The following is a 43,128-nucleotide window of genomic DNA, read 5'->3' as shown; positions in this document are numbered from 1 at the left end:
TCCTCACGGAACCTGAATCAGATCGCGCCTCTCACATCAATGGGTCCTGACCCTAGGATCACGGTGACCACTAATTACTGAAAGCTCCACGGTAGTAAGGGCCATTTCAGCGAACCTACTTATCGCTTCATGCCTAAGATCATGAAAATGGAGGTCCGGCATACCAGCACGTTCCCTTACCCGGTTCCATGCCAACCGAAGGGCCATTGCAGACAGAGGTAGAACCCTGTGATCGTTTCGGGGCAGACCTTCCAATATTTCTAGAGCTTGATCAGTTAGCGGTATGGTTCTGGCATACCCGGTCTTAGTATGAGGTATATGGGCAGTGCGGCTTTGAAAGTCGACGGCATCCCAAGTTAGGTTGAGCAACTCCCCCCGTCGCATTGCCGTCTCTATCGCCAGCAGGACGGCAGGCTTGATGAGCTTGTTACGGGTTAATCGTAGGGCATCGATCAACCGCTTAAGCTCGCCTGGCATAAGGCGACGGTCCCTTGCATTCTTTACCGGTACGCGGCGGACCTGTGCCACTACGTTCGACGTCATTCCGACCAACCATTCCCGGCGGGCAACTTCGATGATATTGTGTAGCAGGGACAACTCCCTTGCCACCGTGCCCGGCTTAACTTCCTTCATCCGCTTGTCTCTGTAGGCGGCTACAGGGCCCGTAGAGAGGTCCGAAAGGGTGAGGGCGCACAGCGGGGCTTTGAGTAACTTTTGAAGCCGTAGGCGCTCTGTATCAGCGCTAAGCTTAGAAGGGGTTATCTCCGTTATATAGCGGCGAACAAGGTCGCCTAGCGTTATAGAGCGAAGCTCTCGATGGCTAACCGGGTGCCCTCCTAAATCGATAAGTGACTCTCGTTCTCTTGCCCATCGTTGGGCAGCGTCTTTGGTAGGAAGCGTCTTATATTCCGGTTCGTATCCCTTACGACGAACCTGCGCAAACCAACCCGTCTTCCGCTTCGATATAGTCGCCATAAAAGCCCCTGTGTCCGTAGTGTGTACGGATCGCCAAGAGGGCTGATATTTTGGAACTCATCTTCTAGCGGGCAAGCGCATAAGGTATTGATTTCATTACCTTACGCGCGCTGGTGGAGCCGAGGGGAATCGAACCCCTGACCTCTGCAGTGCGATTGCAGCGCTCTCCCATCTGAGCTACGGCCCCGCGCGGTCCGGCGACGCCGGATCATGCGATATTAGCGATGGCGCCGCCGGCTTGCAATCCACCGCCGCGCTCTCCCCCTCATGTTTTGGACGGGGACGTTCATCCCGAACGTGGCTCGCACGGGCGCAGCCGGCAACGGCCGGCGGAACTTCGATCAGGGCGCGGGCGATTGAGGGGAAGGCTCGCTGCAGACGTGCACGTCATGTGTGCTCTGCCGCTTGGCGGGGGATCTGTTCTGCGCCATACCCGAGTCATGAAACCTCAACGACAGGAGTGAAGAATGTCCCGTGCATGGAGCCTGAAGACGCGTCCGCAAGGCATGCCTAAGCATACCGACTTTGAGATGATCGACATTTCACAGTCCGAACTGGCCGAGGGCGAGGTGCGCGTCGTCAACCGCTGGCTCTCGGTCGATCCCTATATGCGCGGTCGCATGAACGACGTGAAAAGTTACACCCCGCCGTTCGAGCTGGGCAAGCCGATGCAGGGCGGTGCGATCGGCGAAGTCGTCGAGAGCCGGGCCGAGGGTCTGAAGGCGGGTGATCTCGTCCAGCATATGGCGGGGTGGCGCGACGAAGCGACGCTGCCCGCAAACCAGCTCCAGAAGCTGCCGGACCTCGCGGTCGATCCACAGGCGTTTCTGGGCCAGCTTGGCATGCCGGGCATGACCGCCTATTTCGGTTTGCTCGAGGTTGCCGCTGCCAAGTCCGGCGATACCGTCTTCGTTTCGGCCGCGGCGGGCGCGGTGGGTTCGACCGTCGTCCAGGTCGCCAAGGCCAAGGGCATGACGGTGATCGGCTCGGCAGGCGGCGCGGACAAATGCGCCTGGGTCAAGTCGCTCGGCGCTGATGCCGTGATCGACTACAAGTCCGGTACGCCGGTCGTGAAAGCTCTAGGCGAAGCTGTGGCCGCGGTCGGGTCGGGCGGCATTGACGTGTATTTTGATAATGTCGGTGGCGAACATCTCGATGCGGCATTGGCGCACGCCAAGCTGCACGCCCGGTTCGCGATCTGTGGCATGATCGACGTCTACAACAGCGGCGCGGCGACCGAACTGCGCTATCTCGCAAGGCTGATCGGTAACCGTATCCAGATCCGCGGCTTCATCGTCAGCGATTTCATGGATCGGGCTGCGGAGTTCTACACGGACATGGGCGCCCTGCTGAAGGCGGGCACGCTGCAGCGGCAGGAAACCGTGCATGATGGCCTCGACGCGATGCCCGAAGCGTTCCTCGGTCTGTTTTCTGGTGGAAATACCGGAAAGATGCTCGTCAAGCTCTGAGCATTTAGCCCCCTCCCGGCAGTGCGGGAGGGGGCAGTTAATCAGATCGCGCCGGAGAAGGTGTCGCACACCTTCGGGTCTCCGCTGTCGAGACCACGACGAAGCCAGGTCTGACGCTGCGCCGAGGTGCCGTGCGTGAAGCTGTCCGGCACAACCCGGCCCTGAGCCTGCTTCTGAAGCGTGTCGTCGCCGATCGCCTGCGCAGCGGTCATGCCCTCCTCGATGTCACCAGGCTCGAGACGGTCGCGATTGGCAGCCGCCCAGACACCGGCGAAACAATCAGCTTGCAGCTCCAGGCGAACGGACAGCGCATTGCCCTCGCTCGATCCGGCGCGCTGCTGCGCGCGTGAAACCTGGCTCGACGTGCCGACCAGATTCTGGATGTGGTGGCCAAATTCATGCGCGATGACATAGTCCTGCGCAAAGTCGCCGCGCGCGCCGAACCGGTTGGCCAGCTCGTCGAAGAAGCTGGTGTCCAAGAAGATTCCGTTGTCGGTCGGGCAGTAGAAGGGGCCCATTGCCGCCTGTGCTGCGCCGCAGCCCGAACGGCCATTGTCGTCGAAGAAGCTGAGCTTGGGCGCCTGGAACTGTTCGCCGTTTTTCGCGAAGATCGCGGCCCAGGTCTTTTGCGCCGAACTGAAGGCGTTGCACGCGGCGCGTCGCTCGGGGTTCAGCGTGCAAATCGACTGCGCGTTGGTGCCGGAACCCTGTTCGCCGCCGCGGCCGGCCCCACCTTGCGCTATCTGCCCGGAGGGTGCGCTGGGCGCCGAGCCGCCACCCAGCATGCCACCGATATTGCCGAGGCCGCCGAACAGCGCCATCACGATCAACACGACGACGATGCCGCCGCACCCGAAACGGCTGCCGATCAGCGGCAGTAGGCCGAACAGAAGGCCGCCGCCTCCGCCGCCGCCCGAACCGCCGCCGCGGCCCTGATCCTCGACGTTGATGTTGGGGTCGAAATCATCGAGCCGCATGGTCTTAAGACTTTCATTCTGGAGTGGTAACGAAATGCATGGGACGATGCGGAGTTGCATCCGATTGGCTTGCCGGGTCTAATCGTATTCTGCCGACCTTTGGAAGGCATGACAAAGCGTTGTACGGCAGGCGGGGCGTTCTGGCCGCGTCAAAATGGGGGACGAGACAATGTTTCTGGCGGGCAGGACGGCGGTCATCACCGGATCCACATCGGGGATCGGTCTTGCCTATGCGCAGGCCTTTGCGGGGGAGGGGGCCTGTGTCGTTCTCAACGGCTTTGGTGACGCCGCGACGATCGAGGCGGAGCGTGCGGCGCTGAGTACGATCAGCGGCGCGACTGCGCTTTACGATGCCGCCGACATGACCCGCCCCGACGAGATCGCCGCACTGGTCGAGCGCGCGGTCGCGGAAACGGGGAATTGCGATATCGTCGTCAACAATGCGGGCATCCAGCATGTCGCGGGGATTGCGGATTTTCCCGTCGCGACCTTCGATAGGATCATCGCGATCAACATGGCGTCGGCCTGGCATATGATGCGGGCGGCGATTCCGCATATGCGGCGCCGAGGCTGGGGCCGGATCATCTCGACCGCGTCGGCGCATTCGCTGGTCGCTAGCCCGAACAAGTCGGCCTATGTCATGGCCAAGCATGCCATCGCCGGACTGACCAAGACGATCGCGCTCGAAACCGCGACCGATAACATCACGGTCAACTGTATCTCGCCAGGCTATGTCTGGACGCCGCTGGTCGAGGATCAGATTCCGGACACGATGGCGGCACGCGGGATGACCCGCGAGCAGGTCGTCAACGACATTCTGCTCGCCGCGCAGCCGACCAAGGCCTTCGTCACGCCGGAGCAGGTCGCAGCGCTCGCACTCTTCCTGTGCCGCGACGAGGCTAGCGCGATGACCGGCGCAAATCTGTCGATGGACGGCGGTTGGACGGCAGCATGACAGGTGTCGGCGGTACCCGTGCCGACGCGCGACGCGCGATCGGGTCGTTGGCGACATGCGTCTTGCTCGTCGCCTGCGGGGGCGGAAAACGGATCGCCAGCGCGCCGTCCCCCGAAGTCGAGCGAACCGATCCCACCGGACGAGGGGCAGGATGGCGCACGGCAGCGACGGTTGCCGACCGCGCAAGGCTGCGCGACTGGCGCGATGCGTGGATGGATGCGCTTGCGCAGATCCCGCAGCGTGAGATTGCCGCGGATCCTCAATTGTTCGATCCGGACCGGGCACTCCCCGATCCGTTGCCACCGATCGGCACCTATCGATGTCGCACGATCAAGCTCGGGGCGCCTGGAGCGGGCGCGTCACGCTTCATTGCCTATGGCTGGTTCTCGTGCCGCATCGAACAGCCTGCACGCACGGGGGGAGACGGGGAACTCACGTTCACGCGGCTGGGAGGATCGCAACGTCCGTCCGGAACGCTATACCGCGAATCGCGGGCAGATTCGGCTCCGCGACCGCGTGCGATCTTCCTCGGCAGCATGGCGTTGGGCGACGAACAGCGTCCGATGCGCTACGGTACGGACGCCAATCGCGACCTGGCGGGTGTGATGGAGTGCATCGGTGACCGGCGCTGGCGGCTGATACTGCCGCATCCACGCTTTGAATCTCTACTCGACATCGTCGAGATCGTACCGATGGAATAGACCCGGCATCTCCGGATCGCTGCGACACTGCGCAACATGGTCGGGGAGACAGGATTCGAACCTGCGACCCCCTGGTCCCAAACCAGGTGCGCTACCAGCCTGCGCCACTCCCCGACGCCGCAGCCCTTAGCGGGTGCGGTTGACGAAAGGCAAGCAGCTTCGTGTCGGCGGGCAGGGAAAGTCGTCACTGAAGGACGGGGCCAGCACCCGAACGATAGCCTTGGCGGGGAAGGGTAGCAGCGTAGCGGGCGGTCCACGCGTCGATGCGAGCCATGCTTGCGTCAGGGCGAGGTTCCGATGCGGACGCCCCTATGGCAGAGCGGTCGGCATGTGGGCAAAATCTATCCTATCGAGTGCGTTGCGACGTGGCGCTTTGACCATCGCGGCGATGACCGCGGTCACCACCCCCGCATGTGCGCAGGACGTGGCGGGGTTTCAGGCCTATCTCGGCCAGCTTCGCACGCAGGCGCTTGAGGCCGGAGTCACGGCGCGTACGGTGGACGCCGTCTTTCCTACATTGACGCTGAACGAGCGTGTCATCGCGCTCGATCGTGCACAGCCGGGCAGCGGCACGAGCAGCGCCATTCCGGCCTTCGCGCCGTACAAGGCGCAGCATGTCGACGCGGCGCGGATCGGACGCGGTCGGGAAACCTATCGCGCGCAGCGGGGCAGGCTGCAGCGTATCGAGCGCGAAACAGGTGTGCCCGAATCGATCATGGTCGCGATCTGGGGGCATGAGACCAATTACGGCAGCTACACCGGAAATTTCGACATTCTGCGGTCGCTCGCGAGCCTCGCCTATGAGGGGCGTCGGCGATCGCTGTTTGCGGGCGAGTTCATTGCCGGCTTGAAGATCGTCGACCGGGGCATTTCCCGCGAACAGCTCAAGGGCAGTTGGGCAGGCGCGATGGGCAATCCGCAATTTCTGCCGTCCATCTATCTTCGACTGGCCCGTGACGGGGATGGCGACGGCCGTGCGGATATCTGGAACAGTCCGGCCGATACGCTGGCGTCGATCGGCAATTATTTCACCAATGCCGGCTGGCGCAGCGGCCAACCCTGGGGCGTTGCGGTCTCCGTACCGCAGGGATTCGATCGGTCGCAGGTGCGCAATCGGCTTGTGTCACCGCGGTGCCCGCGCGTGTTCGAAAGGCATAGCGGCTGGCGAACGATCGCCGAGTGGCGCGGTCTGGGGGTGATGACGCAAGGCGCCTCGTGGCCGGCCGACAATGTCATGGCGACGCTGCTCGAACCCGACGGTCCAGGCGCCACGGCGTATCTGCTCACGAGCAATTACCGGGTGATCCTCGACTATAATTGCTCGAATTTTTATGCGCTGTCAGTGGGACTGCTGGCGGATGCGGTTGAGCGCTAACCGGCGTGCCCGATAGACTCAAAGCCAAGCGTGACGCGGTTGCCAAGCGCGGCTATGACTTCGATAAGGTCCCGGCGGCGCCACGAGCCTGCCTCCCATCGTGTTCCTCTTTGACGTAACGGATATCATGACGAAGCTGCCCATGAACACGCTGCCCTTTACTCAAATGGTCCGGCGCCGCATCGCCGTCGCCCCGCTGGCGATGATCGCGCTGGCGACGCCGTCGATCGCCGCTGCGCCACAGTTCCAGACCAGCGCACCGATCGCCTATATGGAAGATCTGTCGTCGGGCGCGGTCCTGTTCGCACGCGATGCCGATCGCCGTATGCCGCCGGCGTCGATGGCGAAAATGATGACGGTCTATGTCGCGTTCGACATGCTCAAAAGGGGCGAGCTCAAGCTCGATCACATGGTCACCGTTCGGCCGGAGACCTGGGCAAAATGGCATGGTCCGTCAGCAGGTTCGACGATGTTCCTGTCGGCGAACGAGAGCGTCAGCGTGGCCAATCTGCTGTATGGCATCGTGACATTGTCGGGCAATGACGCCTGCGTCGTTCTTGCGGAATCGATCTCGGGCTCGGAGCCCGCCTTTACCGAGCGCATGAACCGCGTCGCGGCACAGCTCGGCCTCAAGGACAGTCATTTCGGGACGTCGAACGGGTGGCCAGACAACGGCGTGACCTATGTCACTGCGCATGATCTGGCCAAGCTGGCATCGGCGACGATCACCAACCATCCCCAGCTCTACAAGCAATTCTATGCAAAGCGCGATTTCACCTGGGGCAAGACCATGGGCGGCACCGCGATCACCCAGGCCAATCGTGATCCGCTGCTCGGCCGCGTCGCGGGTGCCGATGGGTTGAAGACCGGACATACCGAGGAAGCCGGATACGGATTCACCGGGTCGGCCGAGCAGAATGGTCGCCGTCTGGTATTGGTCGTCGCAGGCCTGAAGAGCTCGACCGAGCGCGCCAACGAGTCCGTACGATTCATGGACTGGGGCTTCCGCGCGTGGCAGTCCAAGCCGATCGTCGCGAAGGGTCGGAAGGTCGAGGAGGCCAGCGTGCAGATGGGCGGCTCATCGAGCGTCGGCCTTATCGCGCCCAAGGCGCTGACGGTCACCGTGCCGGCGGGGACATCGCCGAACCTGAACGCCAAGGTCGTCTATCAGGGGCCGGTCAAGGCGCCGATCAAGGCGGGCCAGCACATCGCGGATCTCGTCGTGTCGATGCCGGACGGGGTCGAGCAGCGTATGCCGCTGGTCGCGGAAAAGGACGTTGCCGAAGCCGGGTTCTTCGGGCGCGCCTGGTCTGGGCTGACCGGGCTGTTCGGTTGAAGCTTGGCGTGCCGGCGCGCGTTCGCACCGTTCGGGTGAGCCCGTCGCCGGCATGACCGAAATCATCGGCAATGCCGCGGCGCAGTCCGCTTTCGCCGTGGCGATGCACAGCGGTGCGCTTCACCATGCGTGGCTGTTCACCGGCCCGCAGGGCGTTGGCAAGGCAAGCTTCGCACGGCTGGCGGCGATGCGCATGCTGGCCGATGCGCGCGGCGGGTCGACCGAGCCGCGCGGGTTTGCCGTGCCGGCCGGCGACCCCACGCGCGCGCTGATCGAGGCGGGTTCGCACCCCGATTTCCGCCTGCTGACGCGTCTGCCCAAGGATCCTGAAAAGCCCGACCAGGATCTCGCGCGCAGTATCACGATCGCGCAGGTCCGTACGCTCCAGCCGCTCTTTGCGACGACGCCATCGATGAGCCCGCGACGGGTCGTCATGATCGACGCGATCGACGATCTGGAGCGCGGCGGCAGCAACGCGTTGCTCAAGAACCTTGAGGAACCACCCGCCGGCACGATATTCCTCTTGGTCAGCCACGCGCCGGGACGGTTGTTGCCGACGATCCGTTCGCGGTGCCGGGTCTTGCGGTTCGAGGCGCTGACGCCAGACGAGGTTGCAGAGACGCTGCGACAGGCGCAACCGGACCTCAACCACGACGAGATGACCGCGCTGGTGCGTGCGAGTGAGGGAGCGCCGGGCAGGGCGCTGCGCTATGCGGGTCTAGATATTGCAAGTCTCGACGAAGCGATTGCGCGGATCGCCGACGAAGGCGATCGCGATAACGGGCATCGGCTCCGGCTGGCGAAGTCCCTGGCTGGCAAGGCGTCGCAACCCCGGTACGAGGCATTTCTCGATCGCGTGCCGGTTTTCATCGCGCGTGCGGCGCGGGACCGGTCGGGCGCCCGGCTCAAGACCGCGCTCGACGCGCATGCCGCGGCCCGTGACCTGTCCGCCGCTGCCATCGGCTTGTCGCTCGATGCGCAGGCGACGGTCTTCGAGCTTGCGGGAATTCTCGCGACGCTGCGCACCTGACGAAGCGGGCGACATGGGCTTCACCTCCTCGGGGGGATGCTCTAGGAGCGCCGACATGGCCGACCCTTACTACATCACCACCGCAATCCATTATCCCAATGGCCGACCGCATATCGGCCATGCCTATGAAATGGTTGCAGCCGACGCGATCGCCCGGTTTCAGCGCCAGGCGGGACGCGATGTGCTGTTCCAGACAGGTACCGACGAACACGGTCTGAAGATGGTTCAGGCCGCACGCGACCGCGGCGTCCCCGTTCGCGAATTCGCGGACGAAATGTCGTCCTATTTCAGTCGGATGGCCGACCGTCTTGATATCTCCTACGATCGGTTCATCCGGACCGTCGACACCGATCATTACGCGGCGAGTCAGGCGATCTGGCAGGCGATGGCGGATGCCGGGGACCTTTATCTCGATCGTTATGAGGGCTGGTATTCAGTCCGCGACGAAGCCTTTTACGACGAGTCCGAACTGACGGGGGAGGGCGCTGATCGGCGGTCTCCGCAAGGCACGCCGGTCGAATGGACCGCCGAGGAAACCTGGTTCTTTCGCTTGTCGAAATATCAGCAGCCGTTACTTGATCTCTACGCCGCGAACTCCGACTTCATCCGTCCCGAGAGCCGCCGCAACGAGGTTATGCGCTTTGTCGAAGGGGGCCTGTCCGACCTCTCTGTGTCGCGGACGAGCTTCGACTGGGGCGTGCCCGTGCCGGGAAGCCCGGGTCATGTCATGTATGTCTGGGTCGACGCGCTCACAAATTACCTTACGGGGACGGGCTATCCGAACACCGGGTCGGATGACGCAAATCTCGCGCGTTTCTGGCCGGCGGACCTTCACCTGATCGGCAAGGACATTGTCCGCTTCCATGCCGTCTTCTGGCCTGCTTTCCTGATGTCCGCGAACATCCCGCTCCCCAAAAGCGTCTTTGGCCATGGCTTTCTCCTGACCCGCGGCGAGAAGATGTCGAAGTCGGTCGGCAATGTCGTCGATCCGATGGTGCTGGCGGATGCGTTCGGCGTCGACGCCCTGCGCTATTTCTTCCTTCGGGACGTCAGCTTCGGGCAGGATGGCAGCTACTCGGCAGAGGCAATCGTGACGCGGGTCAACGCCGAGCTCGCGAACAGCTTCGGCAATCTGGCCCAGCGGACATTGTCGTTCATTGCCAAGAACCTGGATGGTGCATTGCCCATCGTAACGGAGATCGTACCGGCCGATGCGTCGCTGCTCGACGACGTCACCGCAGCCTGTGCGGCGTTCAGGTCCGGCTTTGCGGAGCTCGCTCTATCGCACGCCATCGAGGCCTGGATGCGGGGCGTCTTTGCCTGCAACCAGTATATCGACGTGCAGGCGCCCTGGGCGTTGCGCAAGACCGACCCGGCACGGATGAACACGGTGCTGGCGACATTGGTGCGCGCAATCCGGATGCTTGCCATCACGATCCTTCCGGTCGTGCCGAGCGCAGCGGGCAAGGTCCTCGACCAGATCGGTGCAGAGGGCCGCGACCATGCGGCGCTTGGGGATAACGATTGGTACGATCGGCAGGCCACGAGCGAGTTCCGGATCGTCGCGCCGAACGGCGCGTTTCCACGGCTTGAAATGCCTGCGGAGACCGACGCCTGATGCTTGCAGACAGTCATTGCCACCTGAATTACCCCGGCTTGATCGAGGATCAGCAGGCGGTTCTCGATCGCGCGCGGGCGCGCGGTGTGACGGCGATGCTCAACATCTCGACGCGGGAGAGCGAATGGGATGCGGTGATCGCGACCGCGGACCGTGAGCTCGATGTTTGGGCTACGGTCGGCATTCATCCCAATGAAGCGGATGCCCATCCTGCGATCGACGCGGCGCGTCTGGTCGAGCGCGCACGTCACCCGCGGGTCGTGGGCCTGGGTGAGACCGGGCTCGATTATTACCGCAAGACTTCCGACCGCGCGCGCCAGGCGCTGAGCTTCCGCGCGCATATCGACGCGGCGCGCGAGACCGGCTTGCCGATCGTCGTGCATACCCGCGATGCCGAAGAGGACACCGCGGCGATCCTTTCGGACGAGATGGGGAAGGGGGCCTATGGCGGCGTCATCCACTGCTTCACAGCAAGCGCAGCATTTGCCGACAAGGCACTGGAACTTGGCCTCTATATATCGCTGTCGGGGATCGTCACGTTCAAGAACGCACGGGACCTTCAGGCGATCGCTGCGCGCTTGCCGATCGAACGGCTGCTGATCGAAACCGACGCGCCCTTTCTTGCGCCCGTGCCCAATCGGGGCAAGACGGGGGAGCCCGGCTTCGTCGCCGATACCGCTCAGTTCGTGGCCGACCTGCGTGGCGTCTCCGTCGGCGAGCTGTCCCAGCGGACGGCCGAGAATTTCCACACGCTGTTCGCCCAGACACGGCTGGTCGATACGCCGGCTGCGGCGCACCGCGCGTGAAAATCACGATCCTCGGCTCGGGTACGTCTTCCGGCGTGCCCCGGATCGGCAATGACTGGGGTACCTGCGATCCCGCCGAACCGCGCAACCGACGTACGCGCGTCTCCGCGCTCGTCGAGCATGCCGGAACGCGGATCCTGATCGATACAGGGCCGGACATGCGCGAGCAGTTGCTTGCGGCGAACATCTCCGAGGTGGATGCGGTCATCTGGACGCATGATCACGCCGATCACTGCCACGGCATTGATGACCTCCGGCAGCTCTATCACGCGATGGGCACGCCCGTGATCGGCTTTGCCCGGCCCGCGACGCTCGCCGCGCTCGAGGATCGCTTCACCTATGCGTTCCGGGGCCGCAGCGGTTATCCGTCGACGATCGCCGGGGCTGTCTTGCCGGACCGACTGACGATCGGCGCGATCGACATTCGCGTTACCGATCAGCCGCACGGATCGATCCACGCCGCTGGGCTGCGCTTCGAGGCCGATGGCAAGGCAATCGGTTATGCGACCGATTTCAACATCATGACCGACGATATGGCTGCGATGTATACGGGGCTGGACGTCTGGGTCGTCGATGCACTGCGCCGTCGTCCGCACCCGACGCATCCGCAACTCTCAGCCGTCTTGGGCTGGGTCGATGCGTTCAAGCCGCGGCGGACCGCGCTTATCCATATGGACAACAGCATGGACTATGCAGCGTTGAGGGCCGAACTGCCTGACACAGTGGAGCCGGGCTTTGATGGGCAGATCCTCGAAGCCTGACACGTAACTATCCTAGTCCATTTTACATAATGTATATTATCGGATCGGGCGTGGTGCGTTATGAAGCTTTTGGTTTCGTCGTAGCGTCGGTGATCTCCACGTCATTCTCACTTTATGCGGAGCGCCGCCATGATTGACCGCCTCACGACCATCATGGCGCGACTGCGCGATCCGGATACGGGATGCGAATGGGACCGTGTTCAAACATCGAAGACGATTGCCCGCTACACGATCGAAGAGGCCTATGAGGTCGTTGACGCGATCGAACGCGGCGATCTTGCCGATCTGAAGGACGAACTCGGCGACCTGCTGTTGCAGGTAGTGTTCCATGCCCGCATCGCAGAAGAAGCCGGCGCGTTCACCCTGCCCGACGTCATCGACGCGATCAGCGACAAGATGGAGCGCCGACACCCGCATGTCCTCGGTCCGGCGGAGACATCGCCCGGTTGGGAAACGATCAAGGCGACCGAACGCGCGAGCAAGCCTGACCAGAGTGCCCTCGCCGGCGTCGCCACCGCGCTGCCTTCGCTGGCGCGTGCCGACAAGCTGCAAAAACGTGCTGCGCGGGTCGGGTTCGACTGGCCCGATTCAGCCGGCTCCTTGGCCAAGGTACACGAAGAACTCGACGAGATTGCAACAGCGACCGCCGACACACTGGCCGAAGAGATCGGCGACCTTCTGTTCTCGGTGACCAATTATGCCCGCCACCTCGGTGTCGATCCCGAGGTGGCGTTACGCGCGGGCAATGCAAAGTTCGAAGCCCGGTTTCGCGCGATGGAACACATGGCCGGTCCCGGCTTCGAAGCCTTGTCGCTTGAGGAGAAGGAAGCGCTTTGGCAGGCCGTCAAGCGTCGCGGCGGCTGAACCGGTCGTAATCGGTGTCGGACAGCCGTACGTCATAGGTGGTGGCCAGCCCGTCCGCGAGACTGCTGAGCACCTCGCCATGCGCGTGCAACCATGCCGCGCCTGCGCCGTCCGTCGCATCGAGCGTAATGTGATAGCGGCGATGCGCATCCGTCAGTTTGGCAGCGACCTGCTCGACGAGATGGTCCACCCCCTCCCCACTCAGCGCCGAGATCGCCACGACATCCTCGCGATGCGCAGCCTCCCCGGCAATCTCGTCATGGTCGGCAGGATCGAGCAGATCCAGCTTGTTCCAGACTTCGAATCGCGGGGTCATATCGTCGACGCCGATGTCCGCCAGCACCGCCTCGACATCGGCACGTTGCGCCTCCGTATCGGGATGCGCGATGTCACGGACGTGGATCAGCAGATCGGCGGACACCACTTCCTCGAGCGTCGCCTTGAACGCCGCGACGAGCTGGGTTGGCAGGTCCGAGACGAACCCGACCGTGTCGGACAGGATCGCCTTGTCGATACCGGGCAACCGGATTTGCCGAAGCGTCGGATCCAACGTCGCGAACAGCAGGTCTTCGGCCATGACGTCGGCACCGGTCAACCGATTGAACAGCGTGGATTTTCCGGCATTGGTATAGCCGACGAGCGCGATGACGGGCCAAGGGGCTCGTTGGCGTCGCTCGCGGTGCAGGCCGCGGGTACGGCTGACCTGTTCGAGTTCGCGCCGGAGCCGCGCCATCCGGTCCCGGATAAGCCGGCGATCCGCCTCGATCTGGGTTTCACCGGGCCCGCCGAGAAAGCCGAACCCGCCGCGCTGACGCTCGAGATGGGTCCAGCTCCGGACTAGGCGGCCAGCCTGGTAGTCGAGATGCGCGAGTTCAACCTGCAGCCGCCCTTCGGCCGTCGCCGCGCGCTCCCCGAAGATTTCAAGGATCAGCCCGGTGCGGTCGATGACCTTCGTCTCCAGCGCCTTTTCGAGATTGCGCTGCTGGATCGGGCTCAGGCTCGCATCGAACACGACGAGCCCCGCCTCCTCCATCCGCACCTGTGTCGCGAGGAGGTCAACCTGCCCGCTGCCAATCAACGTTGCGGGCTTGGCCTGGCGGACACGATAGGCGATCCGTTCGACCACCTCCACGCCAATGGCGGCGGCAAGGCCCGCCGTCTCTTCGAGCCGTGCGTCGACATCGCGTGTCGCATCACCCTGGTCGGGCAAGACGACGATCGCTTTCGTCCCGCGGGCGAACTCGTCGCGGTCACGGTCGAAACCACTACTCATGCGCATTGCCCCAGGCCGTCATGATCATGCGTCGTCCACCGCATCCGTCTCGTCGCTGTCGTCGGGATCCTCGGCAAGGTTCAGGGGCCGCGCGGGCTGGATCGTCGACACCGCGTGCTTGTAGACGAGCTGCGCCATGCCTTCGCGCTGGAGCAGCATGCAGAACAGGTCGAAGCCGGCAATCTGGCCCTGGAGCATGACGCCGTTGATCAGAAACATGGTCACGCTGTCTTCCGACTTGCGGACCGCGTTCAGGAAAATTTCCTGCAGAAGCGGCTGCTTCTTCTGCGTTTCTGCGACGGCGTTCACGATCGCGGCGACGTCCATCGGTCCCGCGGGCATGATCGTCGAAATTGCGTGCTTGTAGATGAGCTGGGACTGACCGTCGCGACGTAGCAGCACCGAGAAATTATCGAACCAAGTGACGATGCCCTGGAGCTTGACACCCTTGACGAGAAACATCGTGACGGGGGTCTTGGTGCGGCGCAGCGCGTTGAGGAACAGGTCCTGGAGCGAGCCAATTTTTTCGGCCAATGGGATAACCCTTGTTTTTGGCGGGACTTTGCCCGCGTGGCGCCGTTTCCCGGCGTCGGAGATCACCCGATTGCCGGGCGAGCGTCTAATCTATGTTCCCGGTACCGCTTCGTCCATAGGGGCGGGCGACAGATATGCGATCAATCGTCGCGCGTCTCGGTGATCCCGAGCAGCTTCAGCTTCCGGTGCAGCGCCGATCGCTCCATCCCGATAAAGCTCGCGGTGCGCGAAATGTTGCCGGAGAACCGACGGATCTGCACACGCAGATACTCCCGTTCGAAGGTTTCACGCGCCTCGCGTAGCGGCGAGCCCATGATCGCGGTCCCCCCGGCGCTGCCCATGTCGCCCTGATCGCCCAGGACTTCGGCCGGCAGCAGGTCGAGATCGATGCGTCCCAGTCGGTCGCCCGGCGCAAGGATGATCGTCCGTTCAACCACGTTGCGAAGCTGACGCACATTTCCCGGCCAGTCGTAGGATTGCAGCGCAACCATCGCATCGGGCGCGATTTCTGGTGTCCGGACCCGGCGTTCCGCCGCATAATGCGCGATGAAATGCTGGACCAGCGCGGGAATGTCCTCGCGGCGATCCGCGAGCGGCGGGATAGCCACCGGCACGACGTTCAACCGGTAATAGAGGTCCTCGCGAAACCGACCCTCGGCGATCTCGTGGACGAGGTCGCGCGCCGTCGCGGACACCACACGCACATCGACCTTCACGACCCTGGTACCGCCGATCCGCGTAAAGCTCTGGTCGGTCAGGACCCGCAAGATCCGCGCTTGCGTCGTGATCGGCATGTCGGCGATCTCGTCGAGGAACAGCGTTCCGCCATGCGCCTGCTCGAGCAGCCCGGGACGGATCTTGTCCCCGCCCTCCTCAGCGCCGAACAACTCTTCGTCGACACGTTCAGGGGTCATCATCGCGGCGCTGACGATTACGAACGGCGCATCGGTGCGCAGGCTCCAGCCGTGCAGGAGGCGCGCAGCGACCTCCTTGCCGACCCCTGCCCCACCCATGATCAGCACGCGGCTGCCGGTCGCGGCGACGCGCTTGAGCGTTGCCCGGACGCCGTTGATCGCCCCCGAATTGCCGGTGAGATCGGTCTCGCGGCCGACCGTGGCCCGCAGCGAGGCGACCTCGCGGCGCAGCCGTTCGGTTTCGGTCGCGCGCGCCACCATGAGCAGCAGTCGCTCGGCTTCGAACGGTTTCTCGATGAAGTCCGATGCGCCACGCCGGATCGCCGCGACCGCGGTGTCGAGATTGCCGTGACCCGATATGACGAGCACCGGGATCGATGGATCCCGCCGCTTTATCTCGTCGAGCAGTTCGAGCCCGTCGAGGCGCGACCCCTGCAGCCAGACGTCGAGCAGCACGAGCGACGGACGCCGCGCCGCGATCGCTTCGAGCGCAGCGTCGCTGTCGCCCGCATCGCGCGTCTGATAGCCCTCGTCCTCCAGGACGCCGGCCACCAGTTCGCGAATGTCACGTTCGTCGTCCACGACGAGAATATCGAGCGCCATCAATTCATGTCCGATTGCGAGTCATTGCGACGAGCTGGCCATCCCCTGCCGGCTCGGGTGCGGATGCCCCCTGATCAAGCGCGACCAGCGCTCTGGCGTCGAAGTTCATGGTGACAATGGTGCCCCCACCGGGACGATCCGAAAACGCGATCGTCCCGCAATGTTCCTCGATGATCTTCTTGACGATGGCAAGCCCGAGCCCGGTCCCGCGCGCGCGCGTCGTCATATAGGGTTCGATGATCCGGTCGCGTTCGACCGGTAGACCGATCCCGGTGTCGGCGACCTCAATCGCCACGCAGTGCCCCGTTCCATCGTGGCGCGTCTCGGTCAGGGTCATGGTAACCGCCCCGCCCTCATCGTCGCCGCGCGTCTCGATCGCCTCGACCGCGTTCTTGACGATGTTCGTCAGAGCCTGCCCAATCTGCCGGCGGTCGCACACGAGCATCGGACCGGGGTCGTCATGAACCAGCAGAAACCGGATCCCCGGGTGCGCGACCTCGTGCAGGAACATCGCCTGGCGGGCGGCATCGAGCAACGATTCCTCACGGAATACGGGTTTGGGCATGCGTGCGAATGATGAAAATTCGTCCACCATCCGGCGCAGGTCCGCGACCTGGCGGATGATCGTGTCGGTAAGCCGGGCGAATGTCCCGTCCTCCGCGGGGATCTTGCCCCCATAGCGCCGCTGCAGTCGCTCCGCGGCGAGCTGGATCGGCGTCAGCGGATTCTTGATTTCGTGCGCGATCCGGCGGGCGACGTCGGACCAGGCGGCGCGGCGCTGGTCGAGCAGTTGCTGCGTGATATCGTCGAAGGTGAGGATCGGGCCGGTCGGCGCATGCGCGATCCGGACGGCGAGCGTTCGCGCATCGCCGGCCTGGCCGACCTGGACGATCGCTTCGCGTCCTCCCTCCTGCACGAGCGCATCGAGTTCAGGCGCAACCTCGTGCAACGGCTTGCCAACCAGGCCGTCCGCGCCGAGCAGCTGGATCGCAGAGCGATTTGCAATCCGTATTACGCGGTCCTTCGCGGTCGCGACGACGCCCGCCGAGACATCCGCCATAACCGCCTCGATCAGCGCACGGCGCGTCTCGAGCTGGTCGTTCGCGGTCATCAGATCGCTGTTCTGCTCCTGCAGCCGACCCGTCATTTGGTTGAACGCACGCGCCAGCGTCCCGACCTCGTCGCGGCTGCGCGGATCTGGCACGCGCGCGGTCAAATCCCCCTCGGCCACCCGACGTGCCGCATCGACCAGCTCGCCGACGGGGCGTACCAGACGATCCGCTACAGCCAGCGCGATCCAGACAGCAACGCCAACGATAAGCAGGGAAATGCCCAGCAAGGCTGCGTTGAACAGGAGCTGGAGGCTGCGCGACCGGGCAAGCAGCTGCCGATAGCTTGCCAGCACGGCGTTGGCGCGCGTCGTCTGCTCCGACAGGAGCTTGGTATCCTCGACGCGCCCGGCATAAAGGAAGAGTTCGTCGGCGCCGGGCAGCATCGTGATCGTGCGGATACGATCCCCCGTCACCGATACTGCGGCGGGCTTGCCGCTCCGGAGTTCGCGGATCGCCTCGGGCGTCACCTGTCGTGTAAAGTCGATTTCATAGGGGTTCACAACCGCGAAGGTCTGGATTTCGTTCTGTGGCGTGACCTTGAACAGCGCGGCTTCGGACAGGCTCCGGAAATAGACCTGTTGGTAGAAAAATCCTGAAAAGTCCGGACTCTGCAGCGATCGCTCCCGCAGGTAATTGGACATATCCGCTGCCATAGTGACGCTCGCCTCTTCCCAGCGGCTGAGCTGGCGCGCGTAGGACGACTGGGCGAGTTCGGTGGCGTTTTCGAGCATCCCGCGTGCCTGATCCGAATACCAGAATTGCACGCCATATTGGAACAGCAGCGACGCGAAGATCGTCACCAGCAGCATCGGCACCGCGGCGACGATCGAGAACAAGGCAACGAGCCGGACGTGCAGGCGGCCGCCACCGCCAACCGGGGACCGCGCAGCGCGCCGCATCGCCACCCGCCGGCCGAGCAGCATCAGCAATGCGATGCCCGGGACGAGGTTGGCGATCAGCAGCAGCGCAATCAGCGGTGGCGGCATCAAACGCTGGGGTGAATTGGCGCCGCTGATGAGCACATAGCTCGCGACCGCGACAGTAATCGCCAGCGCGACCACCAGCGCCTCAAGCGCAGGCGTCACTGCGAACCGGTGCGGTGGCACGTCGTCTTCGATGGCAAGCGTCGCGGGGGCGATCATCGTTGCCGTGATACAACGACAATTGTTGCCGGGAAACCACATAATGGCCGGGTCAGCGTAACCCTGCCGCGTCCAGCTCGGTCATGTCGCCGCTGATATCGATCCCGAGCGTGTCGAGACGCTTGCGCAGCGTGTTGCGATTGATCCCCATCGCACGCGCGGCGCGAAGCTGGTTCTGCCCATGCCGGGCAAGCATCAGTTCGATCAACGGACGCTCCACCTCACCGATGACGCGGTCGTACAGACTGCCATCGTCGAGCGCTGCCGGGTTTTCCCGCTCGATCCGCCCAATCAGTGCCTTCACCGCGCCGGCGATGTCGAGATCGGTTGCAGTGGCGGTCGGTGTTCGCGCGCCCAGCATCGCGTGGATAGCCTCGGCGCCGATGACCTCATCGCGCGCGAGCACCGCTAGCCTGCGCATCAGGTTTTCGAGTTCGCGAACATTGCCCGGCCAGTCATACGCGCCGAGCGCGGTGATCGCATCCCCCGCCAACTGACGTCGCGGCAGTCCTTGAATCGCCGCATGATCGAGAAAATGTCGTGCGAGTAAGGCGACATCCTGCCGTCGCTCGCGGAGCGGTGGCAAGGTGACCGGCACGACGTTGAGACGGTAGAACAGGTCTTCCCGGAAATGCCCGGCTGCCACCTGCGCCGCCAGATCGCGGTTTGTCGCGGCGAGGATCCGGACATCGACCCGGATCGTGCGCGCGCCGCCAACGCTCGTGAACTCCCCCGACTGCAATACGCGGAGAAGACGGGTCTGCGCCTCCATCGGCATATCGCCGATTTCGTCGAGGAACAGCGTACCGCCCGTCGCCTGCTCGAAACGACCGGCATTTCGCGTCGCAGCACCGGTAAAGGCGCCGCGCTCATGCCCGAACAACTCGGCCTCGATCAATTCGCGCGGGATGGCGGCCATGTTGATCGCGATGAACGGCGCGGCACTGCGTCGGCCGAGATCGTGGATCGCCCTAGCGACCAGTTCTTTGCCCGTCCCCGATTCGCCGGAAATCAGCACGGTCAGATCGTTCGAGATGACGCGTGCGATGACCCGGTAGACGTCCTGCATCGCCGCGGACCGGCCGATCAGCGGCAGTGCACGATCCTCGTCGCCGATCCGGTCATCGGACAGCACCCCGCCCCGCGCCAGCGCCCCCGTCACCGCACGCGACAAGACGTCGAGATCAAAGGGCTTGGGCAGATATTCATACGCACCGACCTCCGCCGCGCGTACGGCGGTGGTCAGCGTGTTCTGCGCCGACAGGACGATGATCGGCAGCGTGGGGTGGCGCTCGGCGACATTGCGGACATGGTCGATGCCGTCACCGTCGGGCAGCACCACGTCGGTGATCAGCACGTCGGGTATCGCCACAGCCAAGGCACGTTCAAGCTGGCTGAGGCTGTCGGCGACGGTTACGTCGTGGCCGCTGCGCCGCAACGCCTGCGCGACGACGGTGCGAATCGCGGCGTCGTCGTCGACGACCAGCACAGTGCTCATGATGTGGCTCTTGGCAGCAGCAGGCGGAGAACGGTCATTTCAGGAATCCCCTCACGCGCATATTGCACGATCCCGCCCATATCGCGCGTCAGCTTGTCGACGAGGGCGAGGCCCAGCCCCTGCCCTTCACGGCGCCCCGACACGAACGGGTCGAACAGGTGGTCGGCGATATCGGGCGGCGCGCCGGGGCCATTGTCGAACACACAGATCTCAATCGGCAATGGCAGACGCGGCTTGCCCGGCGCGCTGCTGACGGTGATCCCGTGGCGATAGGCCGTGGTCATGATGATCAGGGGGTTCGGTTGATCTGCAACGGCTTCGCGTGCGTTCTTCAGAAGGTTGATGACGATCTGAAGGACCGCGTCGCGATTGATATGTGCGGGCGGCAGCGACGGATCGAACCGCTCCTCGATCGCGATCCCGCGTGCGAAACCGGCGAGCGCAAGGCGACGCGCGTGGGTCAGCAGCGGGTAGATATTCTCGCTGGCGAGCGGAAGCGGCCGCGTATCGCTGAAGTCCTGCATGCGATCGATCAGCGCCGCGATCCGGTCCACTTCGGTCGTGATCAGCGTGGTCAGTTCGCCGGCATCGAGCAGTTGCGCCGCGCCGCGGATGCCGGACAAGGGATTCTTGATCTCATGCGCGAGCATCGCCGCCGCCCCGACTGCCGCGCGCGCGCCTGCGGTACGGTCCGCCGAATAGCCGAGCCGTCGCGAGACGGCGGGAACGTGCAGCGTGATCGCGCGCCAGCCTGGATGATCGGGCATGATCGTCTCGGCAAAGTCGACGCGGATCTTCACACCGCGGGCGGTCGCGATCTCAGTATCGAAGACGGCAAGGCCGCGATTGTCGTGCTTACGTGACTCGTCGGGGGGCGGGAGTATCGCCGCGATCGGCTGCCCGATCATGAGGCGTTCCGACAGGTTGAGCAATTGCTCCGCCAGCGCATTGGCATGGGCGATCCGGTCGTCGGGATCGACCACGACCACCGCCACCGGCAGTGCCGCAAAGACGTCGTTAAACCCCGGACGGTCGCGCCGATCCGGCTCAGGCGGCTTCAAGGTGACGCCAGGGCGCGTAGAACTCCGCCAGCATCGCCTTGACCTGGTTCGGGTCCGCCACCTGGTTCACCCGGTTCCGAAACTCGGCCGAACCATGCAGGCCCTTGGTGTACCAGCCGATATGCTTGCGGGCCATGTTGACACCCGTCTCGATCCCATAATGCTCGAGCATCGCTTCGTAATGCCCGGCAATCGCTTCATATTGTTCGTTAATCGACGGATTGGCGACGCGGCGGCCGGTCGCAAACCAGGTCATGACCTGATTGAGCAGCCAAGGCCGCCCATAGGCGCCGCGTCCGATCATCACGCCGTCCGCACCTGACTGGTCGAGCGCCGCCTCGGCATCCTCGATCGAGCAAATGTCGCCATTGACGATCACGGGGATCGACACCGCGTCCTTCACCCGGCGCACGAAGCCCCAATCGGCGCTTCCCTTGTACATCTGGTTCCGCGTCCGGCCATGCACGGTGATCAGCTTCACCCCGAGATCTTCTGCGATCCGCGACAGTTCGGGTGCGTTGAGACTGTCGTGGCACCAGCCCATGCGCATCTTCAGCGTCACCGGGACGTCGACGGCTTTCACCGTCGCAGATATGATCGCCGTCGCCAGCTTGACGTCACGCATCAGCGCGGACCCGGCATCCCCATTGACGATCTTGCGGACCGGACATCCCATGTTGATGTCGACGATCGCTGCACCGCGATCCTGGCTGAGCCGCGCGGCCTCGCCCATTTCATAGGGTGTGCACCCGACCAGTTGCATCGACACCGGCTCTTCGAGCCGATCCCATGCCGCCTTCTGGATCGACTGGCGGGTCTCGCGGATGGCAGCCTGGCTCGCGACCATCTCGGTAACGTTGAGCCCTGATCCATATCGCCGCACAAGCGTACGGAACGGCATATCCGTCACGCCCGTCATGGGTGCGAGGACGACCGGACTTTCAATCCGCACGGTGCCGATCTGGATAGGTGAGAGATTACGCATAAGCTGCCCAAAAAAGAGGCAGAACATAGGCCGCGATGCCGGAACTGGCAAGGCTGGTCCAGCTGTTCCCGTCGTGCGCGACGTTATGGGGAACGACTGCCTGCACTGGCGATGCCGCGCTCAAGACGCTAATCGGCGCCCATGACAAAGCGCCGCACCGTCGCCCTGATCGTCGCAGCCGGGTCCGGCACCCGCGCTGGCGGCACCCTCCCCAAGCAATTCGCGACCGTCGCGGGAAGGCCGATGCTCATGCACGCGGTTACCGCAATGTCCGCGCACCCGGCGATCGACGCCGTGACGGTCGTCGTTGCCGAAGGTCAGCTGGACCATGCAAAGGCAGTATTGGCAGCAGGAGGAGTCACCGACGCGACGGTCATCGTCGGGGGCAGTACCCGCCGGGATTCGGTACTGAGGGGAATCGCTGCCCTGTCCGATTTGGATCATGTTCTCGTTCACGATGCCGCCCGGCCGTTTCTTCCTGCCGAAGTCATCAGCGCGGTAGTGGCAGCGCTGGCGAACAACGACGCCGCGGTGCCGGTGCTGCCGGTAGCGGATACGCTGGCGCGCGGCGCGACGACGCTGACCGGTCGCATGCTCGGCGAAGTCGTTCCGCGCGAGGCCGTATACCGGGTCCAGACGCCGCAGGGCTTCCGGATCGCTAAGCTGCGCGCCGCGCACGCTGCCTGGCCGGCCGATGAAGATGCCAGCGACGATGCCCAGATGGTGCGACGGGTTGGCGGCAGCGTCGCGTTGGTGCAGGGCGATCCGATGCTCGACAAAGTGACTCACCCCGACGATTTTGCCGCCGCTGAAGCGCGCGCGCCCTATGAAAGCCGAACCGCGATGGGCTTCGACGTCCATCGGCTGGAAACGGGCGAGGAATTATGGCTTGGCGGCGTCCGGATCCCGCACGACAAGGGGCTTTCCGGCCATAGCGATGCCGATGTCGCGCTGCATGCGCTGACCGACGCGTTGCTCGGCACGATCGCCGCGGGTGATATCGGCACGCATTTTCCCCCGAGTGATCCCCAGTGGAAAGGTGCCGACTCCGCGCAGTTCCTGCAGCATGCCGCGCAGCTGATCGCCGCCAAGGGCGGTCGGATCGATTTCGTCGACCTGACCATCCTGTGCGAGATGCCCAAGATCGGGCCGCACCGGTCGGCGATGACGACCCGGATCGCCGATCTGCTCGACCTCACCACGGACCGGGTCAGCGTGAAGGCGACGACGACCGAGCGACTTGGCTTCACGGGACGGGGCGAGGGCATTGCCGCGCAGGCGGTCGCGACGATCAGCCTCCCCTCGACTCGCGGCCGTGTCGGCGCATGAAGTTCGCTGCCGCACTGACGCTCGCCGCGGTCGTAGCAACGCCGGTATCGGCACAGTCCCCCTGCATCTCCGGCCCCGAGGCGGAGGCGATGACGCTCGTCGCGCTGCCCGACATCATCCGTGAAACGGGCCGAGTCTGCGCGGCAAGGCTTCCCGCGACCAGCCTCGTGCGCAACCAGTCCAGTACACTGATCGCGCGCTATCAGATCGAAGCGGATCGCGCCTGGCCGTCCGCTCGGGCCGCGATCGTAAAGCTTAGCGACCCTGCGGTCGATGCGCTTCTCCAGTCGGACTATGCCCGGCCATTGCTGACGAGCCTGCTCGTCCCGCAGATTGTCGGACGCATCGCGGCGCGCGACTGTGGGACGATCGATCGGCTCGTGACGCTGCTCCAGCCGCTGCCGCCGCGGAACACCGCTGGCATCGTCGTCGAGACGCTGCGCTATCTCAAGGCTGACAAGGCACGCCGCGGAGATCGATCGACGCCCGACCTTCCGCTCTGCACGGCAACGGAGAGCCGCTGATGGATACCCTTCTCCCTCCCCAGCTGATCGACGCGGCACGCAAGGTCATCGAGGCAAATCGCGCCCTCGGACGACGCGTCGCGGTTGCTGAAAGCTGTACCGGGGGCCTCGTCGCTGCGGCGCTGACGGAAATTCCGGGCAGTTCCGACGTGTTCGAAATCGGGTTCGTGACCTATTCGAACGAGGCCAAGCTGAAACTGCTCAAGATCAGCTCAGACGTGCTTGAGACTTTCGGTGCGGTGTCGATCGCCGTCGCGTGGAGCATGGCGCAGGGCGCACTCGAGCAGTCGGGCGCGGATGTTGCCGTCGCCATCACCGGCATCGCCGGGCCCGGCGGTGGATCGGCGAAGAAGCCGGTCGGGACGGTGGTCTTCGCCCGTGCCGAGAAGGGCGGCGATCGCAGCGATGTCGACGCAGATCGCAAGGATTTTGGCGATCTCGGCCGCGGCGGTATCCGCCTTCAGGCTGCGCTGTGCGCGCTCGAACTCTTGCTGCCGGTCGAGGATGTCGCACCGTAAAGCTCGGCCGCGCGCGTCTCGAACGCGCCAATCATCTTGCGCAATGCGGCACCGAAGACCTGACCCGCGATCAGCTCGAACATCCGGTTTTTGAAAGCAAAGTCGACGGTAAAGTCGACCGCGCACCCCTGCTCCTCTGGGCGGAAACGCCATTCGTTGCGAAGATATTTGAGCGGGCCGTCGACATAGTCGACGAGGATCTCGGTCGGACGGGTCTTCTGCACGCGTGACGTGAACGTCTCGCGCAGACCCTTGAAGCCAACGATCATGTCCGCGAGCGTCTCCGTCTCACTGTTCGAGCGAACACGCATCGCGCTGACCCACGGCAGAAACTCGGCGTAGCGGCCGACATCGGCGACCAGATCGAACATCTGTTCGGGGGTATAGGGAAGATGGCGTGTTTCGGAATGCTTGGGCATCAGATCCGTGCGACCCCGAGCTTGGCATCACGCGCCGCCCGAAGCTGCGCGAAGTCGTCCCCCGCATGGTAGCTCGACCGCGTCAGTGGCGACGATGCGACGAGCATGAAGCCCTTAGCTCGGGCGATCGACGCATAGGCATCGAAGGCCTTGGGCGTGACGAACTCGGCCACCTTGGCATGGCGTGGCGTGGGCTGAAGATACTGGCCCATCGTCAGGAAGTCGATGTCGGCACAACGCATGTCGTCCATGACTTGGTGGATCTCGAGCCGCTCTTCGCCCAGGCCGAGCATGACGCCCGACTTGGTGAAAATCGACGGGTCGTGGCGTTTCACGCTCTCGAGCAAGCGCAACGAGGCATAATAACGCGCGCCGGGCCGGATCGTCGGGTACAGGCGAGGGACTGTCTCGAGGTTGTGGTTGTAGACGTCGGGGCGCGCCTCGACGATCGACTCGATCGCGGCCTGCGCCTTGTTGCGGAAATCGGGCGTCAGGATTTCGATCGTCGTAGTGGGATTCGACGCGCGGATTGCCTGGATCACCTTCACGAATTGCGAAGCGCCGCCATCGGGAAGGTCGTCGCGGTCGACCGATGTGATGACGATGTGGTTCAGCCCCATCTGCGCCGCGGCATCGGCGACATTCTGCGGTTCCATCCGGTCGACCGCACGGGGCATACCGGTCTTCACGTTGCAGAAGGCGCAGGCACGGGTGCAGGTATCGCCGAGGATCATGACCGTCGCATGCTTCTTGGACCAGCATTCGCCGATATTCGGGCATGCGGCCTCTTCACAGACCGTCGTCAGGCTTTTCGAGCGCATCAGTTCGCGGGTCTTGGCGAAGCCGGCGGATGTCGGGGCCTTGACGCGGATCCAGTCGGGCTTTCGAGCGCGCGGCGCGGCGAGCGGGGTCATCTCGTTCATGGCAGGCAGATAGCGATCCCGGCTATGCGAAACAACACACATGCGGTTCTTCGCCCGATATCACGGGTATCCTGCGAAGCCGGCAAGAAAGCCCCCGCGCCGGCGCATATGCGGAGCGGGCGCACTTGCCACGTCGTACCGCACCGACCGGCTCAGCGGAACCGTTCCAGATCCGTCGCAGCCGATACCGCGACGGCATATCGATCGGACAGATACCGTTCGAACCGTTGATGCGCATCGCACGTGAGCTGAAACGCCGCACCCCCCGCTCGCCCGTCGACGACGGCCTCGAACTCGATCAGCCCCTGAACCTCGAGCGCGCGAATCCAGCGGGTCAGTGTGGCGTGTCCGACCCCGAGCATCGGTTCGAGGTCGGTCGGCGTCAGGAGAACGCCCTCGGCCTCGCTGACATAGGCCGCAAGCAGGATGTCCCAGGCGCTGTCGGCAAATAACGACGGGCAGAATATTGCCCCGCGCGCGCGCCGGGCATCCAGCGTCAGCTGTGCCGTCTTCAACAAGGCTTCGGGTTTGACCTCGCCGGACCCAGGCATGGTTTCCTCGAAAATCATCGTCACGCAAACCTCGGTCCCTGGCGGCGCGATCGATAAATGGCCCTGCACCCAGAGATGCGACGAGTCGGTCCTGACCAGCCTTTTGGTCGTGCTGATCGGGGATCCGGTATGCACCACGCGACGCATCAGTCGCCGGCAACGCTCGCGGTCGGCAGGCGCGGTGAAATCGAGCATGTTGCTGCCAAGCAAAATGGCGGCTGTCGCATTGAGCGTGTGGCAGAACGTCGCGTCCACCTCGACAATCGCCCCTGAGGTGTCGACACCTATTCGACCGCGTTCCGTCATGACCTACGCCCACTGAATGGCCGTCCGCTACTCGGACACGCCCATTATCTTAGGGTAAGCCTAACCATCATCGGAAGCTGTTCACGCTAACATAAGTTGTTCGGAAGGCGTTAGAATTTCGACCAAAATGGATATAGCTGCAGAGGACTGCGACCAAAAGCGGGGTTGCGCCTTGCGAAAATTAGAGCTTGAGGGCCTTTTTCGCGACCTTGAGGACGGCGGGATCAAGCGGCGGGGGCACCATCGCGACTCCGCCCTCCAAGCGATCCGCGACGACGGTCAGCGCAGCGATCCTAGCCGCCTTCTTGTCGTTCCCGTCGATGACGATCCACGGCGCGGCCGCGGTGTCCGTGCGTGCGAACATCTCATGCATCGCGGCGAGATAGTCCTCGCGTCGCGACCGGTTGTGATAGTCGTCGAGACCGGTCTTCCAATGCTTCCAAGGGTCGCGCAGCCGCGCCTCTAGCCGCCGGTCCTGTTCCGCTTGGGTGATATGGACGAAGATCTTGATCAGCGTCGTGTCGTTCTCGATCAATCCCGCTTCGAAGGCATTGATCGCGTCATAGCCGCGCTCCCATTCGCGGCGCGTGGCGAATTCCTCGACCCGCTCGACCAGTACCCTGCCGTACCAGCTCCGATCGAAGACGGCGATGTTCCCGTCCGCCGGCAACCGTTTCCAAAAGCGCCAGAGAAAATGATGTGCCTTCTCGTCGGCGCTCGGGGCGGCGATCGGCCAGACGCGGTAGGTACGGGGATCCCACTCGGCCGACAACCGCTGGATGATACCGCCCTTCCCCGCCGCATCCCACCCTTCGAACATCACCACAGCGGGGCGCTTGTTGACGATATGCGCGACCTGGATGTGCTCAAGCCTCTTCTGGAGCTTTGCCAGGTCGCGCTTGTATTTGCCGTCATAGGCGTCGCCGGCTTCATAATGGGCAAGATCGATGGGCATAAGCAAACTCCAGAAGATCAGGCGGCCACCAGGGGCGGGACGGAAATGACCATGACGGCAGAGCCGCCCCAGCGTCAGCCAGCGGCGGGCGTCGCCGTCTTGGCCGGGTCCTTCGGCCCATCGACGGTGAGCTTGATGTTGAGTTCCTTCAGCTGGCGCGGGCTGACCGGGCTCGGTGCGCCCATCATCAGGTCCTCGGCCTTCTGGTTCATCGGGAACAGCACGACCTCGCGGATGTTCGGCTCGCCCGCGAGCAACATGACCATCCGGTCGATGCCGGGTGCCGAGCCGCCATGCGGCGGTGCGCCGACCTTGAACGCGTTGATCATGCCCGCAAAGTTCGTGTCGACATCGGCCTGCGTATAGCCGGCGATCTCGAACGCCTTGTACATGATCTCCGGACGATGGTTCCGGATCGCACCCGACGACAGTTCGACGCCGTTGCAGACGATGTCGTACTGGTACGCCAGGATATCGAGCGGATCCTTGTTCTCCAACGCGTCCATCTCGCCCTGCGGCATCGAGAACGGGTTGTGGCTGAAGTCGATTTTCTTGGCGTCCTCGTCATATTCGAACATCGGGAAGTCGACGATCCAGCAAAACTCGAACCGGTTCTCGTCGATCAGGCCGAGATCCGCACCGATCCGCGCGCGGGCAGCGCCGGCGAGCTTGGCGGCGGGGAGTTCCTTGCCGGCGGCGAAGAAGATGCCGTCGTTCGGGCCGAGGCCCATCTCCGCGATCAGCTTGCGCGTCGCTTCCTCGCCGTGGTTCTTGGCGATCGGGCCGCCAAGCTCACCGTTCTTCTGCGTGATGTAGCCGAGCCCGGCATGCCCTTCGGCGCGGGCCCAGTCGTTCATGTCGGTGAAGAACTTGCGGCTCTTCTCGGCGGTGTTCGGCGCGGGGATCGCGCGGACAACGTCACCGCCGGCGACGATGCCCGCGAACAGGCCGAAGCCCGAGTCGACGAAGTGATGGCCGACGTCGTGAATCAGGATCGGGTTGCGTAGATCAGGCTTGTCGCTGCCGTATTTCAGCATCGATTCGCGGTAGGGAATGCGCTTGAACGGCAGGGCGGAGACTTGGCGTCCCTTGCCCTGCCAATCGGCGAACTCCTCGAACACGCCGTGCAGCACGGGCTCGATCGCGTTGAACACGTCGTCCTGCGTGACGAAGCTCATTTCGAAATCGAGCTGGTAGAATTCGCCCGGTGAACGATCGGCGCGTGCGTCCTCGTCGCGGAAGCAGGGGGCGATCTGGAAATAGCGGTCGAAGCCCGCGACCATCAGCAGCTGCTTGAACATCTGCGGTGCCTGCGGCAGCGCGTAGAATTTGCCCGGATGCACGCGGCTTGGCACCAGATAGTCGCGCGCGCCCTCTGGCGACGACGCGGTCAGGATCGGCGTCTGGAATTCGGTGAAGCCCTGATCGTTCATGCGGTTGCGCAGCGAGGTGATGACCTTCGAACGCAGCATGATGTTCGCGTGCAGCCGCTCGCGCCGCAGGTCGAGATAGCGATAGCGCAGGCGGATATCCTCGGGATACTCGGCCTCGCCCGCGACCGGCATCGGCAGCTCGCCGGCCATCGATTGAACGGTCGCAGCGGTCGCGCGGACCTCGATCCCGCCGGTCGGCAGGTTCGGGTTCACCGCTTCGGGCGCGCGTGCGGTCACCTTGCCGGTGATCGTGACGACGCTCTCGCTCTTCAGGCCCTCGATGACCTTGAAGACGGGGCCGGACACGTCGGTGACGATCTGCGTGATGCCGTAATGATCGCGCAGATCGATGAAGACCAGGTCACCATGATCGCGCTTCTTGTGGACCCAGCCCGAGACGCGGACCTCCTCGCCGACCTGTTCGGGGCGGAGGGCGGCGCAGTTATGGGTGCGATAGGCGTGCATGTGTCTCGTCTCTCATACGTCGTCCCTGCGTTTGCTGGGATCTCGTGCAGCAAGGGTGCGCCCTGCGACGGGAGATCCCAGCGTTTGCTGGGATGACGGGAATTGGATGGCCCGCGCTTCCCTTCCCTACCGGCCTTTGTCAAGGCGCCCCTTTGTCAACATGGGGGAGCCTCGCTATGGACGAGCGATGCATATCCACCCGCTTATCTCCGACAGTGCCACGCTCGCCAATCTCTGCGCGCGCATGGCCGACGCCGACTATGTGTGCGTCGACACCGAATTCATGCGCGAGAGCACCTATTATCCGGAGCTTTGCCTGATCCAGATCGCCGACGACAAGGAAGCCGCCGCGATCGACCCGATGGCCCCGGGCATCGACCTGAAGCCGCTGCTCGACCTGCTCGTCGAGAATCACGACGTGCTGAAAGTTGTCCATGCCGGCGGGCAGGACATCGAGATCGTCTACAACCTCACGGGCAAGACGCCCTTCCCGCTGTTCGACACGCAGGTCGCGGCGATGGCGCTCGGCCAGGGCGAACAGATCGGCTATTCGAACCTAGTCGACAGCTGGCTCGGGATCGCCGTCGACAAGGGTGCGCGTTTTACTGACTGGGCGCGGCGCCCGCTGGATGCACGCCAGATCGAATATGCGATCGGTGACGTCACGCATCTGTCGAAGATCTTCCCCAAGATGCTCGAGCGGCTGCGCAAGACCGGGCGCGGCGTGTGGCTCGACCAAGAGATGGAGCGGCTCGGGGATATCGCCAATTATGCGAACGATCCCGACCTGGCCTGGAAGCGCGTTCGGGTCTCGGGGCGCAAGCCCGACGTGCTCGGCCGGTTGAAGGCACTGGCGCGGTGGCGTGAACTCGAGGCGCAGGCGAAGGATCTGCCGCGCGGGCGGATCGTCAAGGATGAGACGCTCGGCGACATGGCGGGGCATCCGCCGCGGAAACAGTCCGACCTCGCCCGCGTCCGGGGGCTTTCCGCCACCTGGGCTGGCAATGATATCGGGGCGCGACTGATGCTCGCGATCGAGCAGGCCCAGCCGCTCGGCGACGATGAGCTGCCGCCCCGCGACGATCGCAAGCCAGGCCTTGGCAAGGAGGGCTCACTGGTCGCGGATCTGCTCAAGCTCCTTCTGAAGATCCGCTCGCGAGATATTGATGTCGCGTCGAAACTTCTTGCGAGGACCGACGAACTCGAGGCGCTGGCCGCGGGCGTGCGGACGGGCTTGCCGATGCTGGAGGGGTGGCGGTTCGACCAGTTCGGCCGCGACGCATTGGATCTTGTCGAGGGACGACTGGCCTTTGCGGTGATCAACGGAAAGCTGAAAATGACCCGTACGGAGGACGCCGCATGAAGCGGGCGCTGCTCGCGGTCGTGCTTGCTTCGGCGGGGTGCATGCCGGTCGAGATGCGCGACCGCGCACCCGATGTCGCGACGCCAACCCCGCCCGGTGCAGCGTGCAAGATTGAGGCACTGGGCGATCTGGTCGGCAAGCGCGCGAGCGATGCACGCGCGGATGTGATGCTGGCCCGATCGGGCGCGCGGACGCTACGGTGGATTGCGCCGAACGACGCGGTGACGATGGACTTCCGGACCGATCGCCTGAATGTCTATGTCGACGGCGCGAGCAGGATCGAGCGCTTCACCTGCGCCTGAGCCTGACCCCGCGTTCGTCTCCGGTCAGGCGATCGCGAGCACAGGTTTCCGGCCAATGGCCGCGGCAAGCGCCGCGTGTCGCCGCTCAACGGCCTCCCCGTAGAGTCCCCGATCTGCGGGTAGCAGCGTAAGCGTCAGCGATACGCCATCATCGGTGATGCGCGAACGTTTGAGCGGTCCGGCAAGCCCCCCGCTCATTCGCTGGCCGAGACGCATCGCAAGCCCCCAAGCCGTCGCGCTCTGGATCTCGGCGGGTGTCGCCAGGCGCTCCACGGGATCCGCGGCGGCCAGGTCACCGCCAAGGCTGGTATACAGGGCCTGGGCGAGCATACCGCGACCCGGTGCGTCGATCGCGACCCAATTGCCGTGCAACGCGACTTCGACCCCGCGCTCGGCGCGAAATTCCGGATTGGCGCGCCAACCCACATCCGCCAGGAGGCAGGCGGTGTGGCGCAAGCGCGCCACCGCCGGGGGCTCGGTAACGAACAACGGCGCGATCCAGCGATCGAGCAGATCGCCATGTTCGGGAAAGCGGCCGAGCAGTCGCCCCTCCTCGCGGGCGGCTTCGATCAGGGGGTCGAGAGCCCGCGCCGCCGGCTTGAGGTCGCCGTAGAGCAGCCCTTCGCGAAGGCCATAGGCGGAGACGATCGTCGTCTTGCTACCAAGCTGGCGCATGAGAATGCCGAGCAACGCGGCGGCATCCCCAAGCGTCGCGATCCGGCCCGACGACAGGCCCGGAATGGCTTTCAGGCGTGGCTTGGACAATTGCGGGATGGTGCGGCTGAGACGCGTGACGGTCGCTGCGGTCATCGAATATTGATGGATGATCGGCAGCGGATAGTCCGACAACTCCATATCGAGCCGCGCCAGCGCGCGCCATGACCCGCCGACGAGATACAGGGGCAGTCCCTGCCCGCGTGCGGCCCAGCCGGCGTCGCGTACGAGCCGCGCGACATGGCGCTCGAGCACCTTGCCCCGCTTCGCGCGCATCGGTCCGATACGCAGGACGCCAAGGGGGAACGAGACGCTGTCCTCGATCTTGCCACGGCGGACGCGTACGAGCTCGAGGCTGCCGCCGCCGAGATCGCCGACGATACCATCCGCCTCAGGGATAGCGGACAGCACGCCATAGCCCGCGGCGCTTGCCTCCTGTCCGCCCGACAACGTCTCGACCTTGAGCCCCAGCTCCTCTGCCGCGGCGATGAGGTCACCACCGTTCCGGGCATCGCGAACCGCTGCCGTCGCGACCGTCCGGAGCGTCGAACACTCCATCTCGCGCGCAACAGCGGCAAACCGCGCAAGCGCGACCTTAGCCGTCTTGAGTGCTGACTTTTCGATCGTGCCCGTCGCCGCCAATCCGCGGCCGAGGCCCGCCAGCACCTTCTCGTTAAACCGGATCGCCGGCAGTCTGGGCGGCCCCTGATAGACGACGAGCCGGATCGAGTTCGATCCGATGTCGATGATCCCGGTGCGCGGATGGTCGTCGACCTCAACCTTTGGCGTCGCGGTGCCGAACAGGAGGTTGGTAACGCTCATCGCTGTCGACGGAGCGAAAGCGTCGGCACGGTCGCGCTCGTGGCAAGCGATGCACCACGGCCGGAAAGAGACGGATTGGTCATGAAATACCGATGCAGGTTGAACGGACGATCGCCGGGATCGACGCGCGAATAATCGCCGTCGGGTCCTAGCTCCCAGCTTTGCTCGTTGTCGATGAGATTGGCGACCATCACCTGGTCGAGGATCTGGTCGTGCACGGTCGGGTTGAGGATCGGCAGCATATATTCGACGCGCCGATCGAAATTACGCGGCATCCAGTCGGCGGACGAGATGAACAGCTTCGCTCCGTCGTTCGGCAAAGCCTTCCCGTTTCCGAAAGCCCAGATCCGGCTGTGTTCGAGAAACCGGCCGATCACCGATTTGACGCGGATCGTTTCGGACAGGCCGGGCACACCCGGTCGGAGACAGCAGATGCCGCGGATGATGAGGTCGATTTCGACCCCTGCCCCGCTCGCCTCGTACAGCTTTTCGATCACCGCAGGGTCGACCAGCGAGTTCATCTTCGCCCAGACCCCTGCCGGTCGCCCCGCGCGCGCATTGGCGATCTCGACGTCGATCAGGGTCATCAAATTCTGCCGGAGGTCGCGCGGGCTCAAGCTGACGCGGGCCATGTCCGTCGGTTCGACATAGCCGGTGATGTAGTTGAACATCTGTGCGGCATCGCGCCCGACCGCAGCGTCGGCGGTGAAGAAGCTGAGGTCGGTGTAGATCTTGGCCGTGACGGGGTGATAATTGCCCGTCCCGAAATGGCAGTAGGTCCGGAACGCCTGCCCCTCGCGGCGGACGACCAGGGAGACCTTTGCATGGGTCTTCCAGTCGATGAACCCGTAGACGACCTGCACCCCCGCGCGTTCCAGCGCGGAGGCCCAGACCATGTTCTGCTCCTCATCGAACCGTGCTTTGAGTTCGACCACCGCGGTGACAGACTTTCCGGCCTCGGCGGCCGTGATCAGCGCGTTGATGACGGCCGGCTGCTTGCCGGCGCGGTAGAGCGTCTGCTTGATGGCCACCACGTCGGGATCGTTTGCCGCCTGCTTCAGGAAAGCGAGCACCACCTCGAACGTTTCATAGGGGTGGTGGACGACGATGTCCTTGGCTTTGATCGCTGCGAAGCAGTCACCGCCAAATTCACGGATTCGCTCCGGAAAGCGCGGCGTGAAGGGCGGGAATTTAAGATCGGGGCGATCCTCCTCGACCAAGCCGTCGAGATCGACGATGCCCAGCAGGTTACCGCTTTCGGTGATGATCGCCTCGGCCCCGCCCAGTTCATCCTTGAGCACGGCTGCCAGCACGTCCGGTATGCCGGTTTCCAGCTCGAGCCGGATCACCCGGCCCCGGCGACGGCGTTTGATCGCGTTGGCGAAGTAGCGGACAAGGTCCTCCGCCTCCTCCTCGATCTCCATGTCGCTGTCGCGCAGGACGCGGAAGCTCGCGGCGGCAAGAACCTCATAGCCCGGGAACAGCACCGGCGCGAACCGCTTGAGCAGCGTCTCGATCGCGACGTAGCGCGCGGGTTCGCCAGGCAACCGCACGAAGCGCGTCATGGTGTGCGGCAACATGACCAGTTCGCGGACCGGTTCGTTGTCCGACCGGCGGACGAGGTCGAAGATCACCGACAGGCCGCGGTTCGGAATGAACGGGAACGGATGGGCGGGGTCGAGCGCCTGCGGGGTCAGGATCGGAAAGATCTGCTCGCGAAAATGTGTTTCGAGCCAGTCATCGGCTTCGCCCTCGACGGCATCGCGGCGCAGGACAAACAGCCCCGCCTCGTCGAGCAGCACACGAAGATCACCCCAGACCGCCTGCTGGCTCTCCATCAGCGCGTCCGCTTCGCGGATGATCGCGGTCAGCTGCTGCCCGGCAGTCAAGCCGTCGGCCGAGCGACGATCAACGTCCTGCGTCTGCTGACCCTTCAGTCCGGCGACACGCACCATGAAGAACTCGTCGAGATTGGATCCCGAGATAGAGAGAAACCTAAGCCGTTCGAACAACGGATGCGCCGGATTGCACGCCTCCTCGATCACGCGCCGATTGAACGCGAGCCAGGAAAGCTCACGGTTGAAAAATCGGTCGTTCGGCTGAGCGCCGATGGGATCGTCGTCGTCTTCCGCTTGGCGGACGATATGCGCTGGACGGTTCATCGGTCCTCTAGGGGCTTAAGGTGACGTGAAAAGCGGCAGATCAAGGGCAAGTTGCGGTCGTAGGATCAGGCCCGCCTCGGTCAGAGTGGTGCGTGCAAGATTAATGGACAAGCGCTTGCGGCGTTCCATCGTTTCCTGATCCAGCGCATCGACGGTTCGCGTGACGGTAATATGACTACGCTCGATTCGCGACGCGAGCCAGTCGATGAGATCGGGCCGGGCATCGATGTTGCGGCGCTCGAACAAATGCGCGAGCAACACCCGCATGAGTTCGTCGTCGGGCGGGCCGATCGTCGCGATCGGACTCGCAGCAAGGCGGGAGCGCAGGTCGGGCAGCTTGACCTTCCATTCGGGCGGCGCCGCGTCGGCGACAATGAGCAACGGTTTTTGCTCTTCCTGGGCCTGGTTCCAGGCGTGGAAAAGCTGTGTCTCGGGTACGCGTTCTGCGTCGTCGATGATCGTCCCGCCACTCTTGGCCGCGAAAATCCGCGCGAGCAGGCTGCGGCCCGACTTTCGCGGGCCGGTCAGGATAGCGGTCATCACCGGCCAGGTCGCCCATTGCTCCAAAGTCTGCGTGGCGCGGGCATTTGAAGGGGTTACGAGGAAGGCGTCGTCACGGGGATCCGCCGGCCAACCGAGCGGCAGCGCAATTTGAGTCATTCGGTCTGCGCTCACCCTGTCGTCGCATTGTCCGCGGGCAGGTCCGGCGGAAGAAGCTGTGCGGTCCGGCGGATCCGGATGGTCTGGCCCGAGCCGAACACCTGATAGCCGCGCGCTTCGAGCGCCGCCTTGAGCGCTGCCGGATCACCATCATAGGCGACACGCATCAGCGACACGCCGCCAAGCGCGAGGCTGGTCGTCGCGGCCGACCGGACGCCGGGAATCGCCCGCAACGCCGCCTCCGTCGAGGTAACCGCCGCCGCTGCGGGCGTATCGAACTGAACGGTGATCGACAGGCCGGTGCCCCCCGTCAGGACGGCCGTATTGGCGTCGGCCGTTTCGTCGACCGGGACGGTTTCAGCCGCAATCGGATCGGGCGCAGGTGGCGGCGAAAGGCTGTAGTCGACCCGCAGCGTGCCGTTCCGCCGCGCCTGCTGATACAGGTCGTCGATCCGCTTGACGCCGGTGTCCATGAGCTGCGGCAGCCCGTCCGGAGTGCCGACACGCAGCGTGAAACGGCCGATCAACGCGTTGTCGGGGCCATGACGTGCTTCGAACACCCCGATGACCGGACCACCCGGCCATTGGCGATAGAGGGTGACGACCGGAACGAGAACGTCGCTGGCGCCATATTGATCGATGATCGTCCGCCACCAGCCGCGGCCGGGCCGCTGCGTCTGACCGACGTTCAACAATAGCGCATCGGGACCGGACCCCGACGGGCGGACATAGTCGATGCTGCTGTTGCCCGTCCGGTAGCGCGCCCAGGCCTGCTGCCATTCCGTCCGCTGTTCGAAGACCTGCCCGACGCCGCCCGACCATTGGACCGGTATCACGAGCATCGGCTGCGACCGATCCGAATAGGTCGAAATGCCCAAGAGCGATCCCGCCCGGCTACGATCGAACAGGACGCCGAGTTTGGCGACGTAACGCTGCGGCCCGATCTGTTCGTTCTCGACGACGATACCCGAGACCAGCGAATCGAGCGTGCCATCGGACACCAGCGCGCCGCCGCCGCCCAGCCGATTCGACAATTGCACCCAGGCCTTGCGCTGCGCCAGTCGCCAGCCGCCATAGCGGGCAGCGTCGGCGGACGGGCCCGCGACGTCGACGATGACGCCGCTGACCTCGTACGCACTCCCGCTATCGACGGGCGCTGCGCCGCGGCTGCCGCCCTCGATCTGTGCGAGCACGGCCCCGCCGCCAAGCAGCAGCGCGGCGCCGGCAAGCGCGGTGGGAAGGGCACGGATACGCATCACGCGGGCCTTTTGGCGAAGCAGACGTGGAAATCCAAGCGCGATGTGGCTAGCAGCACCGATCATGACCGATACGCCAGACACCGCCACGCCCTATACCTACGCTCAAGCGGGGGTCTCGATCGCCGCCGGCAACGCGCTGGTGCGCGCGATTGCACCGCTTGCCCGCTCGACGCGACGCCCCGGCGCCGATGCCGATCTAGGCGGCTTCGGCGGCATGTTCGACTTGAAGGCGGCGGGCTTCGTCGACCCTTTGCTGGTCGCGGCGAACGATGGCGTGGGCACCAAGCTGAAGCTGGCGATCGAATGGAACCGGCATGACGGCGTCGGCATCGATCTTGTCGCGATGTGCGTGAACGACCTGATCGTCCAGGGCGCCGAGCCGCTGTTTTTTCTCGACTATTATGCAAGCGGCAAGCTTGACGCGGCTGTTGCGGAGCGCGTCGTCGCGTCGATCGCCGAGGGTTGCAAGACGGCCGGCTGTGCGCTGATCGGCGGCGAAACCGCGGAGATGCCGGGCATGTACGCGGACGGCGACTATGATCTCGCCGGCTTCTGCGTCGGCGCGGTCGAGCGGACCAACATGCTGACCGGCCGCGATATCGCGGCAGGCGACGTCATGCTCGGGCTGGCATCGTCGGGCGTGCATTCGAACGGCTTCTCGCTCGTCCGCCGGCTCGCCAGCGACCGCGGGTGGAAACTCGACAGGCCGGCGCTGTTCGATCAGGACAAGCTGCTGATCGACCATCTGATGGCGCCGACTCGGATATACGTCGCCGGCCTGCTGCCGCTCCTGCGCGAACGCCGCATCAAGGGCCTCGCGCATATCACGGGCGGTGGCTTGCTCGAAAACATTCCACGGGTTCTGCCGCAAGGCGTTCACGCAACCGTCGATGCGGATGCCTGGGAGCAGTCCCGGCTCATGGCGTTCCTTCAGGCGCAGGGTGCGATCGAACCGGAGGAGATGGCACGGACCTTCAATTGCGGCGTCGGCATGGTTGCAATCGTGGACGCTAACGATGTGACGATGATCACCGCTGCGCTGGAAGCCGCGGGCGAGACGGTATTCCCGATCGGGCGGATCGAGGCAGGAACGCACGGCTGCACCGTGCGCGGTTCGGCGGGCACGTGGAGCGCGCGCGCCGACTGGACCGCGACTCATGGCTGACAGAACGCGCGTCGGTGTGCTCGTATCGGGGCGCGGATCGAACATGATCGCGCTGGTCGACGCGTCGCGCGCTGCGAACTGCCCTTATGAGGTGGTGCTCGTCGCGTCCGACAAGCCGGAGGCGGCCGGCATCGCGTGGGCAAAGGCCGAGGGGATAGCGACATTTGCGCTTTCTCCCCGCGGGTTGGGCAAACCGGCTTATGAGGCGGCGATAGATCGGGCGCTCCGGGACGCCGCGGTTGAGGTCATCGCGCTGGCCGGCTATATGCGGCTTCTCTCCGACGGATTCGTCGCCGCATGGCGCGATCGGATCGTTAATATCCATCCCTCGTTACTCCCCAAATATAAGGGGCTCGATACACATGCGAGAGCGATCGCGGCGGGCGATGCCACCGGAGGATGCTCGGTCCATCTGGTTACCGAGGAACTCGATGGCGGCGTCGTGCTGGGTCAGGCTGAAGTCCCGATTTTGCCAGGCGACGACGCCGGTGCGCTGGCAGATCGCGTGCTGGCCGCGGAACATGCGCTATACCCCAGGACGCTCGCCGAGTTCGTGAAACGATGAACGCCCTGTCGAAAGCAGACATCTAATGAGCCGCGAAACACCGACCGAACGGCGCGAAGCCGCTGAAACGCGTCGCCGCTGGGTGACGCTGGCAGAGGTCCTCGCGGTCGCTGGTGTCCTCATCGCGGCACTCACGCTCTGGAGCAACTGGTCCGAACGCAACGCGGACAAGGCCGAGAAGGCGAGCGCGCGTGCCAGCGAACAGCGCGAAAGCCGACGCTTCGAAATCCGAGCCGTCGCGGCTGAGAATGGCGATTCGCTGATGTTGCTGCGGGACGACAAGCACGATATCCAGACGGCGACGATCGCGTTCCCCTCGGCGCTGAGCGTCGAGCGCAAAGATGCCCTGACGGATCAGATCCAACGTGACTGGTTCGAAAAGGCTTTGCTGAAAGCCACCGATGGGGGCGAGGACGATCAGACCGGGCGGCTGCCGGTCCTGATTGCCGTCACCTATACCGACGGCGATGTCTCGGGTTCGGCAAGCGGCATCTACGACGTAATCTGGCGTACGAAAGCCGGTGTGTTTCCGTTTGGCCGGTCGCTGAAACTGGAAGGCCTGAAGCTCAGGCAACGTGGTGGCGATCAGGCAAAGCTGGACGCGTTATGGACACGCCAACAACGCTAACGAGGCACCTTACCCCTGCGACCGTTAGATTTCACGGGCGTAGACCGGATCAGTGTATGGTGTCGTCCCGATCCTGAAGGGCCGAGTGCCGATCACGGAGAATTGCTGGCGTTCGTAAAATGCGCGGGCGCGGGCGTTCAAGCCCCACACACCCAATAACACACGGGCGTAATCGCGCTCGGCTGCGTCAGCGAGCGCCCGGTCCATCAACGCGGCTCCGAGACCTGATCCGTGCGCCTGCTTCATGAGGTAGATACGGCGCAGTTCGATGTCGCGAGGACCGGTCTCTATCGGAAAGGCAGGCTTCGTGAGCACGGAATAGCCGATCGGCGCATGGCCAGGCTCATATTCCGCAAGCGTCACGATCGTTGCGGGGTCGTCAAGCCAGGCCGCGAAAGTCGCGACGCTGTTGTTCCGGGTACAATGATCAACGATGTCGACGCCCGTAAATGCTGTTGCATAGGCGTCAAGAAATGAGGCGGCTCCGACGAGCGAGAGGGCGGGCGCATCGCCCACCGTCGCGCGTCGCAGCCGCCAGAGCATCAGCCGACGATTTCTTCGGGCTTGAAGAAATAGGCGATCTCGATCTCGGCATTCTCGTCCGAATCCGAACCGTGAACGCTATTCGCTTCGATCGACTCGGCGAGTTCCTTGCGGATCGTGCCGGGCTCGGCGTTCGCCGGGTTGGTCGCGCCCATGATGTCGCGGTTGCGCTGCATCGCGTTCTCGCCTTCGAGAACCTGGACGACGACGGGGCCCGAGATCATGAACGACACGAGCTCACCAAAGAAGGGGCGCTCCTTGTGCACCGCGTAGAAGCCTTCGGCCTGCTCGCGGGTCATCTGGATGCGCTTCGACGCGACGACGCGCAGGCCGGCTTCCTCGAGCATCTTGGTAACCGCACCGGTCAGGTTGCGGCGGGTGGCATCGGGCTTGATGATCGAAAAGGTACGGTTCGCGGCCATGATGGTCACGGGCTCCTGTGTTGGCGGGAATTGGATGCGCGGCGCTTAGGCGCGGATCGGCCCCAAGGCAACGCCTATGCCGTCCAATTTCAGGCAGCCTGCTCCCAGCGACCGGCATCGTTCTGTTTCCAGTACCGGCGCTCGACACCGTCACGATCACCCAGCGCCTTCCATGCCAGCCGCGCCTCGCGAATCGCCTCTTCGTCAAAAACATGGAACACCCGCTCGAAATCGAGCGCCGCGTCCCGCCAGCGACCATCGACGATCGCGACGTTGCGCGCCGCATTGGCCGTCGTCACGTCGCTGGCAATCAGGACGGGCTGTGCCGCGTCGTCACCCGCGCCGATATGCGCATGCGGCAGGAAGCTCTCCGGCGCATAGGACCAGAGGAGCCGATCGAGCGCGACACGCTGCGCCTCGGGTTCGGCGACAATCAAAAGGCGACCGCCGGTCTGCACGACGCGCTCGGCGATTCGCGGAAGGACGCGGTCGAGCGGGGTGGTCAGGTGGTAGAAATCGACCTGCATTATGCTCATCCCCCGAGTTCAGACTGCCGCCCAAGTGCCCCCCCGTCATCCCGACCGCTGCCGGGATGACGGGATAGGTGCCGTTCAGCCTTCGAAATTGTCGGCAACGAATCGGTCGAGCAGGCGCACGCCATAACCGGTCGCGCCCTTATCGTGGTGGGTTCCCGGCTTGTCCGACCAGACCATGCCCGCGATGTCGAGGTGCGCCCATTTCACGCCTTCGTCGACGAAGCGCTTGATGAACTGCGCTGCAGTGATCGACCCTGCGCCGCGCGGGCCGACATTCTTCATGTCCGCGATCGGGGAGTCGATCAGCTTGTCGTAGGCCGGCGACAGCGGGAAGCGCCAAAGTGTGTCGCCACTGGCCGTCCCAGCCGCAAGCAACTGGTCCGCCAGCGCGTCGTCATTGGCGAAGATGCCGCCATTCTCGGTGCCAAGCGCGACAATCATCGCACCCGTCAGCGTCGCGAGATCGACGATCGTCGCAGGCTGATGCGTTTTCTGCACCCAGGTTACGCAGTCGCAGAGTACCAGCCGTCCTTCGGCGTCGGTGTTCAGGACTTCGATCGTCTGTCCCGACATCGACGTGATGACGTCGCTAGGCCGCAGGGCCGCGCCATCGGGCATGTTCTCGACCAGCCCCATCACGCCGACCACATTGGCCTTGGCCTTGCGCGCCGCCAGCGCCTTCATGGCGCCGGCGACGGCCCCTGCCCCGCCCATGTCCCACTTCATGTCTTCCATGCCCGCGCCCGGCTTGATCGAGATACCACCCGAATCGAACGTCACGCCCTTGCCGACAAGGGCAAGCGTCGGGACGTCGGCGGCAGCTCCGTTCCATTTCAGCGCCAACAGACGGGCCTCGCGGCGCGAACCCTGGCTAACGCTGAGCAAAGAACCCATGCCGAGTTCCACCATCTGCGCTTCATCGAGGACAGTGATTTCGAGGCCGAGCCCTTCGACGTCCTTCGTCACCTTCTCGACGAAGCTCTCGGGGTAGACAATGTTCGGCGGCGACGTGACGAGCCACCGCGTCAGGTCCATGCCACCACTCACCGCGGCCTGCTCGGCCCATGCCGCGTCGGTGCCTTCGGGTGCACCGGCGATCGTGAATGTCGTCAAGCTGGGCTTCGACGTCTCGGCAAGCTTGGTGCGATACGTGTCGTAACGCCATGCCCGCTGCAGGCCCGCTGCGGCGAACCGGGCGGCGGCCGCAGCACTCGGGGGCGTCGCGGCGGCACCCAGGTCGATCGTCACCGAGGTGGCGCCCGACGTCAGCAGGCGCGCTGTGACCGCACCGCCAGCTTTCCCCCAATCCGCGTCGCTGCCAGCGCCGACGCCAACGAACAAGACTTGGCGAACAGCGTCCGCGACCGGCACGAAGACCTCGATGATCGCCCCCGCTTCGCCGGTGAACCGCGCAGCGGTCGCCGCCTGCATCGCTACCGCCTCGACGCCATCACCGATCGCGGTCCATCGCGTGTTGGATAGTGCGTCCTTGGCAACGGGCACGGCGAGAATGGCCGCATCGGGCTTGGCGACGGGGGTGAAATCGATCTGCATGGGGACCTCGAAAAACATTGAATAGACTGGGCTAGATGCCCCTAAGCTGATGCTGCGGAGGCGGCAAAGCAAGGTCGCGGCCGATCAAGCCTGTGGATAGCGGTGATCCGACGCACGGCGATTGCAGCAACGCGCGGACGATGCGATAGGCGGCGCGGTATGGCGGCGACCGGCCGCAGTTCCAAAAGGGGTTGGTTCGGATCGTGTTGCGTATCGACCTTATGGCGGGTTGCGCCCTGTCGCTCGCCTTGCTCGCATCGGGACTGCTGCCAGCGTCCGCGCGCGCGCAGGATCTCCAGGCACGTCCGGCAGCGCCGCCCCTTCCGGAACCGCCGACATCGTCGACCCCAACGGACCCGGATCAGGTGCAGTTCAGCGCCAGCGGTCTCGAATATGACACCAACGCCGACGTCGTCACGGCAACTGGCGAAGTCCGCATGTTCCGCCAGGGCGATCGGCTGCGCGCCGACAAAGTGGTGTGGAACCGCAAGACCGGCAAGGTTCTTGCGACGGGTAATATCGCGGTCACCAACCCCCAGGGCGACATTGCCTATGGCGACTCGATCGAGCTGACCGACTCCCTGAAAGACGGCGTCGTCGACAACATGCTCGTCGTGCTCGAACAGGGCGGCAGGCTGGCCGCCAAGCAAGGGACGCGCGAGGCTGATGGCACGGTCGAATTGCGCAGTGCCGCATATACGCCCTGCGCCGTCGTCAACTCGGCCGGGTGCCCCAAGGAGCCGACTTGGAAGATCACCGCGGTCAGCGTCACCTATCGACCCGATCGCAAGCGAATCTATTACGCCGGCGCGCGCCTGCACCTGTTCGGCCTTCCCAGTCTGCCGCTACCCAAATTCTCGAATCCCGTCGGCGGGGGCAGCGACAGCGGGCTGCTATCGCCCAATGGCGGCTATAGCCGGGTCAACGGTTTCGAAGTCAGCATTCCCTATTATGTGAAGCTCGCGCCTAACCAAGGCCTGGTCGTCACGCCGCACCTCTACACCAGCGTCCTACCGATGCT

The 43,128-nt window shown here is 64.3% G+C and carries 41 protein-coding genes and 2 tRNA genes (1 of these 43 only partly in view); 19 read left to right on the top strand and 24 right to left on the bottom strand.

The window, feature by feature from the left end; all coding sequences use genetic code 11:
- Window positions 1-36 precede the first annotated feature (36 nt).
- On the bottom strand, window positions 37-477 hold the full coding sequence (locus IFT54_RS21020; RefSeq protein WP_192071086.1) for a site-specific integrase: 441 nt from the start codon (window positions 475-477) through the stop codon (window positions 37-39).
- 609 nt (window positions 478-1,086) lie between these two features.
- Window positions 1,087-1,162, bottom strand: a tRNA-Ala gene (locus IFT54_RS13975).
- A 280-nt stretch (window positions 1,163-1,442) separates the two neighbouring features.
- Here IFT54_RS13975 and IFT54_RS13970 point away from each other — a divergent pair.
- Complete coding sequence (locus IFT54_RS13970) at window positions 1,443-2,444, top strand: NADP-dependent oxidoreductase (RefSeq protein ID WP_192071085.1); 1,002 nt, start codon at window positions 1,443-1,445, stop codon at window positions 2,442-2,444.
- 41 nt (window positions 2,445-2,485) lie between these two features.
- Here IFT54_RS13970 and ypfJ read toward each other — a convergent pair whose 3' ends face one another.
- Window positions 2,486-3,421: a KPN_02809 family neutral zinc metallopeptidase gene (gene ypfJ / locus IFT54_RS13965; RefSeq protein ID WP_037528455.1), complete on the bottom strand. Its 936-nt coding sequence runs from the start codon at window positions 3,419-3,421 to the stop codon at window positions 2,486-2,488.
- 169 nt (window positions 3,422-3,590) lie between these two features.
- Here ypfJ and IFT54_RS13960 point away from each other — a divergent pair, with 169 nt between their 5' ends.
- A complete protein-coding gene (locus IFT54_RS13960; protein WP_192071125.1) occupies window positions 3,591-4,376 on the top strand; it encodes a 3-hydroxybutyrate dehydrogenase in 786 nt (261 codons plus the stop codon).
- Complete coding sequence (locus IFT54_RS13955; RefSeq protein WP_192071084.1) at window positions 4,373-5,077, top strand: DUF4893 domain-containing protein; 705 nt, start codon at window positions 4,373-4,375, stop codon at window positions 5,075-5,077. The genes IFT54_RS13960 and IFT54_RS13955 overlap by 4 nt, the downstream gene beginning before the upstream one ends.
- Window positions 5,078-5,114: 37 nt before the next feature.
- Here the strand turns inward: IFT54_RS13955 and IFT54_RS13950 are convergent.
- Window positions 5,115-5,191 (bottom strand) — tRNA-Pro (locus tag IFT54_RS13950).
- A gap of 274 nt (window positions 5,192-5,465) precedes the next feature.
- On the opposite strand from IFT54_RS13950, the gene IFT54_RS13945 reads away from it, so the two are divergent.
- The 7 genes from IFT54_RS13945 to mazG all read left to right on the top strand — a co-directional run bounded on the left by IFT54_RS13945 (window position 5,466) and on the right by mazG (window position 12,867).
- The gene (locus IFT54_RS13945; RefSeq protein WP_244648983.1) at window positions 5,466-6,452 is read left to right on the top strand and encodes a lytic murein transglycosylase; all 987 of its coding nucleotides are present in this window, start codon (window positions 5,466-5,468) and stop codon (window positions 6,450-6,452) included.
- Between the two features lie 166 nt (window positions 6,453-6,618).
- Window positions 6,619-7,788: a D-alanyl-D-alanine carboxypeptidase family protein gene (locus tag IFT54_RS13940; protein WP_192071124.1), complete on the top strand. Its 1,170-nt coding sequence runs from the start codon at window positions 6,619-6,621 to the stop codon at window positions 7,786-7,788.
- 52 nt (window positions 7,789-7,840) lie between these two features.
- Window positions 7,841-8,818: an AAA family ATPase gene (locus IFT54_RS13935; RefSeq protein WP_192071082.1), complete on the top strand. Its 978-nt coding sequence runs from the start codon at window positions 7,841-7,843 to the stop codon at window positions 8,816-8,818.
- Between the two features lie 55 nt (window positions 8,819-8,873).
- Window positions 8,874-10,436, top strand: a complete 1,563-nt coding sequence (gene metG / locus IFT54_RS13930) for a methionine--tRNA ligase (protein ID WP_192071081.1) — start codon at window positions 8,874-8,876, stop codon at window positions 10,434-10,436.
- The gene (locus IFT54_RS13925) at window positions 10,436-11,242 is read left to right on the top strand and encodes a TatD family hydrolase (RefSeq protein ID WP_192071080.1); all 807 of its coding nucleotides are present in this window, start codon (window positions 10,436-10,438) and stop codon (window positions 11,240-11,242) included. The genes metG and IFT54_RS13925 overlap by 1 nt, the downstream gene beginning before the upstream one ends.
- A complete protein-coding gene (locus IFT54_RS13920; protein ID WP_192071079.1) occupies window positions 11,239-12,003 on the top strand; it encodes an MBL fold metallo-hydrolase in 765 nt (254 codons plus the stop codon). The genes IFT54_RS13925 and IFT54_RS13920 overlap by 4 nt, the downstream gene beginning before the upstream one ends.
- Window positions 12,004-12,132: 129 nt before the next feature.
- Window positions 12,133-12,867 carry a nucleoside triphosphate pyrophosphohydrolase gene (mazG, locus tag IFT54_RS13915; RefSeq protein WP_192071078.1) on the top strand — a complete coding sequence of 245 codons (735 nt, stop codon included), beginning with the start codon at window positions 12,133-12,135 and terminating at the stop codon, window positions 12,865-12,867.
- Here the strand turns inward: mazG and hflX are convergent.
- The 7 genes from hflX to dusB form a co-directional block, all read right to left on the bottom strand.
- The gene (hflX, locus tag IFT54_RS13910; RefSeq protein WP_192071077.1) at window positions 12,848-14,140 is read right to left on the bottom strand and encodes a GTPase HflX; all 1,293 of its coding nucleotides are present in this window, start codon (window positions 14,138-14,140) and stop codon (window positions 12,848-12,850) included. The genes mazG and hflX overlap by 20 nt on opposite strands.
- A gap of 24 nt (window positions 14,141-14,164) precedes the next feature.
- Entirely contained in the window at window positions 14,165-14,740 is a 576-nt protein-coding gene (hfq, locus tag IFT54_RS13905) for an RNA chaperone Hfq (RefSeq protein ID WP_261362599.1), read from the bottom strand.
- Window positions 14,741-14,814: 74 nt separating this feature from the next.
- Window positions 14,815-16,191 carry a nitrogen assimilation response regulator NtrX gene (gene ntrX / locus IFT54_RS13900; RefSeq protein ID WP_031393368.1) on the bottom strand — a complete coding sequence of 459 codons (1,377 nt, stop codon included), beginning with the start codon at window positions 16,189-16,191 and terminating at the stop codon, window positions 14,815-14,817.
- A 4-nt stretch (window positions 16,192-16,195) separates the two neighbouring features.
- Complete coding sequence (locus tag IFT54_RS13895) at window positions 16,196-18,445, bottom strand: sensor histidine kinase (protein ID WP_192071076.1); 2,250 nt, start codon at window positions 18,443-18,445, stop codon at window positions 16,196-16,198.
- Between the two features lie 52 nt (window positions 18,446-18,497).
- On the bottom strand, window positions 18,498-19,943 hold the full coding sequence (ntrC, locus tag IFT54_RS13890) for a nitrogen regulation protein NR(I) (RefSeq protein ID WP_192071075.1): 1,446 nt from the start codon (window positions 19,941-19,943) through the stop codon (window positions 18,498-18,500).
- Window positions 19,940-21,004, bottom strand: coding sequence for a two-component system sensor histidine kinase NtrB (locus IFT54_RS13885; RefSeq protein ID WP_192071074.1), 1,065 nt, complete (start codon window positions 21,002-21,004; stop codon window positions 19,940-19,942). The genes ntrC and IFT54_RS13885 overlap by 4 nt, the downstream gene beginning before the upstream one ends.
- On the bottom strand, window positions 20,991-21,989 hold the full coding sequence (dusB, locus tag IFT54_RS13880) for a tRNA dihydrouridine synthase DusB (protein WP_192071073.1): 999 nt from the start codon (window positions 21,987-21,989) through the stop codon (window positions 20,991-20,993). Before dusB ends, IFT54_RS13885 begins: the two co-directional genes overlap by 14 nt.
- 141 nt (window positions 21,990-22,130) lie before the next feature.
- Here dusB and IFT54_RS13875 point away from each other — a divergent pair, with 141 nt between their 5' ends.
- The 3 genes from IFT54_RS13875 to IFT54_RS13865 are packed head-to-tail and all read left to right on the top strand — an operon-like array spanning window position 22,131 to window position 24,360.
- Window positions 22,131-23,318, top strand: coding sequence for a bifunctional 2-C-methyl-D-erythritol 4-phosphate cytidylyltransferase/2-C-methyl-D-erythritol 2,4-cyclodiphosphate synthase (locus tag IFT54_RS13875; RefSeq protein ID WP_192071072.1), 1,188 nt, complete (start codon window positions 22,131-22,133; stop codon window positions 23,316-23,318).
- Window positions 23,315-23,842 (top strand): hypothetical protein, encoded by a 528-nt coding sequence (locus IFT54_RS13870; protein ID WP_192071071.1) that lies wholly within the window; start codon window positions 23,315-23,317, stop codon window positions 23,840-23,842. Before IFT54_RS13875 ends, IFT54_RS13870 begins: the two co-directional genes overlap by 4 nt.
- Complete coding sequence (locus IFT54_RS13865; protein ID WP_031439016.1) at window positions 23,842-24,360, top strand: CinA family protein; 519 nt, start codon at window positions 23,842-23,844, stop codon at window positions 24,358-24,360. Before IFT54_RS13870 ends, IFT54_RS13865 begins: the two co-directional genes overlap by 1 nt.
- Here the strand turns inward: IFT54_RS13865 and IFT54_RS13860 are convergent.
- The 5 genes from IFT54_RS13860 to aspS all read right to left on the bottom strand — a co-directional run bounded on the left by IFT54_RS13860 (window position 24,303) and on the right by aspS (window position 29,412).
- Window positions 24,303-24,779 (bottom strand): type II toxin-antitoxin system RatA family toxin, encoded by a 477-nt coding sequence (locus IFT54_RS13860; protein ID WP_031393376.1) that lies wholly within the window; start codon window positions 24,777-24,779, stop codon window positions 24,303-24,305. The two genes, IFT54_RS13865 and IFT54_RS13860, sit on opposite strands and share 58 nt — an antisense overlap.
- Window positions 24,779-25,702, bottom strand: coding sequence for a lipoyl synthase (gene lipA / locus IFT54_RS13855; protein ID WP_031393377.1), 924 nt, complete (start codon window positions 25,700-25,702; stop codon window positions 24,779-24,781). The genes IFT54_RS13860 and lipA overlap by 1 nt, the downstream gene beginning before the upstream one ends.
- Before the next feature lie 152 nt (window positions 25,703-25,854).
- Complete coding sequence (locus tag IFT54_RS13850) at window positions 25,855-26,559, bottom strand: PAS domain-containing protein (RefSeq protein ID WP_192138918.1); 705 nt, start codon at window positions 26,557-26,559, stop codon at window positions 25,855-25,857.
- A 181-nt stretch (window positions 26,560-26,740) separates the two neighbouring features.
- Window positions 26,741-27,514 carry a polyphosphate kinase 2 family protein gene (locus IFT54_RS13845; protein WP_192008939.1) on the bottom strand — a complete coding sequence of 258 codons (774 nt, stop codon included), beginning with the start codon at window positions 27,512-27,514 and terminating at the stop codon, window positions 26,741-26,743.
- Between the two features lie 74 nt (window positions 27,515-27,588).
- Window positions 27,589-29,412 (bottom strand): aspartate--tRNA ligase, encoded by a 1,824-nt coding sequence (aspS, locus tag IFT54_RS13840; RefSeq protein WP_192071069.1) that lies wholly within the window; start codon window positions 29,410-29,412, stop codon window positions 27,589-27,591.
- 187 nt (window positions 29,413-29,599) lie between these two features.
- Here aspS and rnd point away from each other — a divergent pair, with 187 nt between their 5' ends.
- Entirely contained in the window at window positions 29,600-30,775 is a 1,176-nt protein-coding gene (gene rnd / locus IFT54_RS13835) for a ribonuclease D (RefSeq protein ID WP_192071068.1), read from the top strand.
- Window positions 30,772-31,077 carry an I78 family peptidase inhibitor gene (locus IFT54_RS13830; RefSeq protein WP_244648980.1) on the top strand — a complete coding sequence of 102 codons (306 nt, stop codon included), beginning with the start codon at window positions 30,772-30,774 and terminating at the stop codon, window positions 31,075-31,077. Before rnd ends, IFT54_RS13830 begins: the two co-directional genes overlap by 4 nt.
- Before the next feature lie 24 nt (window positions 31,078-31,101).
- Here IFT54_RS13830 and IFT54_RS13825 read toward each other — a convergent pair whose 3' ends face one another.
- The 4 genes from IFT54_RS13825 to IFT54_RS13810 are packed head-to-tail and all read right to left on the bottom strand — an operon-like array spanning window position 31,102 to window position 36,691.
- On the bottom strand, window positions 31,102-32,613 hold the full coding sequence (locus IFT54_RS13825; protein ID WP_192071067.1) for a Ppx/GppA family phosphatase: 1,512 nt from the start codon (window positions 32,611-32,613) through the stop codon (window positions 31,102-31,104).
- The gene (locus IFT54_RS13820) at window positions 32,610-34,775 is read right to left on the bottom strand and encodes an RNA degradosome polyphosphate kinase (RefSeq protein WP_192071066.1); all 2,166 of its coding nucleotides are present in this window, start codon (window positions 34,773-34,775) and stop codon (window positions 32,610-32,612) included. The genes IFT54_RS13825 and IFT54_RS13820 overlap by 4 nt, the downstream gene beginning before the upstream one ends.
- A gap of 15 nt (window positions 34,776-34,790) precedes the next feature.
- A complete protein-coding gene (locus IFT54_RS13815; RefSeq protein ID WP_192071065.1) occupies window positions 34,791-35,435 on the bottom strand; it encodes a DnaA ATPase domain-containing protein in 645 nt (214 codons plus the stop codon).
- Between the two features lie 11 nt (window positions 35,436-35,446).
- Window positions 35,447-36,691, bottom strand: coding sequence for a heavy-metal-associated domain-containing protein (locus IFT54_RS13810; protein WP_192071064.1), 1,245 nt, complete (start codon window positions 36,689-36,691; stop codon window positions 35,447-35,449).
- Window positions 36,692-36,755: 64 nt separating this feature from the next.
- Between IFT54_RS13810 and purM the strand changes: the two genes are divergently transcribed.
- From purM to IFT54_RS13795, 3 genes are read left to right on the top strand one after another with little or no spacing between them, the layout of a single operon-like run.
- A complete protein-coding gene (gene purM, locus IFT54_RS13805; protein ID WP_192071063.1) occupies window positions 36,756-37,859 on the top strand; it encodes a phosphoribosylformylglycinamidine cyclo-ligase in 1,104 nt (367 codons plus the stop codon).
- Complete coding sequence (purN, locus tag IFT54_RS13800; protein WP_192071062.1) at window positions 37,852-38,424, top strand: phosphoribosylglycinamide formyltransferase; 573 nt, start codon at window positions 37,852-37,854, stop codon at window positions 38,422-38,424. The genes purM and purN overlap by 8 nt, the downstream gene beginning before the upstream one ends.
- Before the next feature lie 25 nt (window positions 38,425-38,449).
- Window positions 38,450-39,052 carry a hypothetical protein gene (locus IFT54_RS13795; protein WP_192071061.1) on the top strand — a complete coding sequence of 201 codons (603 nt, stop codon included), beginning with the start codon at window positions 38,450-38,452 and terminating at the stop codon, window positions 39,050-39,052.
- A gap of 24 nt (window positions 39,053-39,076) precedes the next feature.
- On the opposite strand, the gene IFT54_RS13790 is transcribed toward IFT54_RS13795, so the two are convergent.
- The 4 genes from IFT54_RS13790 to IFT54_RS13775 all read right to left on the bottom strand — a co-directional run bounded on the left by IFT54_RS13790 (window position 39,077) and on the right by IFT54_RS13775 (window position 42,107).
- Window positions 39,077-39,595 (bottom strand): GNAT family N-acetyltransferase, encoded by a 519-nt coding sequence (locus tag IFT54_RS13790; protein WP_192071060.1) that lies wholly within the window; start codon window positions 39,593-39,595, stop codon window positions 39,077-39,079.
- A complete protein-coding gene (gene ndk, locus IFT54_RS13785) occupies window positions 39,595-40,017 on the bottom strand; it encodes a nucleoside-diphosphate kinase (RefSeq protein ID WP_031393391.1) in 423 nt (140 codons plus the stop codon). The genes IFT54_RS13790 and ndk overlap by 1 nt, the downstream gene beginning before the upstream one ends.
- A gap of 89 nt (window positions 40,018-40,106) precedes the next feature.
- Window positions 40,107-40,544 carry a DNA polymerase III subunit chi gene (locus IFT54_RS13780; protein WP_192071059.1) on the bottom strand — a complete coding sequence of 146 codons (438 nt, stop codon included), beginning with the start codon at window positions 40,542-40,544 and terminating at the stop codon, window positions 40,107-40,109.
- Between the two features lie 84 nt (window positions 40,545-40,628).
- Entirely contained in the window at window positions 40,629-42,107 is a 1,479-nt protein-coding gene (locus tag IFT54_RS13775) for a leucyl aminopeptidase (RefSeq protein WP_192071058.1), read from the bottom strand.
- 221 nt (window positions 42,108-42,328) lie between these two features.
- On the opposite strand from IFT54_RS13775, the gene IFT54_RS13770 reads away from it, so the two are divergent.
- Window positions 42,329-43,128: the 5' end (the start) of an LPS-assembly protein LptD gene (locus IFT54_RS13770; protein WP_192071122.1), read on the top strand. 1,444 nt of this gene lie beyond the right edge of the window; only the first 800 of its 2,244 coding nucleotides appear in the window; the start codon lies at window positions 42,329-42,331; the stop codon falls past the right edge of the window.

It is taken from the genome of Sphingomonas sp. CFBP 13714 (assembly GCF_014842205.1).
GTDB lineage: Bacteria > Pseudomonadota > Alphaproteobacteria > Sphingomonadales > Sphingomonadaceae > Sphingomonas > Sphingomonas aerolata.
The sequence above is the reverse complement of the archived record's forward strand: the minus strand, read 5'-3'. Positions and strand labels throughout refer to the sequence as shown.

Bases quoted from the DNA above. Each gene is read 5' to 3' on its own strand.
- IFT54_RS21020 (WP_192071086.1), bottom strand. From the start codon at position 477: ATGCCAGGCGAGCTTAAGCGGTTGATCGATGCCCTACGATTAACCCGT.
- IFT54_RS13970 (WP_192071085.1), top strand. From the start codon at position 1,443: ATGTCCCGTGCATGGAGCCTGAAGACGCGTCCGCAAGGCATGCCTAAG.
- ypfJ (WP_037528455.1), bottom strand. From the start codon at position 3,421: ATGCGGCTCGATGATTTCGACCCCAACATCAACGTCGAGGATCAGGGC.
- IFT54_RS13960 (WP_192071125.1), top strand. From the start codon at position 3,591: ATGTTTCTGGCGGGCAGGACGGCGGTCATCACCGGATCCACATCGGGG.
- IFT54_RS13955 (WP_192071084.1), top strand. From the start codon at position 4,373: ATGACAGGTGTCGGCGGTACCCGTGCCGACGCGCGACGCGCGATCGGG.
- IFT54_RS13945 (WP_244648983.1), top strand. From the start codon at position 5,466: ATGACCGCGGTCACCACCCCCGCATGTGCGCAGGACGTGGCGGGGTTT.
- IFT54_RS13940 (WP_192071124.1), top strand. From the start codon at position 6,619: ATGGTCCGGCGCCGCATCGCCGTCGCCCCGCTGGCGATGATCGCGCTG.
- IFT54_RS13935 (WP_192071082.1), top strand. From the start codon at position 7,841: ATGACCGAAATCATCGGCAATGCCGCGGCGCAGTCCGCTTTCGCCGTG.
- metG (WP_192071081.1), top strand. From the start codon at position 8,874: ATGGCCGACCCTTACTACATCACCACCGCAATCCATTATCCCAATGGC.
- IFT54_RS13925 (WP_192071080.1), top strand. From the start codon at position 10,436: ATGCTTGCAGACAGTCATTGCCACCTGAATTACCCCGGCTTGATCGAG.
- mazG (WP_192071078.1), top strand. From the start codon at position 12,133: ATGATTGACCGCCTCACGACCATCATGGCGCGACTGCGCGATCCGGAT.
- hflX (WP_192071077.1), bottom strand. From the start codon at position 14,140: ATGAGTAGTGGTTTCGACCGTGACCGCGACGAGTTCGCCCGCGGGACG.
- ntrX (WP_031393368.1), bottom strand. From the start codon at position 16,191: ATGGCGCTCGATATTCTCGTCGTGGACGACGAACGTGACATTCGCGAA.
- IFT54_RS13895 (WP_192071076.1), bottom strand. From the start codon at position 18,445: ATGATCGCCCCCGCGACGCTTGCCATCGAAGACGACGTGCCACCGCAC.
- ntrC (WP_192071075.1), bottom strand. From the start codon at position 19,943: ATGAGCACTGTGCTGGTCGTCGACGACGACGCCGCGATTCGCACCGTC.
- dusB (WP_192071073.1), bottom strand. From the start codon at position 21,989: ATGCGTAATCTCTCACCTATCCAGATCGGCACCGTGCGGATTGAAAGT.
- IFT54_RS13875 (WP_192071072.1), top strand. From the start codon at position 22,131: ATGACAAAGCGCCGCACCGTCGCCCTGATCGTCGCAGCCGGGTCCGGC.
- IFT54_RS13870 (WP_192071071.1), top strand. From the start codon at position 23,315: ATGAAGTTCGCTGCCGCACTGACGCTCGCCGCGGTCGTAGCAACGCCG.
- IFT54_RS13865 (WP_031439016.1), top strand. From the start codon at position 23,842: ATGGATACCCTTCTCCCTCCCCAGCTGATCGACGCGGCACGCAAGGTC.
- IFT54_RS13860 (WP_031393376.1), bottom strand. From the start codon at position 24,779: ATGCCCAAGCATTCCGAAACACGCCATCTTCCCTATACCCCCGAACAG.
- lipA (WP_031393377.1), bottom strand. From the start codon at position 25,702: ATGAACGAGATGACCCCGCTCGCCGCGCCGCGCGCTCGAAAGCCCGAC.
- IFT54_RS13850 (WP_192138918.1), bottom strand. From the start codon at position 26,559: ATGACGGAACGCGGTCGAATAGGTGTCGACACCTCAGGGGCGATTGTC.
- IFT54_RS13845 (WP_192008939.1), bottom strand. From the start codon at position 27,514: ATGCCCATCGATCTTGCCCATTATGAAGCCGGCGACGCCTATGACGGC.
- aspS (WP_192071069.1), bottom strand. From the start codon at position 29,412: ATGCACGCCTATCGCACCCATAACTGCGCCGCCCTCCGCCCCGAACAG.
- rnd (WP_192071068.1), top strand. From the start codon at position 29,600: ATGCATATCCACCCGCTTATCTCCGACAGTGCCACGCTCGCCAATCTC.
- IFT54_RS13830 (WP_244648980.1), top strand. From the start codon at position 30,772: ATGAAGCGGGCGCTGCTCGCGGTCGTGCTTGCTTCGGCGGGGTGCATG.
- IFT54_RS13825 (WP_192071067.1), bottom strand. From the start codon at position 32,613: ATGAGCGTTACCAACCTCCTGTTCGGCACCGCGACGCCAAAGGTTGAG.
- IFT54_RS13820 (WP_192071066.1), bottom strand. From the start codon at position 34,775: ATGAACCGTCCAGCGCATATCGTCCGCCAAGCGGAAGACGACGACGAT.
- IFT54_RS13815 (WP_192071065.1), bottom strand. From the start codon at position 35,435: ATGACTCAAATTGCGCTGCCGCTCGGTTGGCCGGCGGATCCCCGTGAC.
- IFT54_RS13810 (WP_192071064.1), bottom strand. From the start codon at position 36,691: ATGCGTATCCGTGCCCTTCCCACCGCGCTTGCCGGCGCCGCGCTGCTG.
- purM (WP_192071063.1), top strand. From the start codon at position 36,756: ATGACCGATACGCCAGACACCGCCACGCCCTATACCTACGCTCAAGCG.
- purN (WP_192071062.1), top strand. From the start codon at position 37,852: ATGGCTGACAGAACGCGCGTCGGTGTGCTCGTATCGGGGCGCGGATCG.
- IFT54_RS13795 (WP_192071061.1), top strand. From the start codon at position 38,450: ATGAGCCGCGAAACACCGACCGAACGGCGCGAAGCCGCTGAAACGCGT.
- IFT54_RS13790 (WP_192071060.1), bottom strand. From the start codon at position 39,595: ATGCTCTGGCGGCTGCGACGCGCGACGGTGGGCGATGCGCCCGCCCTC.
- ndk (WP_031393391.1), bottom strand. From the start codon at position 40,017: ATGGCCGCGAACCGTACCTTTTCGATCATCAAGCCCGATGCCACCCGC.
- IFT54_RS13780 (WP_192071059.1), bottom strand. From the start codon at position 40,544: ATGCAGGTCGATTTCTACCACCTGACCACCCCGCTCGACCGCGTCCTT.
- IFT54_RS13775 (WP_192071058.1), bottom strand. From the start codon at position 42,107: ATGCAGATCGATTTCACCCCCGTCGCCAAGCCCGATGCGGCCATTCTC.